Consider the following 55,342-nt stretch of genomic DNA (forward strand, 5'->3'; position numbering starts at 1 on the left):
CTCGAACTCCAAGTACCAAGCCCGCGGACCGAACATCGACCGCCGCACCTACAAAGCCACCACCAGCATCAACGTCATCACCAACGAACCTTGACAGGCCAACCACCGCCCTAACTGAACGGCATTGGAGCTAGCCCACCGGCCCGACCCCCGGCGCCCGAGCCAGCAACGAGAACGCGTTCGGCAGACGACCGGACCAGGCCGCCGCCTCGACACCGGACACCCGCCAGAACGGCTCGGCGTACTCACCCGCGTGCACGATCCGCAACCCCGCCGCCGCCACCGCCGTGACGACCTCACCCAGCGTCCGCTGGACCTGGACCGCCCCACCCGCCGGAAACGTGTCGTTGACGTGGCACGCACCGAAATAGCTGCGATCGGGCCGGATCCGGGGCTCGTCCTCGTCCAGCGTCCACAACGGCACCGCCGGATGCTCCTCGTACACGAACAGGTGACCCGACGGCCGTAGCAACCGCACCACGTCCCGCGCCCAGCCCGCCAGATCGGTGATCCAGATCAACGCGCCCTTACCCGTGTACACCAGATCGGCGCACCCGGGCACCAGCGGCGCGCCGGGCAACACGCCGACGACGTACCGGCAGGCCAACCCCAGCTGCCGCGCGCGTCGCGACGCCGCGGCGACCGCCACCTCGCTGTAGTCGACACCCACCACCGACCGCGCACCGGCCTGCACCAGAGCCGCGTCGTCGGTGCCGTTGCCGCTCTGCAGGTGCACGACATCGGGCGACCGGTCCAACACCTCACCAAGCAGTTCCCGTTCGGTGTCGAACAGGGTCGCGCCGGCCGCGGCCTGCGCCAGCAGGTGGTCGTACCACTCCCGGCCGTGCGGCCGGGACGCCGTCTCCCAGGCCCGCCTGTTCGCCCGCGTCGTGGAGTCCATGGCCGCAGGCTCATGCAGGGCGGCGGTGCCCGTCAAGCAGGTTCCCGCATCGGCGTACGTCGATGCGGGAACGACGGCGGTTGACCGGATCGGCGACAAAGCTTCGTGACGACGTCGCGGGGGACCGGCGCAACGCTCGCGACCGCCGCCGCTCTAGCTAGGCCCGGACATCCCGGCGCTGATCCCACAGGTCTACCTGCACTACGACCCGCACGGGCGCAGCTACTACTCGCCCGGCACGGCGCCGTTGGCACGCCAGCGGATGGACTTCCTGATGCTACTGCCGCACCGGGTCCGGGTCGTGATCGAGTGCGACGGCGTGCAGCATTACGCCGATGACCAGGTGCTGGCCAACAATCGCCGGTACGCCAACCCGCGCCTGTACGCCGAGATGATGGCCGAGGACCGCGAGCTGCGCCTGGCCGGCTATGAGGTCTACCGCTTTGGTGGCGCCGAGCTCGCCGATGGCCCGGCGACGGCCCGCCGGCTTGACGCCTTCTTTGACCGGCTTGCCGCCCGCTACGCCGGCTGAGCACCGGGCAGCGCGGTGCCTGACGCTGCCGCGGCAGCGTCAGGCAGACGGAACACGGCGCTTGCTGGGCATGTCACCGGTCACGGTGGAGTCGCTACGCGTTTTCGAGCGTCGTTCCTCGGCCGTCTCCCGGCCACCGAGCCGGTCTACGCCATGCGCGAGGACAACTCGACCCCGGGCTGGCCAGGCCCGGGCCGACTCGCACCTTTCCTCGCGTTCTTCGAGTCGCTCGCGGCCTGAGGAGCCGCCAAGGAGCTCGACACGGTCAGGAAAGATCGCGCTCGTCGCGGCGGGGCGGGCCCTCGTGCAGAGCCAGGTCGGCGCCCATGCGCGCCGCCACACTCACGCTTACGGACGGGAACGGGCCGTCGTGCGAGCCGGTCAGTTCCATGCGCTCGAACCAGTGCAGCACGACAAGTTCGAGCTGCCGTTCAGCTAGGTAGTCGCGCAGGTAAGAGGCGCGTACCAGCAGGGCGCGGCTGTCGTCTCCAGGTTGCGAATGGTGGGCGAAGATCGGTGACCCGTCGGCGTCGAGCCAGCTCGGTCCGCGCATGTCGAAGCTCAGCCCAGTCTCCTGTTGCAGCAGGGTCGAGGGCAGCACGCTGCTGGCGTTCTCCCCGATCGAGCAGTCAAAGATGTTGCCTTCCCAGGTGTAGGGTTCGACGGTCCGGCCGACGTTGAAGGACCGGTCCGCTACCTCGATGGTCTCGAACTCGGCGTGCCGGTGGTAGCAGGCAGGCCCAGTGCGACTGACCTCACCGACGTAGCAGCAGTCGATGTGGCCGTGAGTGTCGAGTAGGTCGTTGATGGTGTTGCGGCTGCAGCCGGCGAGCGCGGCCAGGAACTCGGGTGCCTGGCCGGCCGCGATGAGCAGCGTGTCGACGGTGGATGTCTCCTGCAGGCCCCGCCAGCTCTCGTGCGCGGCGGGATCGATCTTCTTGATGTAGCTTTCCAGCACCACCCAGTCGTTGCCGTCGCGGTCGCGCAGGAACAGCGATGTAGCGAGAGTTGGTTCGGTCGCGGTTTCGGCCAGCAGTCGCTGGATGTCACCGCGGTAGCGGCGGAAGTCCAGGTTGGCCGGGGGCCATGAGGTGAGTCGGATTAGCGCCGGTTTCCAGGCGGACACGCCGGTGCCCTTATCGTCACTGAAGGCCCGGAAGTCGATCGGCGGGAGGCTGGGATCGATCTCCCGCTCACCTACAATCTGGTGCAAGCCGTCGTACGTTTGCTCATCGTCGTAGCGGCGGGCGCTCTGGTAGTTGTCGGCGACCCGGGCCAGCAGTTCGTGGTAGGCCATCCACTGGTACTTCTTGCCCCATCGTTCGGCCTTGTGGCCGCTACGGCCCCGCGAATGCCCAAGTTTGCGATCTTCGGCGGCGAATCGCGCCGGCGTCCAGCCCAGGCTCAGCGTCCGGCGGAACACCCACCGTCGGGCACGATCGATCGGATAGTCGTCATCAGGCACCTTCGGATATGCCCAGACTGCGTCGAGCAGGTCTCGCTGAGCGTCGGTGAAGGGATCCTGCGCGCCCGGGCGCAGGTATCTAAGCCGGCCCATGCTGTGCGGGTCGGGATCGCGTAGCCAGCCAGCGAATGCCTCCTTCTGCTCCGGGCGCAGGGAAGCGACGAACGCGTGCCAGCGAAACTTGACGAACCGCGGGGTCCGGTGGCCCGTGCGGTCGGGGAACGGCTGCCCGATGCGGTGGCGGGAGAAGTGGCGCATGCCGGACTCGACCACGTACCGGCCGAAGTCGCCGAGGTTGAGGACCGAAACGACGATCGACAGGTAGTTCTGGTCGTCGGGTGTCTCCCGCCATTGGCCGTACTTTGTGTCGATCGTCTCTTTGGTCGGTGGTGCGCTCGGGGCGGCGATGCCGTACGGGCGTGCTGCTGCCGTGCGGGCCTCGTCGGGCAGCAGGCTGTGGTCCACCGCCCAGCGGGTGATGCCGCGGGCGGCGTCCAACAGCAGTTCGTCCGCGCGTACGGATGGGGTGAAGACCATCGTGTGTACGGCCTCGGCCAGCGCGGTCGCCTGGTCGGCTTGCGTGGGCGAGCTGCGCAGCAGGCACCCGTAGGCGATTGCGACGACGCGTTGCACCACGTACGGGTCGTCCACGCTCCAGAAGCGCTCCATCAAGGCGCGCATGACGTCGAGATGGCCGTGCAGCAGCTGCACGAGCGCCTTGGTGATCCAGTCGCGCATGAACCGGTTGGGTGAGGACAGCAGCCAGCACAACGGGATGCAGGCCAGCTCGACGACCTTCGGGTCGTAGCCCGGGTACGGTCCGGCCGCGGCCCATCGGGCCAGCCGGGTCGCTGGGCTGGAGTCGTCGAAGATCTCGTGGTAGGTCGCGAAGCCGAAGCTGCTGTCGCGCACGGGCATCGCCAGCCGGGATAGGTTGCGGTGCAGCCGCTCGGCGTTGAGCCGGTTGCCTGGCTGTGGAGCCAGGATGAACAGGGTCCGGAAGACCTCGGTGTCGGACAGTACGGGCAGCGCGGCGTTGAGCAGCTCGACGCTGCGTTCGGTAACCGCCGGTGAGGCACGGTAAGGCAGTGTCTGCACCAGCGACCGGTAGAGCTGCCGGATCCGGTTGTGCCTCGTCCAGCCGTCGCGGTTGTCGCGGCTTCTCGGCGGCCGGGGGAGCGTGGTGTGCAGCAGGTCGGGCAGCTCGATGCCGTGCACCTCGGGGAACAGCACGGTCGCCGCCTCGATGATGCCCCAGCTGCACTCCTCGGTCAGCCACGCGGCCAGCGCCGGATCGTGTAGCGGGTCGGCGCAGGCAGCGAGACGGCGCTTGAGCAGCAGGAAGTCGGCGAAGGCCTGGAAGACGACCCGGACCCCTTCGCCGAAGGTGTTGTCGCCGAAGTAGAGCCGCTCGCGGGTGAGCACGCCCTCCTCCTGCAGCAACCCGAGTACCCGGACGGGGTTCAGCCCACTGCCCTCAAGGGCCTGGCGGGTGACGGTCTCGGCGACGGCGCTGGCCAGCCCCTCGCGGCCTTGCCGCGCCATCTCGTCCAGCAGCGCGTCCAGCACGCTGGTGACCTGGGTTCGCGCCGCGTCGAGCTCCCAGCCGGAGGTGGCGGCTGGGGTGAGCCGGCGGGCGACTGTCGTGGTCTTCGCCGTCAGGTACCGCTCGAAGATCGTCACCCGGCCTTGATGCCCCTCGTGGCTAGTGTCGGTGCCGGAGCGGGCAAGGCTCTCGCAGTACATTCGCAAGAACAGCGGCAGAGTGAACTCGGGTGTCAGCAGCGGAATCTTCGGGGCCTCAAGCCCATAGTGGGCGAAGTAGGTGTGCGTCGCCTCGACCTCCCGGTCGGCGAAGCCGGGATGGGTGCGCTGCAGGAAGTGGCTGCTCTCGGTCCCGTCCAGAACCAGGTCCCGGTAGGTGTCGCGGCAGGACACCACGAGCGCGACGTGCGGATACTGGGCGACCGCCGAGCGCAGGGCGGGCAGGTGAACGCGCCAAAAGTCGGCTGGCACGGTCTCATTCAGCGCGTCGAGGATGATCAGAAACCGGCTGCCGACTGTCGTTGCGGCCTCACCGGCGGCGTCCATCGCCAGCAGCAGAACGTCGGCACCGACGGCCGGCAGCCCCAGCTGGTCGGCGATACTCGCCCACAGGTTGCCCTGCCCGAGCTGCGCACCGGCCAGGAACACCGCAGGCCGACCACTGTCGAGCGCGCGGCCGGTGGCGTCGAGCAGCAGGTGAGTCTTGCCGGAGCCGGCCTGTCCGGTCAGGAAGTACGCTCGCTGCGGCAGTGCCCGGCCCGGCGACGACGCCAGCCACGCCGACGCCTCCCGCATCGCCGCGACGAGGCTGTAGAAGGTGTCGCTGCGCCGGTAGGACGCCTGCTGCTGTTTGCGCGGGTCGTCGGCCGGAAGCTCACGGCGCGCGGCGTCGGTGGCGTGCTCGTAGTCGACTACCGCGTCCACCGCGTCTTGTGCCGTCGCCAGCAGCGCGACTAGGTCCCGCAGGACGCCCGGGGGATCACCGGCCTGCAGCTCGAGCGCGCCGACCTGCTCGGCGAGAGCGAGCGCGGCGTCCTTCACGGCGTCGAACAGCGGCCCGCCGGTGGGGTCCGGATCCCGCGGCCAGACGTCCTGATCGGCGACAGCGACGGCGATCCCGCGCAGCAGCCGCCGCAGTTGCTCCACCATCGTGTGGTCGAACCCGATCGCGAGTAGGTCCTGCTGGATCGGGATATCCACCTGTAGATCGGGGCGGTACTTCTCGCCCGCCGCGCCAGCTTGGCGCTGGTAATGCGACCGCAGCCAATCGGGGCCGAAGATGAGATCGCCCCACCAGAACCAGCGGCGGCCCTCATGCTGCGGCTTGGCCAGCTCGTCGAGCAGGTCGCTGCCCTGGACCAGCTCGAAGGTGATCTTGTCGGCGCGGGGAATCGTCCGCTGCCAGGTCGCGACCTTGTCGAGGTACTTCTCCCGCTGCGACTTGAGCTGCCTGCCATTCCTGACCTGCTTGCTGGTGGCGAGGTTCCAGGAGATGACGAACGTCAGCGTGCGCAGGGTCGGGCGCTCCTTGGCAACTCGGGTGACCGACTCGGTCATCGCCGTCAGCAGCGGGTCGATGCCCTGCACGTGCTTGGCCTGCCAACCGTGTTCCTCGCCGTTGGGCAGGACGGCGTACCACTCGACCCCGCCGTCCGGGTTGCCAGTGCGGATCGCGTGCGTTCCCGCAGGCACCCGGTCTTTGAGCAGCTGGAACGACAGTTCCTCGAACGCCCGGCTCTGCTCGCCCTCCCACGTGCGCAGCGTGGCGAAGCGCGACACCTCAGATTTCGCCATCCCCGTCCTTCACTCCGGTCTCGTCGCCCGCCGGTGGCTGCACGCCGTGGGCAACCAATCCATGGTAGTGAGCCCGACGGCTTGCCGAAGTAGCCCTTCTTCCTCGCCAAGCAGCAGCGGCACGTCATACACCCGACATGTCCGGCCGGGCCCGCGCTTACCTCCCCCGATGCCACCAAGGCCCGTGCTCAAGGCCACGTTGGCGTCGATCTCCACCGCCAGGGTCGGCTCCACCTGCACATACCGCACGGTCCGGGCGCTTGTGTCGCCCGGACCGTGCTGGTGGCCCTACCGCGCTTCGATACGCCGCTTCGGCGGCTTCTTGGTCGCCTCCGCCGCAGCCCGGATTTGCCTCCCGCAGCCGCGCAGCCAGGTACCCAGATGGTCCGTGTCGTAGGTGGGGAACCGCTCAGGGTTCCGGTCAACCGAGTCAGCCAGGTTGTTCATGTACTGAGCCAGGAAGACGAGGGTGTCGTTCGTGAAAATCAGCGGCTCTTCAAGGTTGTTGTGGTGGTCGACCAAGTTCTGGAACTCACTCGCCCGTGCGAGCGACGACGCAATCCCCGCGATGTGGTAGCCGGCCCCTATGAGAGTCCCCGCCGAGATGGGCTCGGTCACGGCAGTGGCGCGCCGAAGGTCGGAAGCGTCGTTCTCCCAGTTTCGCTCGACTGACTCGTATTCGCCGTAGGTGGTTGACATGCAGGCACACTAGACGTCAACTTCGGCTCCATGGGCTACCGCAGTCTGCGCCGACCTTCGACAGCACTGGTCATGCCGCTCTCGCTCGTCGGGGACCAGCGGCCCTGACTGCGCTGGTTCATAGGTCAGACGCGATCGTGTCGCCTACCGAGGTGGGCGGCTCCGGGGCCAGGAACAGTTCGACCACCGGTTCGCCACCGACAAGCACTCCCACCTGGCCGCCACGCTCGTGCAGTGGCTCAACAGCGGCGTCCTCCGCCGGAAGGTCGACGGCGCCGCGAAGTTCGTCCGGCCGCGCTGCCACACCATCAGCTCACCATCGAGCACGACCCCGGGCGGGAGCATCCGGATCGCCCGGGTGATGTCCGGGAAGTAGGTTGTGAGGTCCCGGCCCGCCCGCGACTGCAGGTACACGCCATCCGCCTGGCGGAAGGCGATGCACCTCCACCTGTCCCACTCCGGCTGGTGTACGAGGTCAGAGCCCTCGGGCACGGCATCGACCGGCGTGGCGAGCATCGGCGTAACCGGCCGGCGCAGCACCGGACCGGTCGCCACGCTGGCCGGGCCCTGGGCCGGGCTCACCGCCCGCACCGACCGTGGAGACCCCTCACCTTCGCCATCGTGGGGGAGGGGGACACTCAGCCCGGGCGAAGATCCACGACAACGAATGGCCCGCCGGGAGCCGCGTTTCAGAGTGGCGCGCCCAGGTGGTCGGGGTGAAGGATCTCGGCGTGCTCATCACACCACTGCCCGGCGGTGACCGCGAGGTCCTCCGCTCCGCCTTGGCCGACGTCCACCAGCAGATCACGAACCTCCAGGGCAACGGACCCCGCGAAGCGCTGGAGCGCGCCCTCGCCTACCTCGACTGGTGCCACGAGGCGCAGCGGCGCCTGCGTAACCAGGTTCGGCCAGCCGAGCTCGAGTACCTCGTGCCGCTCAAGGCCTACGAGGTGGTGCTGGCGGCGGCCGGCGCCTTTGTCACCCGGCCAGTGGGGGATCGGCTGATCAACGGGCTGGTCTCCACGCAGCTGGATGAACGGGTGAGCGTGCTCAAGGCCGCGCTGGACGACCTGGCCGGGCAGGTGAAGCGGTTCGATCGGCGCGGAGAGCTTCTGGTGCTCGACACCAACATCTACATGGAGCACCCCGAGAAGATCGAGGACTGGGACATCGCCGGGGACCTGTACCTGGGCTTCGAGGACGTCCACATCATCGTGCCCTTGGTGGTGGTCGACGAGCTCGACAAGGGCAAGCGGCAGCACGGCGAGCGGGGATACCGCGCGGGGTACTCCGTCGCCTACATCGACCGCATCACTCGGGAGGAGGGCGGGGTGATCCGGGGGAAGGACTTCTCCGTCGAGGAGAGGGCACGTGGGACGTTGACCGTCGAGGTGCTCCTCGACCCACCTGGCCACGTCCGGCTCCCGGATAACGACAACGAGATCGTCGACCGCACCGTCGACGTGCAAGCTCTTGCCGGTCGGCCCGTCCGGCTGGTCACCTACGACACGGGCATGGCCATGCGCGGCCGCTACGCTGGGTTGAAGGTGCACCACCTCGAGCAGCCGAAGAAGGAACCCGAAGCAGACGCGGCAGCGGCAGCGAGGCGGGCAGGTTCCCGATCTACGGGCGAACGCCGGGTAGTAATGGAGATTGCGGCGATGGCCCACAGTGTTGCCACTGTCCGGCAGGTTGAGCTGGATACCGCGGATACATGACTGATCTCAATGCCTGGTGGGAGTCCCTGCCCGGGGGCGACCGCGACCTGTTCATCCAGCACATCGACACCGCTCCGCTGCCAGCCGAGGTAGTGGGGCGGGCCACCCGCTCGGGTCAGCCGATCGCCGGGGCACGGTGGGTGGAGTCCGACGACGGGTACGCCTTCCATTGGCCATCATGGGTGTAGGAGTTCCTGGCGAAGGAGGCCGCCAAGCAGTCGACCTGACCCGGGACGCACGCCCCCGACCAGGTGGTCGGGGGCGTTGCTACGCCCCGGCCCGAGTCAGCTCAGCCGCAGCCGGAAGTCGGCCCACGCCTGCTGGACGGTGGCCGCCTCACCGTGGGCGGTGGCGATCTGGCCGGCGAACCACAGGTCCTCCAGTTCCTTGCGCCCGGTCTGGGTGTACACGTGCACCTGCTTGCCCAGCGCCCGCGCGTAGCCGATCTCTACCAGACTGCCGTGGCAGGTCGGGTCGTCGATCCACGCGAAGACGTGGGTGGCCGAGCGAATCGCGGTCAGGCACCGCTGGGTGACCTCGGGCCGGGACATGCCCGGGTAGGCGCCGCCGCAGGCGGTGTCACCGGCAGCGACGCCGTGCAAATTCTCGCCGTGGTAGCAGCCGTGGTCATCGCTCATGAAGTGCGGGCCGACGTAGACGGCGCCGGGGAGGCTGGCGATGCGAACCTCCGCCGGCCAGGGCGTCCGGTCCGGGTTCTCGTACTCGGCGTCATCGACGATGGTGAACAGGCTGTGCCGCCACCCGTTCTTGGTGATCTTCCCGGCGGCGTAGATGCGGATGTCCTTGAAGTTGTCCATGCGGAACCGTCCTCTCGAATGTCGGGGGAGGAAGACGACCGTAGTGGACGGTAGCGCGGTTGAGCGACTATCGGCGGCGCGTCGCCCGCCCTCTGTCGCTCATTCACGATAAGGAACGTTATCGTGAATGAAATCGAGGCCTGGGGGAGCACCCCACCAATCACCACCATCGATCCCAACGACCAGCTCTCCGACGCCGCGCGCCGACGCATCCGCGAGTCCGTGCCCGCCTCGACCCGCCGCGCCTACGCCGGGGACTGGCGCCGCTTCACCCGCTGGTGCGACGAGCACCAGCGCACGTGGCTGCCGGCCACCGCGGCGACCCTGGCCGAATACGTCTCCCACTTGGCCGACGAGGGCAAGGCCTCCTCGACCATCGAGCGGGCCATGGCGGCCATCACCGTCGCCCACACCAGCGCCGACACCCCAGCGCCGAACACCCGCCCCGCCCGGGCGGTGCTACGCCGCCACCGCGCCGAACTCGCCGACGCCGGCCGCGGCGTACGCAAAGCCAAGGCGGTGAGCATCACCGCCCTGCGGGCGATGGTCGACGCCCTCGACCTGTCCACCCTCGCCGGCCTGCGCGACCGGGCCCTGATCGTGGTCGGCTTCGCCCTCGGGGCCCGCCGCAGCGAACTCGCCGCCCTCAACATCGCCGACCTCACCTTCACCGACGACGGACTGCAGGTCACCATCCGCCGCTCCAAAACCGACAAAGACTCCGCCGGCCGCACCACCGCCCTGCCCTACACCTCCCGACCGGGCACCTGCCCGGTGCGCACCATGCAAGCCTGGCTCGACGCCCTGGCCGCCCGCGGACAGACGTCCGGGCCGGTGTTCCGCCGCATCGACCGCCATGGCACCCTCGGGCGCGCCCCACACGGCCGCGGCGACACCAACGGGCGCATCAGCGGCCAGGCCGTGGCCATCATCGTGCGCCGCACCGCCCTGCGCGCCGGCCTCGACGCCGCGTCGGCGTTCACCGGGCACTCCCTGCGCCGCGGCTTCGCCACCGAAACCCACCGCCAGGGCAAGAACCCGCTGCGCATCGCCCGCCACGGCGGGTGGAAGGACGGCTCGGCCACCCTCGCCGGCTACATCGAGGACGCCGACCAGTGGCAGGACAACGCCCTCACCGACGTCGGCCTGTGAGCGTCCGGCCCGACCTGAGGGTGACCGGCGCCGTCGTCAGCCACACCCGGGGCCACCGAGGTGCAGGCGGGCCTGCCTGCCGTCCTGACCGGGTGCCGGCGCCGGCCGGGGCACGCGGCCGCGCTCACCGTCGGTGAGGGCCCGTATCATGTCGTGTTCGCAGTCGAGGAGGGGGCGCAGCGGGTGGTGTCGGTGCCGTGGGAGAAGCTGTCCGAGCCGCAGTACGCCGACCTCGTGTCGCGGTTGTTGCTCCGGCTGTATCCCGACGCCGAGGTGATGGACGGCTCGGGCGGTGACGGCGGACGCGACGTGCAGCTTCGGCACGCGGGACGGCTGAGCATCTACGAGCTGAAGAGCTTCACCGGCCGGCTCAGCAGCCGCTCACCGAACCGCCGCAGCCAGGTCGAGAAGTCCTTGACGCAGGCGGCGAAGCTGAACCCGCGCGCCTGGTACCTCGTGGTGCCCATCAACCACAACCCCACAGAGCTGCAGTGGTTCACCGAGCTGAAGAAGACCTACCGCTTCATCCGCCAGTGGCACGGACGCTCCTGGCTGAACACTCAGCTCGCCGCCCATCCTGACCTGGTCCGTGCGGTGCTCAGGGACCTCGACGGTGAACTGCTCGAGGCGATCGGCGAGTACCGGGCCGAACGCGACATGCTTGCCGGCGGCATCCCCGATCTCATCGCCCGGTCCGAGGCGCTCAACCGCCGCGCCGAGGAAATCTCCCCGGACTACCACATCAGCGCGACCCCCGCCAACGGGCGCACGCAGGTGACCGTCACGGCCCGGCAGGGCGCCCAGCCGCCGCCCATCACGGTCGCCGGCGAGCTGCACTTTCCCGCCACCCCCGAGGGTGAGCAGACCCGGCAGCGGGTCGACGAGGCGTTCGCCTATGGCGGTGACCTGGATCTGTCCGGGCAGTTCGTCGGGCCGCTCACGCTGACTGCGCCGGCGGAGCTCGGGATCTCCGGCGCCCGGCCGGTCACCCGGCTGTTCATCTCCTCCGTGCCCGAACGCGTCGAGCCTGCGCTGTTGGCCACCTTGACCGTGCTGAGCCCGGCCGGGATGCCCCAACAGGGCCTCGAAATCGCCTTCACTCAGCGGCTGCGGGGACAGCGGGGCTTCACCCTGCGCGGATCGGAGCACCTCGACGTCCTCACCGTGCGACTGCGCATCGACGAGCTGCAGCGCACAGGCACCATCACCGTGTCGGTGGCGCAGGCGCCGCTGGCCACACCCTCGGCCGCGCTGCCGCTGCTGCGGCTGCTGGCCGCCTTTCGCCCACCGAACCTCATCCGGCTGCACGTCAACGGCGCCAGCACTCCGCTGGCCGAGACATCCATCGAGGAGCCCCTGAGCGACGCCGCGCCGCAGCAGGTGGTGGAGCTGGTGGAGGCGCTCGCCGCGATCCAGGAACACACCCGCTGCGCCTTCGCGGTGCCGCCCACCGTGACCGCGACCGACGCCGCGGCGATCCGGCGCGCCGCGCGGCTGATCGCCGGGGAACAGGTGCCGATCGCCGACCGCGGCGCGAGCTTCACCCTCTACCCCCATGACCCGGACCGTCTCACCGGGCAGTTCCACGGCGATGTCCAGCTCCTGCAGGTCCTGCCCCGCACGCCGCTGCGCATCGCCGGGCGGGAGCTTGACCTGGGCCCCAGCATCACCCACGTCCCGCGGTGCCGCCTGGCCGAGGGCGTCGACCTGACGGCGAGCGCCGCAGACGGTGGCGTCACCATCTCGGTGGACCTGCCGGCCGGCCAGTCCGTCTACCGCTACCTGGGCACGCTGCCCGCACTCGAGTCCGGGCAGGACGAGCCCGCCGCGACCGCCCGTGGGCGGGTGCTGGTGGCGCCCGTCGACGCCGTCGCCGGATGAGCAGCGGCGGACAAGTGCTCTGAGCGGCGCGGGCATCGCGTGCGCTACTCGCGCGGTGCCCGCGCCGTCCCGCAGCGCCGTCCGCGCAGGGACTCTGCCCACTTCAGACGCCCCGACCGGCGAGCGAGCGCCACGCGCGCCTCCGGCGCCGGGTGACGTCGAGATGCGGGTCGGTGGGCCGGTGTCGCCGACGCCGGGGTCGGGGACTGCCGAACGCGGGTGGGTGAGGCCGCCGGGGGCGGCGACGGGATTGCGGCTACCGTCGGCGCCACCGCTGTGTCACCATCGCCGGTCACGCCTGGCATCAGACACGGAATCACAGGCGGAATAATTTCGCGCATAAACTGGGGTGGTGCGGTAGGCTGTCCGGTGTGGAGGCCATGTTCGCGATCGATGAGCCGGCCGCGAACCCGCAGGTGGTGACCGCGGCGCGGGAGGCGCTGGGGATGACGCAGGCCGAGCTGGCCCAGCGGCTCACCGACCTGTCCGCAACGCGCCCGCGCATCAGCCAGGGTTACGTCTCCCGCGTGGAAAAGGGCACGCTGCTGGTCGCCGGGGAGCGTCTGGCGCTGTTCGCGGCCGCGTTGCAGGCCACACCCGACCTGCTCACCGCCGACGCGAAGTTGCGGGCGTTGGGTGAGGGTTGCCTGTATCACCGCAACCGCAAGTCGACGAAGGCGTCCACGCTGCGGCGGCTGCACGCGCGGATCAACCTGTTGCGGCTGCACCTGCACCGGCTCGCCGCGCTGGCCGACTATCCGCTGCCGGCATTCGGGGTCGAGCCGATGCGCGTCGGTGGAGTCGACGGCCCGGAGGACGCGGCGCGGTCGCTGCGCGCGAGCCTGGGCCTCGGGCATGGACACATCGAGTCGGTCACCGCGATCGCCGAGCGGCTCGGCGCACTCGTGGTGCCGATGTCACTGGGCGGGCGGGAGGTCGACGCCACAAGCCTGCACCCGCCCGGCGAGCCTCCGGTGTTCGTGGTCAACACCGACGCGCCGGCGGACCGGCAGCGGTTCACCCTGGCGCACGAGTTGGGGCATTGCGCCTGCACCCCGGACCTGGGGGTCGACGCCGAGGAGATGGCGCAGGCGTTCGCGGCGGAACTGCTCGCCCCCGCCCGGCAGGTCCGCGCGGATTTGAGCGCCGCGGCGATCACCCCGGCGCGGCTGTTGCAGCTCAAGGCAGTGTGGCGGGTGTCCGCGGCGGCGCTGCTGCGCCGCGCCGTCGACCTGGCCGTGATCACCGAATCCCGGTACCGGTCGGTCAGCGCGCAGATCTCGGCGCTGGGCTGGCAGAGCGCGGAGCCGGAGCCCTTGCCCGCCGACCGGCCACAGCTCGTGCCGAACATCATCGACGCCGCCGTGGCCAAAGCGGGCAGCCTCGACGCTGCGGCCGCAGCGGCCGGAACAACGACCGCCAACCTGCGAGCCCTGATCGGTCTCACCGATGTTGAGTCAAGGACGGTAGATGGGTGAGCCTCGCGGCGGCGCTGGCGGCGCCGCTGACCTCAGTCACGATGTCAACGCAGCCTGGCAGCGGCTGGCCAGCCAGCCGACGCCGCCCACGCCGGCGGGCTCTGTCGGCGCCCTTGCCAACCGGATGCTCGTCTACACCCGGCCGAACCACGTGCCCGCCGTCGCCCCGGTCGTGGATCGCCGGCGAGGCGGTCTCATCCTCGCCGGCGCGCAGACCGGCAAGCGCATGCGGCTGCTGGACCAGGCCGACTTCGACGCCCCGGTGCTGGTCGACCCGGCCGCGTACGAGCACTACGCGGCCACACCTGAGCAGCCCTTCTGGTCCCCGCAGGACCAGCTGAGCCGGCTGTCGCTGCAGGAGCTGCTGGACCAGCAGCTCCTCGCCGGCGCCACCGCGGCGCTCACCCCGACCGGCTACGTGCGCGCCGGTGACACCGACAGCCTCAAGGCCGCCGCCGGCAAGGTCAAGAAGTTGCAGCGCAGCGACACCATCCTCGTCGCGCCGCTGGACATCGCCCTGCTCGGCAAGAAGTTCATCAACCAGACCATCGCGATCCTGGCCGACGCCGGCTGCCCCGTCGCCCTGATCCTCGGCAAGCAGTTCGACCCGCTGACCCAGTCACCGGCCATCATCCCCAACCTGCGCACCCTGGCGCTGCGGGTGCCCCTGCTGGCCATGAGGACCGACTTTAACGCCTTCGACCTGGTCGCCCACGGCGCGTTCGCCGGCGCCATCGGCACCGGCGGCAGCATCCGCCACACCGTCGAGCCGCCAACGAAGCCCTCGGCGTTCAACCCGGCCGACGCCTCACCGAGCGTGCTGTTCCCGCACCTGATCTGCTGGTGGAAGGGCAGTAAGATCGCCAAGCTCTACGGCGCCCGGCCCCGCCAGGCCGCGCGCTGTTCCTGCAGCGTGTGCGACGGTGAGCGGCTGAGCCGGTTCCTGCGCCGCAGTGACCAGAGCGAGGCGCTGCGCCACGGCGTCGCCGTGTGGAGCGGCATGGCCGCCGACATGCTGGATGCACCCACCATGCGGCAGCGCGCCGAGTACTGGCGCAACGTCTGCGTCGGATCCGTGGCCGAGCACGAAAATATCCCCCGGCAGCTGCAGATGGCCGAACCCCCCTACCACCGCAGCAGCCCTTGACCAAGTGGGCGAAGCTGCCGGCCTGGCCGGTCGAGCAAACGGCCACCACCTGAGCTGCGGGTGATCGTTCAGGGCGCCGGCTGCACCTGACGGTAGACCTCCTCGGCGAACCACCACCAAGCCGGTGTCGGCTGCCAATCCGCCAGCGGCTCGGACTCCAACACGATGCGAGGCTGCCCGCGGTCGGTCACCGCGACACCGACGCCATAGAAAGACGCCTGCGCCAGCGCGTGCTCGGCGTCGACCGGCAACGCCGGCACCATCATCAACCGCGGGCAGTAGGCACCGAAACGCGAGGCTGCCCTCAGACCAGCGGACCACGTCCGCGCACGCACCATCGCCAACAACGGCACCAGCGGTGGCACCACCCGCCGCGTGACCGAGGCGCCAGACCAGTCCAGCGACCCAGCCGGCAGCCGCCGCAACAGTCGACGATCGCCGGCGGGAACCGACGCGACCGGCACCGGCAGACCGGCCGGCAAGTTCATCAACGCGTCAAGCTGATCGAGACCGCAGATCGCCGGCCCGCCGCCACGACGCGCCAGTTCCGCCCGGTCCCGTCGGAAGGCCAGCCACGCCCGAACACCGAAAATCTCCACTCGCCCGACGGTGACCTCACGGGTGGCGGCCTGCGGAACGAAACCTGAGAAGCGGACCACGGTGGCGGCAGGACTCACGGCTTCACCACACCCGCCTCGTCATGATCGTCGGCTCCTAACCCGAGATCCTGCACCATCCGGCGGATCCCCGTCCATGCCGCGTCATCCGTCGCCGCGTAGTACACGTGCCGATCACCCGTGCGCGCGGCCCGGCGAACCAGCCCCGCTGCCCTCAGCACCTTCAACGGCGGGTAGAACACGCTGGTCGCGGCCCGGCCCTTGGCAGCCAATGTCGTGACGCAGATGCCCTTGTCTCCCGCCGTCACCAGCGCCGCCAACAACTCCAGCCGGTACCGATGCCCGAACACCGCCGAGGACAGGCGACGCACCCGTTCAATCGGCATCCCCGAACGATAGTGAATCGCGAATCACGAATCAATAGCGCGCTAGCCGGCGGCGATGACCCACTCGGCCCGAGCGCCTGATCGGATAAACCCGCGCCGATGGTCTTCATCAGCATGGCGAGTGTTGGCAGGATCAGCGGGCATGGGTGATGAAGCGGCAGACGAGCCGCAGAGCATCGACTTCCTGTCGATGAAGCTCGCTTTCCCGAACCCGCTTGACGACTTCATCGGCAAGGTCGTTCGGCACGGCGGGCTCCTGGAGGAGGTGATGCGCGAGTGCGTCGGGATCCTGGGAGGTTTGAGCAACGACGTTGATGTCCTGCTCATGGGTCAGTCCTGGGATTGGCTGCACAGCATGGCCGTGCGGTTTCAACAGGAGCCGGTCTACGCGACCAGGCGCTGCAACGACGCCGCGCTACCTCGCATCGACGCAGCGCTCACGGAAGCGAACCGGGTCTGGAAGGAACGCAACCAGGTGGTTCATGCCACCTGGACGGTGTGTCCATCGCTGCTCGGGCGCACCTGCCCGGTCGCGGCATTCCTAAACAGAGACGTGGGCGACGAGGAGTATCACGTCGAGCGGAGCAGGCGGGGCAAGTCTGCACGCATCGTGGAACACCGGAATGTGGAAGAGCTGGAGCGGGTCCAGGGTGCGGTGGTGATGAGGTTCTGGTCGGGGGTGCGGTTGCGGAAGAAGGCGTGGGCCTGTCGGACCCTGTCGGGCATGGTGGCGGGGGCGGTGTTCGTGATGTGTCGCTTCAGCGCGGCCCACATCCGTTCGACCGGGTTGTCCTGAGGGCTGTAGCGGGCTCCCTCGATCAACATGAGGCGGGGATGTTCGGCCAGCCATCGTCTGGTGATGCCACTGTGGTGAGTGGTGCCGTTATCGCAGATCACCGCCACGATCGGGGCCTCGGGATAGGCGGCCAGCAGGGTGTCGAGGAAATAGCAGAACACCACGGACACGTTCTTGACCGACACGTGATGGTGCCAGGCTCCGGTAGCCAGGTTGACCGCGCCGTGCAGAGTGCGACGCAGGTTGGTGCCGGGGGTCAGGACGCGGTGGCGGATCCCTCGGGGCATCCAACATGCACGCACTCGGGCGAGCAGGTCGAGGTGAGTCCTCGGCGAGGACAACGGCCCCGGCGGGCAGGGCCTCGATCTGTGCGCGGATGCCGGCGCAGATCCCGTCTCGGTCGGGGTCGCTCTTGGCGACCAGGCGAGGCCGGCACCAGCGGGCCTGCTCACGGACACGGCGGTAGACGGTACGCAGACTCAACGGTGGACGGCCCAACGCCCGCCAGATCCGGGCGGTGGTCCACGCCTTCGGCGTGCCCAGCAGGGTACGGATACGGGCACCCAGACCAGGGCTACCCAGCCGAGGCCGGCCGGAGCGGAGCCGGTCGGGCAGCCCATCGAGTCCTTCCAGGTCGTGGCGGCTGATCCACCGGCGGACGGTGGCCGGGTCGTAATGCAACAGGGCGCCGATCTCGCTGGCGGGCATCCCACCGGCGGACAGCAGGATCATCACCGCGCGGGTGGCGACCCGCCACTGCCGGTGCAGGGCATCGACGACCAGGTGGTACTGCTCGTCGGACAGGTTGGCGTACACGTGCACGGGGCGCATACTGGCGAGGACCTCGTCGGGCTGATCTTGTGTGGTAACTCGATCCAACACCCGGCGAGGTCTTCACGTTGGTATCAACATCAACTCGGGCGAGTTACGGACAGAACTTCCGGCAACCCGCTTAGGGGAGGGGTTAGCCGCATATAGCCACCATTCCAACCGGTGGCCCTGCCACGCCGACCCCACAGCGACCGCAGCGGATGGCTTCACGCAAGCCGACAGCCGATCCAATACCATCCCGCCCACCGCAGCAGGCGCGAGAGGCACCAGTAACTGCTTCAGACCCGAAAGGGCCGCAGTACCGGCGTGGTCGGCCCACCGGCGAGCACCGCGATCCAGGTCGGCCTCGCCGCTCAGCGCGGCGGCGGACCGGGTTCGATGTCGAGGGTGCGCTCTGGGCCGACGCCGCGGAACCCGGCGACGGTGATCGACGCCAGCCAAAGCGCCAGCTGGCTCAACTCCTTGAGAAACCTGAGGAGATGGCTCGAGTTATTGCGAATGGCTCAGGATGGATGAGAACTGACACTGTCCGACCTGCCCGCGGATCACGCCTCGGCGAGCGGGCCTCCTGAAGGTTCGATAATGTACATTATGTCAACCTGAACTTCGGTCCCGCCGGTCGGGGACCTCCCCGAGCCCGGACCGATCGACGCCGCAGGACCCGGCCCGGAGTGTCACCGGCCGCGCCCGGGACGGCCGACCTCACATCCGGGCCGCGGTGCGCGGGCGCGTCGGCGTGGCCGCGCACCCGACACACCACGAGGCCGTGGCAGGTGCGTGACGGCGCGGGCGCCCTTCCGCGCAGACGGATACAACTGGCCGTCGGACGGCGTGCACACCGAGGGCGGCGCTCCCGTTCTCCCGCCGACCGTTCGGCAGGTCGAGCTGGCGTCGTTCACGGACCCGACGGACCCCTACCCCGGGTTCTCGGCGACTCGGCCGCGTCACAACTCGCGTGCCCCGTCGTCTCCGCGCGGCCGCGACGGCCTTTCCCTGGGAGACTCCCCTGTCCTCGGATACGAAAATCATGCATAATATTCCTTATGCAGCACAAAAAGGATGAAACGGTCTCGGAGTTGGTCGAGCAGTTCCTCGCCGCGTTGGCCATCCGCAAGCCCTCCCCGCACACGCTGCAGGCCTACCGGCGGGATCTGACCGCGATCCTCCGACTCGTCGCCGAGGACCCGACCACTCCCCTCCCCCTGGCCGACCTGCCGATCACCGCGCTGACGGCCCGGTCGCTGCGGACGGCGTTCGCGGCGTTCGCCGGACCGCGCGCCGTCGCCTCGGTCTACCGGGCCTGGTCGACGTGGAACAGCTTCTTCCGGTTCCTGGTGGCCGACGGGGTGGTCGCGGGCAATCCGATGCCGGCGGTGGGCAAGCCGAACCCGCCGCTGCCGTCGCCCAAGCCGCTGCGCGGTGAGGACACCCCGGAGCGGCTGCTGGACGCGGTGGCCCGGGACGTCCGGCCGCAGCGGGACCCGTGGCCGGAGCGGGACCTGGCGGTCCTGGCGTTGGCGCTGTGCGCCGGGCTGCGGCTGTCGGAGTTGCTGGCGTTGCGGGTGGATTCGGTGGCGGGTCGGCCCGGTGAGCGGCGGGTGGCGGTGGCGGGCAAGGGTGGCCGGCCGCGGTTCGTGCCGGTGGAGCCGGAGTTGGACGCGGTGCTGGCGGGCTATCTGGACAGTCGGCGGCGGCGGTTCGGGGCGCGGTCGGTGGCTGGGGAGTCGGTGTTGTTCGTGGATCGGCGGGGTGAGCCGTTGCGGCGGGGTGGGCTGCAGTATCTGGTGGATTCGTGTTATCGGCGGGCGGGGATCACCGATCGGGTGCCGGCGGGGGCGCGGTTGCACGCGTTGCGGCACACGTTCGCGACGCGGTTGGCCGAGGACGGGGCGAGCGCGGCGGAGATCATGCGGTTGTTGGGGCATGCGAGTCTGGGGACGAGTCAGAACTACATCGAGGTGACGGCGGGTCAGCAGCGGGCGGCGGTGCGGTCGAACCGGACGAACCGGTCGTTGGGTCGGGTGTTGGCCGGCTGACGGTACTACCGTGGTGCTACCGGCGGGAGCGGCTGTCCCGGCCGGTCGCGGCGGAGGCGGTGGACGCCGGGCGGCGGCTGCTGGACGGGTTGGCGTGACCGACGAGGTGGCGGTGGTGCTGGACGCGTCGGCCTTGTCGGCGTACGTGGACGGCCGGGTCGCGGTCGGTGAGCTGATCGCCGAGGTGGCCGAGGAGCGTCGCCTGGTGGGTGTTCCGGCGGGGTGTCTGACGGCGGCGCACCTGGCGGCGGGCGAGGTGGGCGCCGCGTTGCTGATGTTGTTGGTGTCGGCGCCGACGGTGCGGGTGTTGCCGTTGGGTGCGGATCCGACCGTCGCGGCGGAGGAGGCACGTCAGGTGGGTGCGTTGGGCCGGGCGGCGGGTGGTGATCTCGCGGTGGGGCACGCGGTCCGGTCGGCGATCGTGCATCAGGCGCATTACGCGACGGCGCGACCGGCGCGGGTGGCGGCGGTGCTGCCGGCCGGGTGGAGCGTGTTGGACGTCGGGCAGCCTTGACTTCCTCCACCGCCATCAATGGCGGGAATCCCCTCCACCCTGCGCGTGGAACGCGCAGGGTCCGGGCGGGTTCCTGCTTCACCGCGCGGTGCCGGGACAAGTCTCGGTCCTACCCACGCTCCACAGGCGTTTTCCGTCTCCGCAAGCCCTGCGGCGACGTTTCGTACTTGGACCCCGGCTTGGTTATCACCCGGATCCGTTCCGACCGTACCACGGTCAACAGCACGCTCGGGCCTTCGCGGCCCTCCCAGCGCGGGCCTTCACCCCCGGCCTGAAGGCCGGAGCACTGGCCCGCATTCCGGTAGCCGCCCCTGGTGCGGACGGAACGTCGTCGCACCAGGGGCGGACCGCCGGTCAGGGACGGCGGGCGCGGGTCAGGGCCAGTCCGGCGATGACGGCGCCGATCAGTCCCAGGGCCACGGCCACGACGGCGCCGGCGAGGCCGTGGCCGGTGCCGAGTCCACCGGCGGCGTTGGCCGCGTGCAGGCCACCGGCGGCGGCGCTGACCAGTCCGGCCACGGCGGCCGCGGCGGTCCATCCGCGGCGGGTGGTGCGGCGGGTCAGGGCCAGGGCGCCGACGACGACGCTGAGCAGCCCCAGGACGGCGAAGACGCTGGGGACGAGTCGTCCGTGGCCGAGTTGGTAACCGCCGGCGGCGAGCAGGTGCGCGGCGCTCAGGTGCGGGACGGGCATCGGGTTTCCCTTCGGTCGGGGTCCGGGGTCGGACACCGACGATCGTCGCGTCTCGGCGGCGGGGGTGTCGTCGGCCGCCGGGCGGCGGCGGGTACGTCCGCGGGCGTAGTCGGGGGTGTGTCGGTCGCGCTGTTCGACGGAGGTGGTCGCGCCCGTGGTGGGAGTCGCGGGGCGGTCGGGCGGCCCTATGATCGCGCCATGGTGGACCGGTTGTCGGCGGTGCGGCTGCCGGCCTGGGCGTGGGATCTGCTGCTGGCGGTGTTCGTCACCGTGATGCAGGTCCAGGGCACGGTTTCCCGGGTCGCCGGGGAACCGGATGTGGTGCTGCGTCCGTTGGCGGATTTGGGGCACCTGGGGTACGTGCTGCTGGTGGTCGGTGGCGCGGTGGTGGTGGTGCGCCGTCGGTGGCCGGTCGCGGTGTTCGTGGTGAGCGGGTCGGCCAGTGCGCTGTACTACGCGTTCGATTTCCCGGACGGGCCCGGTTGGCTCGGTCTGTTCGTGGCGCTCTACACCCTGACGGCCCTGGGTGACGGCCGCCGTCGGTTGGTGGTGGCGGGTGCGGGGATCGCGGTTTTGGCGGTGTGCTGGCTGGTCGCCGGCGCCGACGTGCAGCCGCGGGCCGCGATCGGTTGGGTGTTCTTCCGGGTGGGCGCGTCGGTGATGAGCGCGGCGGTCGGTGAGAGTGTGCGGTCCAGGCGGGTGATCGCGGCGCAGGCGTTGGCGCGTGCGGAGGCGGCCGAGCGGGACCGGGAGCGGGAGGCGCGGGCCCGGGTGGACGCCGAGCGGTTGCGGATCGCGCGGGAGGTGCACGACACGGTGGCGCACGCGATCGCGATCATCAACGTGCAGTCGGGGGTGACCGCGCATGTGCTGGACCGGCGGCCGGAGCGGGCGCGGGAGGCGTTGCAGGTCATCGAGCGGACCAGTTCGCGGGCGTTGCGGGAGATGCGGGCGATTCTGGGGGTGCTGCGGGACGACGACGACGGTCCGGTGCCGTACCCGGGTCTGGGGCAGGTGGACGAGTTGGCGGCGAAGGCGCGGGCGGCGGGTCTGGAGGTGGACGTGTCGGTGACGTCGTCGCCGCCGTCGGTGCCGAGTGCGGTGGGGGGTGCGGTGTACCGGATCCTGCAGGAGTCGATTACGAACGTGATCCGTCATGTCGGGCCGACGCGGGTGACGGTGGCGGTGCGGTTCGGGGGTGACGCGGTGGCGGTGCGGGTGGCGGACGAGGGTGCCCGCACCGGTACGGGCGGTGCCGGCGCGGTGGTGGACGGGTTCGGTCCGGGTCGTGGGATCGTCGGGATGCGGGAGCGTTGTGCGCTGTTGGGTGGGCAGCTGGACGCGGGTCCGCTGCCCGGTGGGGGGTTCGCGGTGACGGCGCGGCTGCCGCTGGCCCCGACCGGGTCGGTGACCGGATGACCGTGGCCGCGGGCGGTGGGTCGCCGGTGCGGGTGCTGTTGGTCGACGACGAGCAGTTGGTGCGGTCGGGGTTCCGGCTGTTGCTGGACACCGAGGACGGCGTGGTGGTGGTGGGCGAGGCGACCACCGGGGTCGAGGCGGTGCGGCAGGTGCCCGTGGTGCGGCCGGACGTGGTGTTGATGGACATCCGGATGCCGGTGATGGACGGTATCGAGGCGACCCGGCGGATCGCTTCCCTGCCCGGGTGTGAGCGGGTGCGGGTGCTGATCCTGACCACGTACGACACCGACGCGTACGTGTTCGCGGGTCTGCGGGCCGGTGCCAGCGGGTTTCTGCTCAAGGACGCCGGTCCGGCGGAGTTGTTGCACGCGGTGCGGGTGGTGGCGGCCGGGGAGGCGTTGCTGGCGCCGCGGGTGACGCGTCGGCTCATCGGCCAGTTCACCGAGCGGCGGGTGGCGCAGGAGGACGCCGAGCAGCGGCTGGCGGGTCTGACGAAGCGGGAGCGGGAGGTGCTGACGTTGGTGGGTCGGGGGATGCGCAACGACGAGATCGGTGCGGCGTTGTTCCTCAGCCCGGCCACGGCCCGTACGCATGTCAGTCATGTGATGGCGAAGCTGGGCGCCCGGGACCGGGTGCAGCTGGTGGTCATCGCCTACCAGACGGGCCTGGTGGTTCCCTAGCCGGGCCCGCCGGCGGCGGTGGCGTTCTGCTGTCAGCAGTCACGTTCGTCGGTGGCGGCGCGTGCCGGGCAGGATCGTCGGCATGAAATTGCTGGTGCTGGGTGGGACGCAGTATGTGGGGCGGGCCGTGGTCGCCTCGGCGTTGGCGGTCGGGTGGCGGGTGACGGTGCTGCACCGGGGCCGGCACGCCGCGCCGCCCGGGGTGTCGGTGGTGTTCGGGGACCGCACCGTGGCGGACGGGCTGTCCGGGTTGGCCGGGGGCGACTGGGACGCGGTGGTGGACACCTGGTCCGGTGCGCCGGTGGTGGTGCGGGACGGGGCCCGGGCGTTGGCCGGCCGGTACGCGTACGTGTCGAGCCGGTCGGTGTACGCGTACCCGGCGGCGGTGGGGGCGGCGGAGGACGCGCCGGTGGTGGACGGTCGCGCCGACGACGGGCCGGTGGTGGACTATCCGCGGGCCAAGCGCGGTGGAGAGCTGGCGGTGCGGGAGGTGTTCGGGGACCGGGCGCTGCTGGTACGGGCGGGGTTGATCCTGGGGCCGTGGGAGAACGTGGGCCGGTTGCCGTGGTGGCTGACCCGGATCGCCCGGGGTGGTCGGGTGCTGGCGCCGGGGCCACCGGAGTCGGGGTTGCAGTACGTCGACGTGCGGGACCTGGCCGACTGGACGGTGGCGGCGGCGCGGGACGGGTTGTCCGGCCCGTACAACGTGGTGGGCCCGGCCGGGCACGCGACGATGCGGGAGCTGCTCGAGGCGTGCGCGCGGGTGACCGGGTCGGACGCGCGGCTGCGGTGGACGGACCCGGCGCGGATCCTCGCGGCCGGGGTCGAGCCGTGGACGCAGCTGCCGATCTGGCTGCCGCCGGGCGAGTTGTACGACTCGACGTACACCGCCGACGTGTCCCGGGCGGTGGCGGCGGGGCTGCGGTGCCGGCCGGTGGCGGAAACCGTTGCCGACACGTGGCGGTGGTTGCGCAGTCTGGGTGGGTCGGCGCCGCAGCGGCCGGACCGGCCGGCGGTGGGGTTGGCGCCCGAGGTGGAGCGGGCGCTGCTGGCGTCCTGAACGGGCGGCGCTAGCCGCGCCCGTCGGTTCGGGGCGGCCGCCGGGTGAGCCGGTTGGTGTGCTTGCGCACCGCGAACCGGTGGGCGTCGGCGAGTAGCCGGCGCACCGTCGCGTCGGTGCGCTCCCCCGGGTCGACGACGCACACCCAGTACTGGGCGGCGTAGACCGGGTGCGGCAGCAGGGTGTCCCGGGCCGTGTGGTCGTACCCGGTCAGCAGGGTCCCGTCGCCGTCGCGTTCGGTCGGTGGCGGGCCGAACACCGCCAGGTAGTCGGCCTTCGGCAGGCCGATGTTCACCCGGTAGCTGCCGGGGCTCGCGTCCAGCGCCGACACGGTGTCGTAGTGGTCGCCGGTGACGATCGTGGCGAACGGCAACCGCCGCTGCGGGGGCAGGTCCCGGTCCGGGTCGTAGCTGAAGAACAGGTCACCACCGCCGACGTCGGTGTGCACCCCGGGGAGGGTGTCCCGCACGTACCGGGTCAACTCGTCGATGTTCATGCCTTCAAGCGTGTCATTGAAGATGCTGTGGAGACTTTTGTCGGCGAACCCGGGGCTGTGGCGGGAAAACTCTCAACCGGGTGGTGCGGCGACGGCGTACCGCAGGTGGGCGAACTGGCCGACCTGCTCGGCGGAGGTCAACCGCAGCCGCGACGCCGGCAACCGGCGCGGCAGCAGCGGCGCGCCACCGCCCAGGGTCACCGGCGCCACCCCGAGGATGATCTCGTCCAGCAGCCCCTCGTCGGCGAACGCGCCGAACAGCCACACGTTGCGGCCGCCGGCGGCCGCCACCATCGCCTCGTGCACCGGCCGCACCGCACCCGACACGAACGTCAACCGGGCACCCGGGGTCGCCGGCAGGTCCCGGTGGGTGAACACCCAGGCCGGCCGGTCGCCGTACCAGCCGCGCCACTTGTCCGGCTCGTCGAGCAGCCGCTCGCGCGTCAACACCCACTCGTACGCACCGGTGAGGACCGACGTACACACGCGACCAACAAGAAAGTCGCGGTACGACGCGCTGTGGCCGCCCTTATGCCGTGGTGAGAGTACGGGCGGTCGCGGAGCGTGGCCAGACGCAGCAGACGAGGATCGCCAGGATCGGTACCACGGACAGGATGGCGAGCGGCTCGGCCCCGAAGAACACGAAGCCGCCCCAGTACACCGAGGGACCCGTGCCGTTGCGATGGGTGTTGGCCAGCCAGGAGCCGGTCGAGGTGGGGATGTTGCCCAGGCAGGCCGGGGCGAGCATCAGCAGCGTGGCCAGGCAGAGCCCCGAGTACGTCCGCTGCATGCCCGGGCCGTGGCGGCGCATCCGTCTCGAGGTGAACAGCCCGAACAGGGCACCGAGCAGGGCACCGGCGAGTCCGCCGAGGACGGTGTCGCGCAGGTGGCCGGGCGGCTCGGCCCACATCAGGTCGACACTCAGGACGGCGGGGTTGAGGCCGTCGCCCGGAACGACCTGCACCGCGGCGAGATACCCGGCACGGGTGCCGGTGACCTCGGCCTGTGCCTGAGGTGAGCTGTTCGGCCCGTACCGGTGGACCGTGGTGTGCACGTCGTGCCAGCCCTGTGCGCGCATCCGCTCCTGTACCGCGGCGGCGATCTGCTCGTAGCCGGCGCCCGGGGGTATGGTGCCGTCGACCGTGGCCCTGCCGGCCCGTAGGCCGGTGCCACCGCGCAGGCTGTTGTTGCTGTTCGGGTTCCAGAAGGTGTGCCGTCCGTAGTAGTCGACTTTGCCGTTGACGGGACCGGGCAGGACCGTGCGCGCGAGGCTGGCCGCTGTGGTCCTGTCGGGTGCCAGCGGGTCCACGTTCCGCCACGCCAGCCAGGAGCCGAGCGCGATGCCGCACAGCCCGCCGAGCACGGCGGCGAATGCGGCGACGACGAACGCCCGGCGCCCGAACTCGGCGACGCGTCGGCCGAGGCCGTGCCGCAGCAGCAGGGCGACCTCGCGGGCGGCCGGCCGCGAGCGGTCGGGACCGGTGGTGTCGAGCAGCGTCGCGAGGATCTCCGGGCCGCGTTCGCGGCGGTACGTCCGCGGGTAGGCCAACAGCCACCGACGGTACCTGCGGGCCAGGAGTTCGGTGCGGATGCCGTCGGGCATGTGGGGTCCCTTCGGTGGTCTGGATCGGCCGAGGCGATACCCCGGTACGGTCAGGCAGGACTGGGGGCGGCGGCGGGTCCGGAACCGCGCAGCCGCTGGGTGGCCGTCAACGCGTCGCGGTGCATCTGCTCGGCCTCGACGGCCAGCGCGGAGGCGCCCGGACCGGTGAGTCGGTAGTACCGGCGGAGCCTGCCGTCGACGGTTTCCTCACGGTCGACCTCAACGAGACCCTCGCCGACGAGTCGGTCGAGCGCCGCGTACAGGGTGCCGGCGGCGAGGTGCACGGTGTCGGCAGACAACCGCGCCACCTCCTTGATCACCGCGTACCCGTGCAGCGGGCCCGCGGCGAGCGCCGAGAGGATCAGAAAACTCGGTCGCCGCATGCTCGCCATGCCGACCAATATACAGTTGATCGTACTATAGGCAAGCGAGTTGCGTTCGAGCGCACTGCAAGCCGTACGGTCGAACCGGACACCCGACGAACCCGGCCGCCCGCCACCCGCGCGGGCGGCACCGCAGGAGGAACCGATGACCCGACGCATTCCCACCCGCCAACTGTGGACCGACGGACCCGTCGTCGGCGCGATCGGGCTCGGCTGCATGGGCATGACCTGGGCCTACAGCGACGACACCGACGCGGAACACCCCGACCGGGTGATCGGCCGCGCCCTCGACCTCGGCGTCACCTTCCTCGACACCGCCGACATGTACGGCCCCCACACCAACGAGGAAGTCGTCGGCAAGGCCATCGCCGGACGCCGCGACGAGGTACTGCTCGCCACCAAGGGCGGCAACGTCGTCACGGGCGTTGCCGGCGACACCAGCCGCCCGGTCGTGCAGAACGGCCGACCCGAACACCTGCGCCAGGCCATCGACGCGTCGCTGCGCCGCCTCGGCGTCGACCACGTCGACCTGTACTACCTACACCGGCCCGACCCGGACGTACCCGTCGAGGACAGCATCGGCGCCATGGCCGACATGGTCACCGCCGGCAAGACGCGCGCCATCGGCGTCTCCGAATTCAGTCTCGACCAACTCGACCGGGCCCAGGCCGTCCACCCGATCAAGGCCGTGCAGTCCGAACTGTCCCTGTGGACCCGCGACCACCTGACCACCAGCCTCGCCTGGTGCGCCCGCAACGACGCCGCGTTCGTGCCGTTCTCCCCGCTCGGCCGCGGCTTCCTCACCGGCCGCTACCGGGACACCACCTTCACCGCTGGCGACTTCCGCGGCCGGCTACCCCGCTTCCAGGCCGCCAACCGGGCCGCCAACCTGGCCATCGTCGACGCCGTCGAGACCGTCGCCGCCCGGCACGGCGCCACCGCCGGACAGGTCGCGCTCGCCTGGACCCTCGCCCAGGGCGACCACGTCGTACCCATCCCCGGCACCCGGCGGCGGACCCGGCTCGAGGAGAACGCCGCCGCGGCCGAACTCCACCTCACCCCCGAGGACCTGGCCGACCTGGACGCCCTGCCCGCGGCCGCCGGCACCCGCTACTGACCCCGGCCACACCGCCGGACGGCCGCACACCCACCCGCGCCGCCCGGCGGTCATCCCTGCTCCTGGCCGTGGCCACCGGCAGGCCGTGACCCTTCCGAAACCCGGCGGCACGAACGTGGGCAGGTCCGCCGGACCTGCCCACGTTCTCAGCCGAGATGACGCTCGGCGTACACCCGCATCGCGTCCCGGACGAACCGCGCCGTACCGGCACCGTGCCGGTCGTAGTTCGCCGTGAACCGCTCGTCCGCCACGTACATCTCCCCCAGCCCGATGAAATACTCCCGGCCCGGGTTCGGCGTCGTGATCGACAACCAGTCGTGGTGCCGCTGGGTGATCGCCTGCGCCACCGCGCCGTCCGCCGGCTCACCCGCCGCGAGGGCGGCACCGTAGTCCGCCGCGATGTCCAGCTGCCGCTGCTGGAACTCCCGCTTCTGCTCGTCGCTGAGTGACCGCCACCACCGGTCACCCCGCTCGTACGCCTCCCGACCCCACCGCTCGGTCACCTCCTGCTCGTACCGGGTGTGGTCGAACCCCCCGAATACCTCTTCCGCTGTCAACCGTTCACCGTCCTCCGTCTTGCGCAACGTGGTCCGGACCGACTCGATCTGCCGGCCCAGGCGCTGCTGCTCCTGCTCCAACCAGCGCAGATGGGCCCGCAACGCGGCACCGGTGTCCCGCTGCCCCGCCAGCACCTGCCCGATCGCCGGCAACCCCAGCCCCAACTCGCGCAACAGCAGGATCCGCTGCAACCGGACCAGGCACTCCTCGTCGTAGTACCGGTAGCCGTTACGGCCCGTGCGGCTCGGCGCCAGCAGACCCACCGCCGCGTAGTGGCGCAGGGTACGGCTGGTCGTCCCGGCCACCCGGGCCAACTGCTGAATCGACCACTCCACCCCGACGCTCCCCGCGGTCACCTCCACCTGCGGAAACCACGGTAGAAGTTGACGTAACGTCAAGGTCAAGCCGTCAGCCGAGTTCCACCACCAGCGGACGGTGATCCGAGATCGACGACACCGGCGTCCGCACCGCCGTCACCGGCGGCAACGACCGCCCGCCCCGCGGATCGACCAGCACGTGATCCAACTGCACCCGCGGCGCGCCCGCCGGATACGTCGGCTGCCGGCCCAGCGGCTGCCACCGCGACACCAGCCGCGCCACCCCGGCGGGCAGGTTCAGGTCCCCCAACAGGATCCGCGGCGCCGGCAGCCCCCGCAACGCCCGCACCACCTGCCGCAACTGCCGCGCGTTCCACCCCGGCACGAACGACAGGTGCGTCGCCGCCGCCGTCACCGGCCCGTACGGCGTGTCCAGCACCGCCGCCAGCACCACCCGCGGCTCGTCCCGCAGCAGGATCAACCCGCCACCCGGTCCCGGCACGTACACCGGCGACCGCACCGGCGCGGCCGGCAACCGGGTCACCCGCCACGACAACGCCGGGTAACGGCTCACCAGACCCACCCCGTAGCAGGGTTCGCCGTGCCCGTCGTCGTCGTGCGTCAACGGCCGGAACCGCTCGCCGGGCGTACCGACCACGGCGGCGGCGAACTGGTGCGCCGGGGCACCCAACGCCCGGGCGGCGATCGCCGTCAGGTCCAAATGCCCGCTGCGCGACTGGTCCCGGTCGACCTCCTGCAACGCCAACACGTCGGCGTCCAGGGCGGCCACCGCCTCGGCCAACCGGCCACCGTCGACCAGACCGTCGGCCGGTGAGCGGCCGTGCAGGAGGTTGAACGTCACCAGGCGCACGACTGACACCCTACGGCCGATGTGACACAGTGACCCGGTGATCTTCAAGGCGTTCTGCTGCTCCGTCCTGCTGTTCGTCGCCGTCGGCGCGGCCGGCATGTGGCTGCGCCGCGCGCGCCGGCGCTGACCGGGGACTCCCGTCAGGTGGTGACGGCGGCCGCCCGCGAACGGTCGGCGGCGATCCGCACCGCCAACCCCGCCAGCACGCTGCCCATCACGTACCGCTGCACCCGTAACCAGACCGGACGGCGGGCCAGGAACGCGGTGATCGCGCCGGCGCTCAGCACGATCAGCGCGTTCACCGTCAACGCGATGACGATCTGCGTGCCGCCCAGCAGCAGGCTCTGGGTGGCCAGGTGGCCGCGCGTCGGGTCGACGAACTGCGGCAGCAGCGACACGTACAACACGGCGATCTTGGGATTGAGCAGGTTCGTCACCAGGCCCATGGTGAACAACCGGCGGGGCCGGTCCGCCGGCAGCGGTCCCGGCGCGAACACCGACCCGCCGCCGGGACGGACCGCCTGCCAGGCCAGCCACAGCAGGTATCCGGCGCCGGCCAGCTTGATCACCGTGTAGGCGGCGGGGACGAGGGCGAAGACGGTGCTGATGCCGGCGACCGCGGCGACCAGGTAGCAGAGGAACCCGACCGCCACCCCGGCCAGCGAGACCAGACCGGCCCGCCGGCCCTGGGTCACCGACCGGGACACCAGATAGACCATGTTCGGCCCCGGCGTGAGGACCAGGCCGAGGGCCACCAGCGCGATCCCCAGTACGGCACTGACGCTGACCATGTGCCACTCCCCCGTCGTCGGCGGCCGTACCCGGGTGGGGCCGTCGTCGTGAATCTAGGCCGGCGGGTCGGGTGGTGTCGGTGGCCGGTTTCGCGGTCGTGGCTGTGGTGGTGGGCACATCGCGTAGAACGTCCTAGGACGTTAGTGGTGGGGGTCGCGCGCCGGACGGGTCGGTCGTCGCCGCCGACCCGGGTCGCCGGCGACGACCGGGGTGGTGTGGTCAGTCACCGCCCTCGCCGGTGGCTCAGCCGGCGGGTGACGGGCCGCGGCCGGGGGCGGCGAACCGACCGGCGCGGATCTCCCGCAGCGCCTGCCGGCGCGCGTCGCCGCGCAGCGTGTCGACGTACAGCCGGCCGTCGAGGTGGTCGGTCTCGTGCTGCAGGGCGCGGGCCAGGAACCCGCTGCCGGTGACGGTCAGCGGTTCGCCGTGCTGGTCGACGCCGCGGGCGGTGGCGTGCCGGGCCCGGGGCGTCGGGAAGTACAGCCCGGGGATGGACAGGCAGCCCTCGTCGTCAATCTCGGTCTGCTCGGACAGCTCCAGCACCGGGTTGACCAGGTGACCCCGGTGCCCGTCGGCGTCGTAGACGAACACCCGGGCACCCACGCCGATCTGCGGGGCGGCGACACCGGCCCGGCCCGGGGCGCCGAGCAGGGTGTCCATCAGATCCGCCACCAGCCGCCGCAGCTCGGCGTCGAAACTGGTGACGGGTTCGGCGGGGGTGCGCAGGACCGGGTCGCCGATCACCCGGATGGGCCGCATCGTCATGGCTGAAAGGCTATCCGTTCGTTACCGGACGAGGCGGCCGGGACACCGGCGAGGGCCCGCCGCAACGGTGCCGCCTTGGCGGCCGCCTCGTCCACCTCCGCGTCCGGTTCGCTGCCCCAGGTGATCCCGCCGCCGGCCCACAGGTGCATCCGGTCGGTGTCGGCCACCGCGGTACGGATGGTCAGCCCCAGGTCGACGCGGTCCGGGCCGACCCAGCCCAGCGCGCCCATGCTGATCCCCCGGCCGACCGGTTCCAGGGCGGCGATCCGGGCCACCGCGGCGAGCTTGGGTGCCCCGGTGACCGAGCCGCCGGGGCAGACCGCGCGCAGCAGGTCGGCCAGCCCGGTTCCGTCGGCCAGGACGGCGGAGACCGTCGACTCCGCCTGCCACAGGTCGCACCAGCGGCGCACCGCGTACAGCTCGTCCACCCGGACCGAGCCGGTACGGGCGATCCGGGCCAGGTCGTTGCGTTCCAGGTCGACGATCATGATGTGTTCGGCGCGCTCCTTGGCCGAGGCCAGCAGGTCGCGGCGGCCCGCCGCGGTGGCCGGTCGGGTTCCCTTGATCGGTCGGGTCAGCGCCCGACCGCCGACGACCTCGACCAGGGTCTCCGGCGAGGCGCAGCCGATCGCCCAGCCGTCGCCGGTCAGCAGGCCGCCGTAGCGGGCTCCCGGCAGGCCGGCCAACCGGGCCAGGGCCGGGCGGGGATCGCCGGCGTACGGGGCGCTGGCGTGCCCCACGACGTTGACCTGGTAGACGTCGCCCCGGCCGATGGCCGCCCGGGCCGAGCGCACCGCGGCGGCGTGCCCGGCCGGGGTCCAACTGGGCCGCCACGGGCCGAGCCACCAGCGCGCCGGGGCGTCGGGCGCCGGCCACCAGCCCGCACCGGCCGGCGTGGGAGGCGACGGCGCGGCCGGGGCGTGCGCGTAGACGACCGCCACCAGGTCCGGCACCCCCACCGTGGGCGACGGGGGCCCGGCCCCGGCGCCGGCGAGCAGGTTGCCGGCCGCGGCCGAGACGAACAGCGCCGCCCCGCAGACCCCGCCGTCGGTGTCGTGGTGCTCGGCGTCGGCCGGTCGGGTCAGGTCGGCCACCGGCAGTCCGTGCCCGGCGAGGAACTCCTCGATCAGGCCGGCCGGATCCCCGCCGTCGGATATCCGCCATTCGAGCCGGTCCCGCTCGGTCCGTCCCCGACGACAACGGAGAGTAGTCGCCGGCGGGGCGTCAGCCACCCTTGGGAGCGTTTCCATAACTGTTTGTCGATCTCGCCTCAACCGAACGGCCGATTCTGCAGGAGTGAGTCGGGTAGGTGCTCGATGGAGTTCAGTTTCGCTTGGTACTGTGCGTCACTGGTCATGTGAACCATGACACAGCGCCCCCACAGTCCGGAGAGCCCCGATGTGTCAGCACCAACCCACCTGTCCCTCCGCCGAGGCGACCGACCGGGAAGCCGCCCGGGTCATCGCCTGCTTCCGTGAGCAGGGATGGAGCCTGCTCTGCAATGGTGTCATCGTTTTCGAGGACACCGGTGAACTGCTTCCCGACGGCACCACGGTAGCGCCGCACCGCGGCCCGGCCCGACACGCCCTGGTCGCGTAGGACCGAAACGCTCAGTAACCGAACCGGTGACGGACCGGGCTCCCGGCGAGTCCGACCCGTCCCGTTCCGTCCCGTCCCGCCGCGGCGGCGCCCGGTCAGCCCTCGAACGCCTCCGGCGGCGGACACGCGCAGACCAGGTTGCGGTCACCGTACGCACCGTCGACCCGCCGTACCGGGGGCCAGTACTTCGCCATTCGGTCGACCCGTCCCGGGTAGGCCGCGACCGACCGCGGATAGGGCCGGTCCCACTCGTCGGCGGACACCATCGCCGCGGTGTGCGGGGCGTTGCGCAGCGGACTGTCCGCCGCCGACCACCGGCCCGCGCCGACCTGCTCGATCTCCTCCCGGATGGCGATCATCGCGTCGCAGAACCGGTCCAGTTCCGCCAGGTCCTCGCTCTCGGTCGGTTCGACCATCAGGGTGCCGGCCACCGGGAACGACATGGTGGGCGCGTGGAACCCGTAGTCGATCAAACGCTTCGCCACGTCGTCGACGCTGACGCCGGTCGTTCTGGTCAACGGGCGCAGGTCGAGGATGCACTCGTGCGCGACCAGGCCCTTGTTCCCGGCGTACAGGACCGGGTAGTGCTCGCGCAGCCGCGCCGCGACGTAGTTGGCGGCCAGCACCGCGACACCGGTGGCCCGGGTCAGCCCGGCCGGGCCCATCATCCTCAGGTAGGCCCACGGGATCGGCAGGATGCCGGCCGAGCCGTGCCGGGCCGCCGAGATGGCCGGCCGACCGGTCGTGGCGGCCCCGTCCGCCGCCGGCAGCGGATCGGCCGGCAGGAACGGGGCCAGGTGCGCCCGGACCGCCACCGGGCCGACGCCCGGACCGCCACCGCCGTGCGGGATGCAGAAGGTCTTGTGCAGGTTCAGGTGCGACACGTCGGCGCCGAACATGCCCGGCTTGGCGAACCCGAGCAGCGCGTTGAGGTTGGCCCCGTCGACGTAGACCTGCCCGCCGGCCTCGTGCACCTTGGCGCACAGCGACGCGATCCCGGTCTCGTAGACGCCGTGGGTGGACGGGTAGGTCACCATGATCGCGGCGAGGTCGTCCCGGTGCTTGTCGATTCTGCGGTCCAGGTCGACCAGGTCGACGTTGCCGTCCGGGTCGCACCCGACCACCACCACCCGCATCCCGGCCATCACGGCACTGGCCGCGTTGGTGCCGTGCGCCGAGGACGGGATCAGGCACACGTCCCGGTGCGCCTCGCCCCGGTCCCGGTGGTAGGCGCGGATCGCCAGCAGCCCGGCCAGTTCGCCCTGCGAGCCGGCGTTGGGCTGCACGCTGACCGCGTCGTAGCCGGTCACCTCGGCCAGCCATCCCTCCAGCGAGGCGATCAGGTCCCGGTAACCGGTGGTCTGGTCGGCCGGCGCGAACGGGTGGATGTCGGCGAACTCCGGCCAGCTCACCGGTTCCATCTCGGTGGTGGCGTTGAGCTTCATCGTGCACGACCCCAGCGGGATCATGCCCCGGTCCAGGGCGTAGTCCTGGTCGGCCAGCCGGCGCAGGTAGCGCAGCATCGCCGTCTCGGAGTGGTGGGTCCGGAACACCGGATGGGTCAGGTAGTCGCCGTCGCGGCGCAGCGCCGCCGGCAGACCGGAGCCGGCGGCCTCCTCGACGGCCGGCCAGCGCGGGGCGGTGGCGGCGGCCGCGCCCAGCACGCCCGCGAACGCCTCCCGCACCGTCCACAGGTGCTCCCGGGTGGTGGTCTCGTCGCAGGCGAGGCCGACCCGGTCGGCGTCGACCAGCCGCAGGTTGATCCCCCGGTCGGCGGCGGCGGCCACCACCTCGGCGGCGCGGCCCGGCAGCCGCACCAGCAGGGTGTCGAAGAACTCCCCGTGCACCACCTCGACATCCAGCTCGCGCAGCAGGTGGGCCAGGGTGGCGGCCCGGGTGGCCACCCGTTCGGCGATGGCCCGCAACCCCGCCGGGCCGTGGTAGACGGCGTACATGCCGGCCATCACGGCGAGCAGCACCTGCGCGGTGCAGATGTTGCTGGTCGCCTTCTCCCGACGGATGTGCTGCTCGCGGGTCTGCAGGGCCAGCCGGTAGGCGGGATTGCCGTCGGCGTCCCGGGACACCCCGACCAGCCGGCCGGGCAGCATCCGCTCCAGGCCGTCGCGGACCGCCAGGTAACCGGCGTGTGGACCGCCGAACCCCATCGGTACGCCGAAGCGCTGGGTGGTGCCGACGGCGATGTCGGCGCCGACCTGACCCGGCGGCCGCAGCAGGGTCAACGCGAGCAGGTCCGCGGCGACGGTGACCAGGGCACCGGCGGCGTGCGCGGCCTCGATCAGCGCGCCCTGGTCACGGACCGCCCCGCTCGCGCCCGGGTACTGCAGATGCAGCCCGAAGAACTCCCCCGGCAACGGCTCGACGGTCAAATCCAGGACCCGCACCTCGATGCCGAGCGGCTCGGCGCGGGTGGCGATGACCGAGACGGTCTGCGGCAGGGTGTCGGCGTCCACCACGTACACCGGGCTCGTGACCTTGCTGGCGCGGCGGGCGAGGGTCATCGCCTCGGCTGCGGCGGTCCCCTCGTCCAGCATCGAGGCGTTGGCGGTGGCCAGCCCGGTCAGGTCGGTGACCATGGTCTGGAAGTTCAGCAACGCCTCCAGCCGGCCCTGGCTGATCTCCGGCTGGTACGGGGTGTAGGCGGTGTACCAGGCCGGGTTCTCCAGTACGTTGCGGCGGATCACGGCCGGCGTGTGGGTGCCGTGGTAGCCCAGGCCGATCATCGACACGGCGACCCGGTTGCGGCCGGCGAAGCCGCGCAGCTCGGCGATCGCCTGTTCCTCGGTGGCGGCCGGCGGCAGGTCGAGCGTGCCGTGCCAGCGGATCACCTCGGGGATCGCGGCGTCCATCAGCTCGTCGACCGAGCCGTAGCCGACGGTCTCCAGCATCCGCCGTTCGTCGTCCGGGCCCGGACCGATGTGACGGTCGGTGAACTGGTCTGTGGTCATCGGGTGCTCCCCGGGGCGAGGTCGACGGATCGGCCTCCCCCTCTGTCACGCCCCCGACGGCGGCGGATGTTCCAGAGTGCCTGCCCACGCGGTCCTTTTGCCTGAGAGGTTCCGGGGAGGAGTTGCCCCTTCGGCGCCGCCCGGACCGCAGTCCGGGTTGATCTCTCCCGCGTGGGTGGTACCGGCACGGCCAACGCTACCAGGATCATCCCGGGCCGGGTCACGGCCCGGGCCGTCCGGAGGGGTCAGCGCAGGTCGGACTCGTCGTCGGCGACCGGACCGCCGAGGTCACCGGTGCCGTACCGGTCGAGCACGGCGGTCACCCGCCGACCCCAGCGCTCGTGCGCGGCCTGCCGGCTGACGCCGGCCGCCTTGGCGATCACCTCCCAGGTCACCCCCCATCGGCGCAGGCCAACCAGGCTGCCGATCGGGTCCAGGCCGGCGGCCAGTTCGATGCGCAGCCGGACGACCTGGGCGGCCACCTCCCGGTCGGCGGCGGTCGGGGTGCCGTCCTCGGCGGTCCACCGCGCGGAACCCGGGACCGGACGGCCACCGAGCAACCGGTCGGCCTGCTGACTGGCCTCGTCGACGGCGGCCGCCACGGCGGCGGCGGTCGCGGCCGCGACGTCGACGGTCAGGGCGTGGGTCAACAGCTCACTCATGCCCGTCAAGGTAACCCTGACATCTCGTCATGTCAAGGTGAGCTTGACACGGCGGGCTCGCGGGAGATCCGACGGACCAGTTCCGGCAGCGCCACCCCCAACGGCGCGTCGACCGTGTGGGTCGCGTAGTCGTCGCCCCGGGTCGGTCCCTGATTGATGATCGCCACCGGGATGTCGAGCTTCGCCGCCCGCAGCACGAACCGACGGCCGGACATCACCGTCAACGACGAGCCGAGAACGAGCAGCAGCCGCGCCGCCTCGACCACGGCGAAGCACTGCCGGACCCGGTCCGGCGGCACGCTCTCGCCGAAGAACACCACGTCCGGCTTGAGCGTCCCATCATCGCAGGCAGCGCAGTCGACGGTGCGGAACGCGTCGATCCGCTCGTCGGCCAGGTCGACGTCACCGTCCGGGTTCACCGCGGTGACCTGCGCCTCGAACCACGGATTGCGCTCCCGCAGCCGGCGGTCCAACTCCGCACGAGGGCTGCGAAAGCCGCAGTCCAGGCAGATCACCCGGTCCAGACTGCCGTGCAACTCGATCACGGACCGGGCACCGGCCGCCTGGTGCAGGCCGTCCACGTTCTGCGTGACCACGCCGGTCAGCAGGCCCTCGGCCGCCAGGTCGGCGACCGCCCGGTGGCCGGCGTTCGGCACGGCCCGGGCGATCGTCCGCCATCCCAGGTGGCTGCGCGCCCAGTAGCGACGCCGGGCGACCGGATCACCGGTGAAGGTCTGGTACGTCATCGGGGTGTGCCGGCGGGCCACCCCGCTCGGCCCGCGGTAGTCCGGAATGCCCGACTCGGTGGACAACCCGGCGCCGCTGAGGACCGCGACCCCGCCACCGGCCACCAGGTCCGCCAGCCCGTCGAACCGCTCCCCCACCCGATCGATCACCCGTCCATGCTGCCTCAGCACCGACCCGAGCGACCAGTGCCGGGTCCGCCCGCCGGCGGCGCGGCGGGCGGCAGCGGGGCGGCGCGTCTCAGCGGTTCTCGTGCCGTGGCAGGGCGGCCCGGCCGGTCGACGGTCCGACGGCCGGCTTCTCGCCCCGGCTCATCTTCTCCATCGTCCGGGTCAGGTGCTCGCTGCCGTCGTGCAGGTGCTTCGCCGCCGCCTCCATGTGCGAGATCATCATCTCGCCGTAGATACGCAGCGCCTCCTGCACGGCCGCGCCGTCGGTGAAGTCCGGACCCGAACTGCTCCGGTAGTCGTTCACCGCGCGTTCCGCCTCGGCCCGGGCGTCCTCCGCCGCGGCCTTGACGTACGCCTCGTACTGCACCCGGGCGTAGTCGGCGACCCGGCGGGCGTAGTCGTGCGCCTGGGCGATGATCTGCTCCGCCTCCCGCTGCGCGGACGAGAGCAGATTGACCTCCTTCGCCGCCGGCGCCGGGCTCTTCTGCGCACTCGGGATCACACCGTGCCGGTACAGCTCGACCTGGTCGTTGATCCGCTCGTTCTCGGCCCGCAGGTTGGCGATCTGCGCGCCGAGGATGTCCAGCTCGTCGGCGACCTGGATGCGGAAGGCGTCCACCTCCCGCTGGTCGTACCCGCGTCGGGTCAACGACGCCGCGTCGAACTTCCACCGGCGCACCCGGTCCGGTGTCATCCGCACCTGCGGGGCGCTGGCCCGGGACACTTCGGTGCCGTCGTACCTGCTGATCGGCGCGGCCGTCACTGGGCTCCTCCGAACGAATCGAAACTCTGCGGTGCGTCCCCGAACGTACGCCAGCCCGGGCCGTACCAGTGGTCGCCGAGCCCTTCGTGGTGCACCTGACCCGGTTGGTAGCCGGCGCGGCCCAGGGCGGTGACCGAGCTGGCCACCATGGAGTCGGAGCCGCAGACGTAGACGTGTCCGCCCCGCCAGTCGCCCTCGGCCAGGGCCTGCTCGGCGATCTGGCCCGGCTCGAACGGATCCAGCGGGCTCGTGCCGGACACGTACCGGACCGTCAGCCAGGGGAACGACGAGGTGAGCTTGTCGATCGCCTCGTTGTCGTAGAACTCCAGCCGGGACCGGGCACCCACGTACAGGCTCACCCGGCGGCGTCCGTTCTCCGTCGCGACCTGTTCCACCAGGGACTTCAACGGCGCCCAACCGGTGCCGCTGGCCAACAGCAGCAGGTCGGACCCGCCGGAGCGGCTCAACGCCAACTGGTCACCCACCGGCGAGGCCAGGTGGACCTGGTCGCCGATGTTGACGCCGTAGACCAACCGGGAACTGACCGCACCACCCGGCGCGGCCCGGACGTGGAACTCCAGGGTGCCGTCGGCGCGTGGCGCGTTCGCCGGCGAGTAGTACCGCCAGGCCCGGGTCGACGGGTGGGAGACACCCAGCGACTGGCCGGGGACGAACGGCAGCAGGTACGACGGGCGCAACGTCAGCACGGCGATGTCGAAGCTGCGCCGCTCGTGGCCGACGATCTCACCGACCCACCACGGCGGGCTGGTGTTCTCGGCCTCCTTGGCCGCGTCGGTCATCACCTGGGCGATCAAGCCGTACGCCGCCGTCCAGTCGGCGGCCAGCTCGTCGCTCCACCGGTCACCGAGGAAGTGCCGCAGCGTGGCGACCAACGCCTCACCGACGGCCGGATAGTGCTCGGCGCGCACCGCGAACTTGCGGTGGTCCGCGCCGAGGTGCTGCAGGAACCCGACGAGCTGGTCGACCTGGTCCACATTGGAGACGATGTGCCCCAACGCGGTCACCAGTCGATCACGCTGCCCGGCCATGTTGGTCGGGAACATCTGCCGGGTTTCCGGATGGGTGAGGAACAGGGTCGAGTAGAAGTAGAAGGGCACCTCGTCGCCGTAGGCGGCGACGAGAGCCCAGCTCTGCTTCAGACGTGCGGTGTCCACGCTCAGACGCCGACGCGGTTTCCGTCGGACACCACCTGGTCCCGCACCTGGGCGAGGATGTCCTGGACGGCACCCAGGATGTCCGCCGGCACGCCGAGCTCGGTGAGCGTGCCGACCAGGTGCGCACCCACCTTGTCGTAGTGCTCGTCCGGGATGTGCAACGGCTTGTGCGCCTCCGGCAGGCTACGACCGGCGTAGTTGTTCGGCCCGCCGAGCACGGTGGTCAGCATCAGCACCATGTGCCGGCGCTGCTGTTCCATGTCGGTGTCCCCGAAGTACGGCGCGAGGTCCGGGTCTGCGAGAACACGCTTGTAGAACAGCTCGACGGCGGCCTTGACCGAGGCCGCTCCACCGATGCGCTCGTAGTGCGACGCGGCCGGCACTGCGCCGGTGGTGCTCGTTTCCGTGTCCGTCACGGGTCTTCCTTCCGGGGCTCCTACGGGCGCGGCGGCGCGAGAGAACGCCACCGGTACGCCGGCGCCGTGGGTTGGCGCCTGTCGGACCATAGCCGTTGCTCCGGCTCGTGTCATTCCCGCCCCTTCCGGCTTAAGCCAACATTTACTTCCATCCGGAACAGTCGGCCGGCCATCGACGCCCGATGTGGTTGTCGACCGACAGTCGCTCGGCAGCGGCGCGAAGCAGGTCACGGGCGGGTCCACCGGGCCACCGCCGGAAACCGGACCGGACCCGCCGTCAGTGACGCAACGCATCGTCAACACCCAGCTCGTGCGGCCCGAGGAACACCGGATCCCGGCCGCTGAGCACGTCGCCCGCCGCCTTCACGGCGGCGAACGGCTCCCGGACGCTCCCCCTGCGCCACGCCGAGCGGAAACGGCTGACCGAGTCGTCGCCCACGCCCGTCGCGTCCACCCCCACCGACCGGCAGAGGGTCACCGCCCGGTCCACATGGAAGGACTGGGTCACCACGATCGCCCGGTCCACCCCGAACACCCGCCGGGCCCGCTGACACGAGTCGTAGGTGTCGAACCCGGCGTGGTCCTCGACCACCCGGCCGGCCGGCACACCGTGACCGACCAACCAGGACCGCATCGTGCCCGGCTCGTCGTACGCCCACCGGCCGTGGTCACCGGAGACCAGCACCGCCCGGACCTTGCCCGCCACGTACAACTGACGGGCAAGGTCGAGCCGGGCCTCAACGAACGGCGACGGCGTGCCGTCCAGGTAGACCTGCGCACCGAGCACCAGGGCCACCGGCGCCACCGGCACGTCCGCGACGGTGAAGACGTGACCCCGCGCCTGCAGGTGGATCCAGGTCACACAGGCGGACACCACGACCAGCGACGGAGTCAGCACCGCCAACGCCAGCACCAGCAACCGGCGCGGCCAGCGGCGGACACGAACCCGTGCGCCCGCTCCGGCATCCGCCGCGGAACAGGCAACCGGATCCGGACCGGAGACCGGCGGTGGGACCGTCATCACGGGCGCCGGTCCGGCGGGGTGGTCAACCGGCCCGGCGCCGGGCCCGCCGCGCCGCCAACTCGTCACCCACCGCCTCCGGCACCACCGCGGCCGGCCGACCGACCGGCACACCGGTCGACGCCGACTCGGCCGGCAGATGCGACAACGAACCCTGGATCTCCTTGAACGCGCCGCCGATCGCGATGCCGAACACACCCTGGCCGCCCTGCAACAGGTCGACGACCTCCTCCGGGGAACGGCACTCGTAGACCGTCGTGCCGTCCGAGATCAGCGTGATGCCGGCCAGGTCGGCGGCGCCGCGCGAACGCAGCGCCTCGATCGCCTTGCGGATGTTCTGCAACGAGACCCCGGCATCGAGCAGCCGCTTGACGACCTTGAGGACCACCAGGTCCCGGAACGAGTACAACCGTTGGGTGCCCGAGCCCGAGGCGTCCCGGATGCTCGGCACGACCAGCGCGGTACGGGCCCAGTAGTCCAGCTGGCGATAGCTGATGCCGACCGCGGAACACGCCGTCACACCGCGGTAACCGACCGACCCGTCGTCGTCTCCCGGACCGGGAACATCCTCGCCCGGACCGGCAACACCGGTGGACGGCTCGTTCTCGGCCCGGCGGCGTTCTGACGTACCGGAATCATGCGGCTCGTGCATCCGGACAACCTCCCCGCCAGTGCGGTGACCCGTCGTTACCGGTACGTGTCACCCATCGACCAGGCAACCCTATAGCGCTCCCCAAGGGTTACCCCCGGGTTACCGTCACGACACGCCGGGCGGGACACCCGCCGGACACGCCGGACGGCGGTCCCCGCGGGCGGGAGGTGGATCAACCGGCGAAGTCCTCCGGACTGACCTGGTCCAGGAACTCGCGGAACTTCTCGACCTCGTCCTCCTGCTCGTCCGGAATGACGATGCCGGCCTCGGTCAGCACCTCCTCGGCGCACCGGATCGGCGCACCGACCCGCAACGCCAGCGCGATCGAGTCACTCGGCCGGGCCGACACCCGCAGACCGTCACCGATCAGCAGATCGGCGTAGAAGACGTTCTCCTTCAGCTCGGTGATCTCCACCGCCCGCAACGGAGCCTGCAACGCCGACAGGATGTCCCGGAGCAGATCGTGGGTCAGCGGCCGAGCCGGTTTCACACCCTGCTGCTCGTAGGCGATCGCGGTGGCCTCCACCGCACCGATCCAGATCGGCAGGTAGCGGTCTCCCTCGACCTCCCTGAGCAACACGATCGGCTGGTTGCTGGGCAGTTCCACCCGAACCCCGACCACGCTCAGCTCGCGCACCGCCGCCTCCGTGTCGTTGTGTCCCTCTGCCAGCACCGCGCCCCTTCCCTGCACGGTACACGGGCGGCGAGACGGTCGTCCCACGCGCGCCGCCCGGATCTTCCACACCGGGAGGGGTTACCCCGGGAAGCCTACGGCACGCCCGACGCCGAAGATCTTTGCCGCCGACCGTGGCAATGATCACCGTCCGAGCACGTCCCGCAACCCCACCCGCACCAGCGCCGCGTGCAACTGCTGCGACAGCGCCACCAGTTCCCGTGCCGTCTCGGCCGCCCGGGCCCGCGCCGCCGGATCGTTCTGCCGCGCCAACGGCGCGATCAGCTGAGCGAACAACCCCACCTCGCGATCCGCCGCGGTGCGGTAACCACGCAGGTGCCGCGGCTCCAAGCCGTACCGGGCGAGCCCGGCCACCGCCTGCGCGATCGCCAACGCGTCCGCGTCGTACCAGCCGGGCGGACTCGACACCACGATGCCCAACCGCTCCAACTCGGCAAGCGTCGCCTCGTCGATCCCGCTACGGCCGACCAGGTCCGCCCGCGACAACCGGGTCTCGGCCTCCACGACCGGCTCGGCGTCGGACCGGCCCGACACCTCGCCCGACGGCCCGACGGCCACCAGGGCCGGTCGCTGCCGGCCCGGTTCCGCCCGCCCCTCGGCGAGATCGGCCAACTGCTCGCGGATCACCCGCAGGGGGAGGTACTGGTCACGCTGGGCGGTCAACACGAACCGCAACCGCGCCACGTCGTCCCAGCTGTACTTCCGGTAGCCGGACGGCGTGCGCTGCGGCTCGACCAACCCCTCGGCCTCGAGGAACCGCAATTTGGAGATCGTCGTGTCGGGAAACTCCACCCGCAGATGAGCCAGCACCTCACCGATGCTCATCAGCGGGTGGGTCCCGGCGGCCGGTACGGACGCCGCCGCCGCGCGTTCACTCACCCCCGGCCGGCCTCTTCCTCCGGCCGCGGCCCGGCGATGAAGACCAGTCGGAACTTCCCGATCTGCACCTCGTCACCATTGCTCAGGGTGGCGGCCTCGACCCGTTCCCGGTTGACGTACGTGCCGTTCAGGCTGCCCACATCGCGGACGGTGAAGGTGCCGCCGTCGCGGTGGAACTCGGCGTGCCGACGTGACACGGTCACGTCGTCGAGGAAGATGTCACTGTCGGGATGCCGGCCGCTGGTGGTCACGTCATGATCCAGCAGGAAGCGCGCGCCGGCGTTGGGGCCACGGCGGACCACCAACAGCGCCATGCCCGGCGGCAGGGAGCCCGACATGCGGCTCGGCACCACATCGGCGTCCGGCCCCTCGAGCACTTCGTCAAGTGAACCGAGATTGAGCGTCGACGTGACGTCGAGTGGGGGGAACTCGTCGTCTGGGCGCGTCATTGGACCACCTCACGGATCTGTTTCGGTCGGCGTCAGGGTAATGGCGGGTCTGGCCGCCGGGCGGTTGATGGCCCGGCGGCTGGCTCCCCCGTGCCCGGGAAGGCTATTCCGCAACGCGCAACTATTGGGTCTTCGGTCGACTGGGCGAGCCTAGCCAGCGCCGAAATGCAGGGCAACCGGACGCGCGGACACAACCGCCGTCAGGGTCGTACCGCTCAGCTCTCCGTCAGTTCCCGGTACGCCGCCGCGCTGAGCAACCCGTCGACCGCGGCCGGGTCGCTCGGCTCGATCTCGACCAGCCAACCGGCGCCGTACGGATCCGTGTTGATCGTCTCCGGGGCGTCACCGAGCTGGTCGTTACGGCGCACCACGCGCCCGGCCAACGGGGCGTAGATCTCCGACACGCTCTTGGTCGACTCCACCTCACCGAAGGACTCGCCGGCCTCGACGACCGTACCCTCCTCCGGAAGCTGGACGTAGACGATGTCACCCAACGCGTCCTGCGCGAAATGGGTGACGCCCACCCGCAGCGGTCCGCCCACCTCACCCGACACCCACTCGTGTTCGGCGGTGTATCGCAGGTCCTCAGGAATCACCAGACGCGTCCTTCGTCGTCGCACTGATCGGCACCCGGACCGCCGAGACGGTCCGGAGCGCGCCGGTCAGGAGACCGGACGCGCGTGTTTCAGACTGACCGGGGCACTCTTGGCCGTCACGTCGACCGTGTCGTGCTCCTGGATCATCACCGTACCGCCGTCGCCACGGACGGACGCGACCACCCCGCCAGCAATGTTCAACGCCGTCTGCATCGTCTGCGGATCGCCGATGACCTGGATCGTGTACGGACCGACCAGCCGGCTCCCGCCGACGTTGACCCCACCGTCGGCCTCGACGAACCAGGTCGAGGCGACCACCCGGACCGGAGCGCCCGACGCGCCCGAGATCTGCATCGCCTCGGCCCCGGCGCCGCGCAGCTCCTGCACCGCGTCCAGCAGGGTGGCCGCCCGGATCGGCTTGCCCCCCGCCATGAACACCACCGACAGACCCGGACCACGGGCCGGCAGCGAGCCCGCCAGGATGCCGAGCTCGTCACCCCGGCGGGTGGCCTCGTCCAAGGCCGCCTGCCGCCGCTGGGCCCCGGAGGTGAACTGACGCTGGCTGTCCTCCAGGCCGGTGATCTCCTGCCGCAGCCGCTGCTCCTGGGACTCCAGGTCGGACAGGATGCGGACCAGGTCCTCCTGCCGGGTGGCGCCCAGCGTCGGATCGGTAGAGCTGGTCTTGAGCTGCACCACCAGGGTGAACCCGAGCAGCGCGAGCAGGACCGCGATCATCACCCCGGCGGCGCTGGGCCGGCGCGGTGACCTGGCCGCCACGGCACCGGCCGGGTCGCCGGCCGCCGGATCGTCCGGGACGCCGTCACCGTGGCCGTCGGCCGGTGTGGCCGGTCCCGGACCGCCGCTGTCGCGGTCGTCGTCGAGATCCCGGTCGTCGTCGAGATCGCGGTCACGACCGCCGTCGCCGTCCGGTACCCGGATCCGCGGGCCAACCCCGTCGGCGGGCGGCGCGTCCGGGCGCGGATCGGGCTCGGCGGCCGGACCGGACGGCACCGGTGGCCCGGGCCGCGCCGGCCAACCGGTGCCGGTCTCCTGCTGTTCCTCGCTCATCGCGTCGAACCTTACGCCCGGAACAGGTGCCGGCGGATGGCCGCCACGTTGCCGAAGATCCGCACCCCCAGCACGACCACCACCCCGGTGGAGAGCTGTCCACCGACGCCGAGCTGGTCACCCAGATAGACGATCACCCCGGCGACCAGGACGTTCGAGATGAACGAGATGACGAACTGCTTGTCGTCGAAGATCCGGTCGAGCTTCGCCCGTACCCCGCCGAACACCGCGTCCAGGGCGGCCACCACGGCGATCGGCAGGTAGGGCTGCAACGCCGCCGGAACGGTGGGGTTGAGCCAGATGCCGAGCGCCACGCCGGCGATCAACGCGAGTACAGCGATCATCGGCCGCCTCCGGAGGTGGTGGGGTGCGGGGTGGCCCCGACGCCGGACGGCGTCGGGGACGGTTGCGCGGGGAGTTGCGCGTAGCGCAGCTGCGGCTCGTTCGCCGCCGGCAGGTCGAGGTTGTCCACCGAACGGACGTCGAACGACATGCCGTACTCGGCCGTCAGACTCCGGAACAGCCGGGCCACCTGACTGTCCTTGAACCGCCGTTCGAGCTGGCCCGGGCCGATCGCGGAGACCTCGTACGGGCCGGTCACCGGCCGGTAGTCGACCAGGATCGCCTCGCCGGCCAGCCGGATCGTCGAGGTGGCGGTGAGTCGCTGCCCGTTGATCGAGATCGCCTCGGCGCCGGCGGCCCACAACCCGTTGGCGATGCCCTGCAGGTCGCTGTCGCGGACCAGCGCCAGGTTCGGCCCCTGGGCGCCGGTCATCGTGTCCTTCTTGGCCGGACCGTCGGCGACCCGGACCAGCACGCCGTCCCCGCGCACCCGACGCAGCCCGGTCGCCGCCTCCAGCTCCCGCAACCGGGCGGCGTCGCTGCCGGTCAGCTCGGCGTCGCGCTGCCGCGCCACCTCGGCACGCAGGTCGTTGGCCCGGTCGGTGAGCTGGTCGGCCACCACCTCGCGCTGCTTGATCTGCGCGACCAGACCCTCCCGGGCGTGGCTGCGACCCGGCTCGTCGGCCACCGTCTGCCGGTACGCCACCGCCAGCAGGAAGCCCACCAGGGCCAGGGTCACCGCGCTGACGGTACGGGTGGTGGCCCGCTGCCGCGCGGTGGGCGGGCCGAGCCGACGGCGCCGCTCGGCCGCGTCGGTGTAACCCGGGTCCAACGGGTTGCGGAACAGCTCGGAGAGGAAGTCCGGCGCGTACGCCCGCCGCGGTGGACGGTCGGTCATGCCGCCGCCCTCGTGCCGGCCGACGAGCGGGCGGCGCGGATCAGCACGCCCGCCTCCACCAGGTAGAGCACGCCCGAGGCCCAGTAGAGCACCAACCCCCACCAGGCGAGCGCCCAGCCGATCGCCCCGGCGACCGCCGCCGCGCCCGGCACGGCGGCCGCCAGCAGCAGGGTGGGGAACGCGGCGAGCAGGATGAACGTCGCCGTCTTGCCCAGGTAGTGCACCGGCGGCGGGCCGTAGCCGTAGCCGCGCAGCACCAGCAGCCGGACGCCCAGCAGCAGCTCCCGGGCCAGCAGGGCCGCGGTGAACTGCCAGGGCAGCACGTCCCGGGCGGTGAAGGCGATCAGGGTGGCCAGGATGTAGAGCCGGTCGGCCGCCGGATCGAGCAGCTCGCCGACCCGGCTCACCTGCTTCAGCCGACGGGCGACGTACCCGTCGACCCAGTCGGTCGTACCGCCGACGGCCAGCACCACGACGGCGGCGACGTCGGCATGCGGCACCAGCAGCAGGTAGAGGAAGACGGGGACGCCGAGCAGGCGGAGAAAGCTGATCAGATTGGGAACGGTGAGGATCCGACCGGCCCCGTCCGCGGAGGGAACGGTGGTGCCACCGGTGGGCTGGGCCTGCGTTGCCCGGGCCGGCCGACGCGACACCGGACCTCCCTTCGCACCCGGCCGGGTGTCGCCCGGTCGGGCGGCTCCGGTCGCGGTGCGCTCCGGCCGGTCGGTCACGACTCCCCCGGGAGGGGTGCGCGTGAACGCCGGCTGAACGGCACAGCCGGGGGCGGTCGGACCGCCGACGTTTCCGTTGGCTGCGAAATTGCGAGGCCACTATATCCGGCTGATTCAGCCTGGCCGGACGCGCCTGCGTCGTAGCCGTCGGGGCGGTGACTTCCGGTGCCCGCCGACACTCCCCCTATGCATCCTAGGATGCTAGCTCGGGACCGGAACGGCGGAACGTGGTTCAGGCCATCCGGACCTCCTCCGGCCCGGTCTCCCGGTCCCGGGTCGCCGCCCGGTCGAAGGCCAGCAGGGCGCCCAAACAGCTCGTGCTGGGCCCGGCCGGAACCACATTGCTCGTTGTCGCCGCGCAGACCACCCCGGATGGGCATAGTGACGGTGTGAGCGTGCGGACCGGGGCGCCCGTTGTCGTGGGGGTGGACGGCTCCCCCACCGCGCTGCGGGCGGTCCGGACGGGTGCCGCCGAGGCCGCCCTGCGGCACCGGCCGTTGCACCTGGTGCACGCGTTCGTCTGGCCACTGCTGCACGTCGACGTCGACAGGTCCCCCGGTGGCCCGACCGACGGCGGTCTGCGACACCAGGCCGAACGGATGCTGGCCGAGGCGGTGGGCCAGGCCCGCGCGGTCGCGCCGGGCCTACCGGTCAGCCACGCGATCGTCGACGGGCAGGCCGCGGCGGTGCTGTGCCGGGAGACCACGGACGCGGACCTGCTGGTCATCGGCGATCGAGGCCTCGGTGGCTTCACCGGCCTGCTGGTCGGTTCGGTGGCAGTCCAGGTCAGCACGTACGCGTCCTGTCCGGTGCTGCTGGCCCGGGGCGAGGATCACGACGGGCCCGTGGTCGTGGGGGTGGACAACTCGGCGCACTCCCGGGTGGCGCTGGGGGTGGCGATCGAGGAGGCGTCCCGGCGGGGCGCGGAATGCCGGGCGGTGCACGCCTTCCGGCACCCGGTCTCCAGCGGACCGGGCGACATGATGCCGCTGGTCTACGACACCGAGGCACTGCGCGGCGAGGAGGACCGCGAACTGGCCGAGTCGATCGCCGGGTGGAGCGACCGGTTCCCGGACGTGCCCGTCATCCGCCGGGTCGTGCACGGCCGGGCCGCGCCGGCATTGATCGAGGAGTCGGCCACGGCCCAACTGGTCGTGGTCGGCGCCCGCGGCCTGGGTGGCTTCGCGGGCCTGCTGCTCGGGTCCACCAGCCACGCGGTCCTGCACCACGCCGGTTGCCCCACGGTGCTGGTCCGGGACGGGAATGCACCGGGCCAGGGTGGGTAGACCGGGCCGGACCGCACCGAACGACCACGGGGGGCAGTGCCGTGCCAGGACCACGACCCGGTAGCAACAAGTACGACATCGAGCGGGCCCGGCTGCGCAAGGGGATCGAGAACTCGGGCCGCGCCTCGGACAAGGAGGCGAACGAGGTCGCGAACCGGATCCTGCGGCAGGAACACGGGCCGGGCTTCGTCCGGGGCGAACGCGGCCTCGGGCCGAAGGGCGAACGGCGCCGTGGAGAGAAGCGGTAGGGCCGCCCCATGTCGCACCGCACATCGCGGGCTCCGGCGGGTGTCCTGCTGGACGGGGCTCTCGCCGGGCTGGCCGGCAGCAGCGCGCTGGACGTCGTGACGTACCTGGACATGACGCTGAGGGCGCGGCCGGCGAGCAGCACCCCGGCGGAGACCGCGCGGCGGCTCACCGAGGCCGCACACGTACCGCTCGGACCGGAGGACCGGGCGGCGAACCGACGCTCGGCCCTCGGGTCACTGCTGGGTTACGCCTCGGGCGTGGCCACGGCCACCGCCTTCGGGCTGCTCGACCGCCGCCGGGTCGTCCCGGTGCCGGTCGCCGCCGTGCTGCTCGGCGCGCTGGCGATGGTCGCCTCCGACGCGCCGATGGCCGTCCTACGAGTCAGCGATCCACGCCGGTGGAGCCGGGTGGACTGGCTGTCCGACATCGTCCCGCACCTGGTCTACGGGGCGGTGGCGGCCACGGTCTGGCGCCGGCTCACCGGCGCCGGACCGGCGGGCCGGCGCTAGTCGTGCTCGCCCTTGTCGCCGGCGCGGCCCGCGCGCGGCTCCGGACCGTACGGGGACGACTGGGCCGGTGGCACGGGTCGCGCCCGACCCCGCCCCGCTCGCGGCCGACCGCCGACCGGTCCGGGACGCTTGCTGTCCTGCACGGTGGGATTGTTCTCATTGCGTCGCATCTCCGGCTGCTGCACGTTCGTCATGCGCCACTCTCCTTCCGTGCTCGCCGCGGATTACCCGTCGACCGCGGAGGGCATTCCGGCGGGCGGCGACCCGGATCCGTCCGGCCGCGGGTGGTGCCGGTGGATGGCTGACCACCGGGCGACCGTCCGGGCCCTGCTGGACCGGTACGGCCGCGGCTACGCGGACGAGGCCGGTGTCCGGTTGGCCGACCGTCCCGCCCCGCTGTACCAGTTGCTGGTGTTGGCGACCCTGTTGAGCACCCGGATCCGGGCCGCGGTGGCGGTCGCGGCGGCCCGGGAACTGTTCGCCGCCGGCTACCGGACCCCGGCCGCGATGGAGGCCGCGACCTGGCAGGACCGGGTCGACGCGCTGGGCCGGGGCCACTACCGCCGGTACGACGAGCGGACCGCCACCATGTTGGGCGCCGGTGCCCGGCTGTGTCTGGAACGGTGGCGGGGCGACCTGCGCAGGTTGCACCGGGAGACCGGCGGCGACGTCCCGGCCGTCCGCCGGTTGTTGACCGCGTTTCCCGGAATCGGCCCCACCGGGGCGGACATCTTCGTCCGCGAGGTACAGGCGGTGTGGGTGGACCTGCGACCGTTCGTGGACCGGCGGATGATGACCGGGGCGCGGCGGCTGCGGTTGCCAACCGATCCGCGGGCGCTGGCCGGGCTGGTCGCCGGGCCGGATGTGGCCCGGTTCGCCGCCGCCCTGGTCCGGGTGTCGCTCAGCGGCGAGGCCACCGGGGAGGTGACCCGGGCCGCCGCCGGTGGCTGACGGTCACTTGACCGGTGTGTTGGCGCTGGGCTTGGTCGCGAACCAGACGATGAGGGCCGCGGCCGCCGCGAGCAGCAACACCGAGTTGCTCACCCGATCGCCGTCGCGGTTGGCGCTGCCGAAGTAGACGACAGCCAGCCCGACGGCCAGGGCCACGATCGTCCGAATCCCCCGATTTTTCACGCAAAGTACCATAACTCGTACGACGGGCGGCGGATGGCGCATTTGGGGGATCGGACCACCCGACCGGAGCCTTACGTCAGGTCCTCGACCTCCAGGCTGTCCAGTGCGATGCTCTGCACCATCAGCCAGCGGGCCAACGCCGGCATGCCGAACAGCCACAGCGGCGCGGACTCGGTCGTGCCGTTGGTCGCGTAGATCGCGAACCGGACGTCCGGCGTCCGGTAGGCCTCGATCCGCCAGCGGTGGAAACCGTCCCGCCAGACGGCGACGGGATCGCCGGGGTCCATGACCCACACGGTAGGCGAGCCGGCCGGCCGGGCAGGCGGGTTCGGCCGGGCAGCCGGCCGGTGACCCGTTCGGGGCCCGGCCGGATCCCGCTGCCCGCGCCCGGCCGGCCGACCGTCCGCAGCCGGCGGGTCGGTCAGTCCGCCGGTGCCAGCAGCCGGGTGCCGTCCGGCAGCCGCCGGGTGGCCCCGCGCCGGTCGAGCAGTTCCAGCAGCGGCACGGCCACCCGCCGGGTGGTGTCCAGGGCCTGCCGCGCCGCGCTGAGCGTGAACGGCTGCGGCAGGGCGGCCAGGGTCCGGACCGCCTCGTCGAGCGCGGCCGGCAGCAGCACCACGGTGTCGGCCAACCGGACCAGCGCCCCGGCCCGGACCGCCGCGCCGATCTCCCGCGGCCCGAGCCCGACCTGCGCCAGCCGGGCCGCCTCCGGCGCCAGGAACGGCCGGTCGGCCAGGTCGGCGGTGATCCGGGCCAGCGCCGCGGCCACCGGGGCGGGCAGGTCGGGCGCGCGGTCGCCGGCGAACACCCGGCCGCCGGCCAGCCGCAGCGGCGGCGCCACCAACGGCGCGACCAGGGCCCGGTCGGGCAGGTCGAGCAGTTGCCGCACGGTCTCCACCGGGACGCCCGGATCCAGCGGATGGTCGCGCGCGTACCGGTCCACCACCTCGCCGAGGCGGTGGCCGAGGGCCCGCCACTGTGCCGGGTCGGCGTGCCAGTCGCCGGTCACCGGCGCGGTGCCGACCGGAACGCCCATCCGCTCCAGGTCAGCCCGCCGGACCAGCCCGCGACGGCGCAGTTCGGCGGCCTCGTCCGGTCGGCCGGTCAGCCCGGCCAACTCCGCCGACCGGGCCGCGGCGGCGCCCCGCCGGCGCAACGGCGGGGGTACGACGTCGAGCACCACCAGCCCGCCGACCAGGGCGCGCCGGCCCGGGTCGCGCAACAGCGCCCGGTCACCGACGCGCAGCGGCAACCGGCGCGCCAGCCGCAACCGGGCGGTGTCCGGGCCGAGCGGTCGCAGCCGTACGGGCACCGCCGCCGAACCGACGTGCAGCATCGCCCCGGTCGGCAACCGGTCGGGCGGGTCGCCGGCCAGCCGCACGTCGACCAGGTCGGTCTGCCGGAACCGGCCCGGGGTCAGCAGCGTGTCGCCCCGGCCGACGGTGTCCCGGTCCACGCCGCGCAGGTTGACCGCCACCCGCGCCAGGCCGGTCACCTCGGTCCGGGCCACGCCCAGCGAGTGCAGGCCACGCACCCGTACCCGGGTGCCGGTGTCGCCGGTGTCCAGGTCGTCGCCGACCCGCAGGGTGCCCGCGCCGAGGGTGCCGGTGACCACCGTGCCGCTGCCCCGGACGGTGAACGAGCGGTCCACCCAGAGCCGGACCGGTGCGTCGACCGGGGGCGTCGGGATCCGCCCGACCAGCCGGTCCAGGGCGGCGCGCAGGCCGGGCAGGCCCGCACCGGTCAGGGCGCTGACCACCGCCACCTCAGGTTCGCCGAGGCCGGTGCCGGCGAACTCCGCGCGGGCCCGTTCCACGGTCGGGCCGGGGTCGGCCAGGTCGGCCCGGGAGACGGCCAGCAGGGCGTGCCGGACGCCGAGGGCGTCCAGCGCGGCGAGGTGCTCGGCCGACTGCGGCATCCAGCCCTCGTCGGCGGCGACCACGAACAGGGCGGCGGGCACCGGCCCGACGCCGGCGAGCATGTTCGGCACGAACCGCTCGTGCCCGGGTACGTCCACGAAGGCGATCACGGCACCGGAGGGCAGCGTGGTCCAGGCGAAGCCGAGGTCGATGGTCAGGCCCCGGCGGCGTTCCTCGGCGAACCGGTCGGGTTCCATCCCGGTCAGCGCCCGGACCAGGGTCGACTTGCCGTGGTCGACGTGTCCGGCGGTGGCGACGACGTGCATCGCTCAGCCGTCCCGGCGCAGCCGCAGGACCGCGTCCCGGACGGTGCCGTCCCGCTCGGCCGGCACGCAGCGCAGGTCCAGCAGCAGGTGTCCGCGTTCCACCCGGCCGACCACCGGCGGGTCGCCGAGGCGCAGCGGGACGGCGTACCGCTCGGGCAGCCGAACCGCCCAGGACGGCAACTCCACCTCCGGCGCGCCGCCGCCGCCCACGACCGCCGCGGCCGGCGCCGCCTCGGCCTTGACGCCGGCCGCGGCCAGTGCCGCGGCCAGCCGGTCGGCGCGCTCGCGCAGCTCCTCCGGGGCGGTGTGCAGCGCCCGCCAGGTCGGGGTGGGCGGGCCGCTCAGCGTCGCCTCCAGCGCGGCCAGGGTGAGCTTGTCCACCCGCAGCGCCCGGGCCAGCGGGTGCCGACGCAACCGGTCGACCAGGTCGGCGTCGCCGAGCAGCAGACCGGCCTGTGGGCCGCCGAGCAGCTTGTCCCCGCTGGCCGTCACCAGGGCGGCGCCGGCCCGCAGCGTCGACGCGGCGTCCGGCTCGTCGGGCAGCAGGTCGTCCGGGGCGAGCAGGCCGGAGCCGATGTCGGCCACCACGGGCACCCCGAGGGTGGCCAGCTCGCGCACCGGTACGGCGGAGGTGAAGCCGCGGACCACGAAGTTGGACGGGTGGACCTTGAGGACGAAGCCGGTGTCCGGGCCGAGCGCGGCGGCGTAGTCGGCCAGCGTGGTGCGGTTGGTGGTGCCCACCTCGCGCAGCCGGGCGCCGGTGCTGACCAGCAGGTCGGGCAGCCGGAACCCGTCGCCGATCTCGACCAGTTCGCCCCGGCTGACCACGATCTGGCGGCCGGCGGCCAGGCCGGTCGCGGCGAGGGCCAACGCCGCCGCGCCGTTGTTGACCACGTGCACGGCCGCCGCGTCGGGCACGGCGGCGGCCAGCGCCGCGAGCGCACCGCGACCGCGCCGGGCCCGCCGCCCGGTGGTCAGGTCCAGTTCGACGTCGGTGTGGCCGGCGGCCGCGCACAGCGCGTCGACCGCCGCGCCGGACAGGGCCGCCCGGCCCAGGTTGGTGTGCAGCAGCACGCCGGTGGCGTTGACCACCGGGCGGGGACCGCCGGCCCCGGCCGCGACCCGGGCCGCCGCCTCGTCGGGTACGTCCTCAGGGCGGATCTCCCCGCGCCGGGCCCGGTCCTGCACGGCCGCGACGAGCGCCTTGACCCGGGCCACGCCGAGTGTCGCCACGGCGGCGGTCAGCCGGGGATCGGCCAGCAGCACGTCGGTGCGCGGGATCCGACGTCGCGGATCCACCGGCCGGTCCCCCATCGCCCACTCCTCGCCCAGATTGGCGGAGGCGGACGGGAATCGAACCCGCCCGGCCCGGATCCCGGGCCACACCGGTTTTGAAGACCGGGAGGGGCACCAGCCACCTGAACGCCTCCACGATCACCTAACCACAGCGCTCCGGCGGCCGCCCGGTGAGCCGGACTCCCGGCGCGGCCCGGCTCACGGGGTGCCTCGTCCCCGCCCGGCGCCGGCGACGTACGCGGCGAGATGTTCGCCGGTGCGGGTGGACCGGGCGGCCACCAGGTCGGCCGGGGTACCCGCGAAGACGATCCGGCCGCCGTCGTGGCCGGCACCGGGACCGAGGTCGATGATCCAGTCGGCGTGCGCCATCACCGCCTGGTGGTGCTCGATGACGATGACCGACTTGCCGGCGTCGACCAGCCGGTCGAGCAGGCCGAGCAACTGCTCGACGTCGGCCAGGTGCAGGCCGGTGGTCGGCTCGTCGAGGATGTAGACGCCACCGGCGGCGGCCAGCTGGGTGGCCAGCTTGAGCCGTTGCCGCTCGCCGCCGGAGAGCGTGGTGAGCGGCTGACCCAGACGCAGGTAGCCCAGCCCGACGTCGGCGAGCCGGCCCGCGATGGCGTGCGCGGCCGGCGTGCGGGCCTCGCCGGCGGCGAAGAACTCCGCGGCCTCGGTCACCGGCATGGCCAGCACCTCGCTGATGTCCCGGCCGCCGAGCCGGTACTCCAGCACCGCCGCCTGGAACCGCCTGCCCTCGCACTCCTCGCAGACCGTGGCGACGCCGGCCATCATCGCCAGGTCGGTGTAGACCACACCGGCGCCGTTGCAGGCCGGACAGGCGCCCTCCGAGTTGGCGCTGAACAACGCCGGCTTCACGCCGTTGGCCTTGGCGAACGCCTTGCGGACCGGATCGAGCAGACCGGTGTACGTGGCCGGGTTGCTCCGCCGCGAGCCGCGGATCGCGGTCTGGTCGACCGAGACAACCCCGTCCCGGCCGGCCAGCGAGCCGTCGACCAACGAACTCTTGCCGGAGCCGGCCACCCCGGTCAGCACGACCAGCACGCCGAGCGGGATGTCGACGTCGACGTCGCGCAGGTTGTGGGTCCCGGCGCCGCGGATCGGCAGGCTGCCGGTGGGAGTGCGTACCGACTCCTTCAGGGCGGCCCGGTCGTCCAGGTGGCGGCCGGTGACGGTGTCGCTCCCGCGCAGCCCCTCGACGGTGCCCTCGAAGCAGACGGTGCCGCCCGCCGAGCCGGCGCCCGGGCCGAGGTCCACGACGTGGTCGGCGATCTCGATCACCTGCGGCTTGTGCTCGACCACCAGCACGGTGTTGCCCTTGTCGCGCAGCCGCAGCAGCAGCTCGTTCATCCGCTGGATGTCGTGCGGGTGCAGCCCGACCGTTGGCTCGTCGAAGACGTACGTCACGTCGGTGAGCGACGACCCGAGGTGCCGGATCATCTTGGTACGTTGCGCCTCGCCGCCGGAGAGGGTGCCCGCCGGGCGGTCCAGGCTCAGGTAGCCCAGACCGATCTCCACGAACGAGTCGAGGGTGTGCCGCAGCGCCGCCAGCAGCGGCGCGACGGACGGCTCGGCCAGGCCGCCCACCCACTCGGCCAGGTCGCTGATCTGCATCGCGCAGGCGTCGGCGATGCTGATCCCGTTGATCTTCGAGGACCGGGCGGCGGCGCTCAGCCGGGTGCCGTCGCACTCGGGGCAGGTGGTGAAGGTGACCGCCCGTTCGACGAAGGCACGGATGTGCGGCTGCATCGCGTCGACGTCCTTGGCCAGGAACGA

Annotated in this window: 58 protein-coding genes, 1 tRNA gene, 1 pseudogene and 1 riboswitch (1 of these 61 cut by a window edge); of the genes and pseudogenes, 18 read left to right on the forward strand and 42 right to left on the reverse strand. The window is 72.0% G+C overall.

Translation table 11 applies throughout. The annotated features are described in order from the left end of the window. Window positions 1–130: 130 nt before the first annotated feature. Entirely contained in the window at window positions 131–901 is a 771-nt protein-coding gene (locus ACFOX0_RS29235; RefSeq protein ID WP_377552102.1) for a class I SAM-dependent methyltransferase, read from the reverse strand. Window positions 902–1,163: 262 nt separating this feature from the next. Here ACFOX0_RS29235 and ACFOX0_RS29240 point away from each other — a divergent pair, with 262 nt between their 5' ends. Continuing rightward, the gene (locus ACFOX0_RS29240) at window positions 1,164–1,433 is read left to right on the forward strand and encodes a hypothetical protein (RefSeq protein ID WP_377552104.1); all 270 of its coding nucleotides are present in this window, start codon (window positions 1,164–1,166) and stop codon (window positions 1,431–1,433) included. A 265-nt stretch (window positions 1,434–1,698) separates the two neighbouring features. On the opposite strand, the gene ACFOX0_RS29245 is transcribed toward ACFOX0_RS29240, so the two are convergent. The 3 genes from ACFOX0_RS29245 to ACFOX0_RS29255 all read right to left on the reverse strand — a co-directional run bounded on the left by ACFOX0_RS29245 (window position 1,699) and on the right by ACFOX0_RS29255 (window position 7,518). Beyond that, window positions 1,699–6,237: a hypothetical protein gene (locus tag ACFOX0_RS29245; protein ID WP_377552105.1), complete on the reverse strand. Its 4,539-nt coding sequence runs from the start codon at window positions 6,235–6,237 to the stop codon at window positions 1,699–1,701. Window positions 6,238–6,525: 288 nt separating this feature from the next. Next, window positions 6,526–6,936 carry a hypothetical protein gene (locus tag ACFOX0_RS29250; RefSeq protein ID WP_377552106.1) on the reverse strand — a complete coding sequence of 137 codons (411 nt, stop codon included), beginning with the start codon at window positions 6,934–6,936 and terminating at the stop codon, window positions 6,526–6,528. Between the two features lie 144 nt (window positions 6,937–7,080). Then, complete coding sequence (locus ACFOX0_RS29255) at window positions 7,081–7,518, reverse strand: ATP-dependent DNA ligase (protein ID WP_377552108.1); 438 nt, start codon at window positions 7,516–7,518, stop codon at window positions 7,081–7,083. Between the two features lie 134 nt (window positions 7,519–7,652). Between ACFOX0_RS29255 and ACFOX0_RS29260 the strand changes: the two genes are divergently transcribed. Further along, a complete protein-coding gene (locus ACFOX0_RS29260; RefSeq protein ID WP_377552110.1) occupies window positions 7,653–8,654 on the forward strand; it encodes a PIN domain-containing protein in 1,002 nt (333 codons plus the stop codon). Next, a complete protein-coding gene (locus ACFOX0_RS29265) occupies window positions 8,651–8,842 on the forward strand; it encodes a hypothetical protein (RefSeq protein WP_377552111.1) in 192 nt (63 codons plus the stop codon). Before ACFOX0_RS29260 ends, ACFOX0_RS29265 begins: the two co-directional genes overlap by 4 nt. A gap of 96 nt (window positions 8,843–8,938) precedes the next feature. Here ACFOX0_RS29265 and ACFOX0_RS29270 read toward each other — a convergent pair whose 3' ends face one another. Continuing rightward, entirely contained in the window at window positions 8,939–9,472 is a 534-nt protein-coding gene (locus tag ACFOX0_RS29270; RefSeq protein WP_377552113.1) for a nucleoside 2-deoxyribosyltransferase, read from the reverse strand. A 123-nt stretch (window positions 9,473–9,595) separates the two neighbouring features. On the opposite strand from ACFOX0_RS29270, the gene ACFOX0_RS29275 reads away from it, so the two are divergent. The 4 genes from ACFOX0_RS29275 (at window position 9,596) to ACFOX0_RS29290 (ending at window position 15,130) form a co-directional block, all read left to right on the forward strand. Beyond that, window positions 9,596–10,624 (forward strand): tyrosine-type recombinase/integrase, encoded by a 1,029-nt coding sequence (locus ACFOX0_RS29275; RefSeq protein WP_377552114.1) that lies wholly within the window; start codon window positions 9,596–9,598, stop codon window positions 10,622–10,624. 153 nt (window positions 10,625–10,777) lie between these two features. Further along, a complete protein-coding gene (locus tag ACFOX0_RS29280; protein ID WP_377552116.1) occupies window positions 10,778–12,505 on the forward strand; it encodes a hypothetical protein in 1,728 nt (575 codons plus the stop codon). A 380-nt stretch (window positions 12,506–12,885) separates the two neighbouring features. Then, window positions 12,886–13,983 (forward strand): ImmA/IrrE family metallo-endopeptidase, encoded by a 1,098-nt coding sequence (locus ACFOX0_RS29285; RefSeq protein ID WP_377552189.1) that lies wholly within the window; start codon window positions 12,886–12,888, stop codon window positions 13,981–13,983. Beyond that, window positions 13,976–15,130: a hypothetical protein gene (locus tag ACFOX0_RS29290; RefSeq protein WP_377552118.1), complete on the forward strand. Its 1,155-nt coding sequence runs from the start codon at window positions 13,976–13,978 to the stop codon at window positions 15,128–15,130. Before ACFOX0_RS29285 ends, ACFOX0_RS29290 begins: the two co-directional genes overlap by 8 nt. Before the next feature lie 68 nt (window positions 15,131–15,198). Here ACFOX0_RS29290 and ACFOX0_RS29295 read toward each other — a convergent pair whose 3' ends face one another. From ACFOX0_RS29295 to ACFOX0_RS29310, 4 genes and pseudogenes are all read right to left on the reverse strand, one after another. Then, window positions 15,199–15,807, reverse strand: coding sequence for a hypothetical protein (locus tag ACFOX0_RS29295; RefSeq protein WP_377552120.1), 609 nt, complete (start codon window positions 15,805–15,807; stop codon window positions 15,199–15,201). Then, a complete protein-coding gene (locus ACFOX0_RS29300) occupies window positions 15,804–16,133 on the reverse strand; it encodes an ArsR family transcriptional regulator (RefSeq protein ID WP_377552121.1) in 330 nt (109 codons plus the stop codon). The genes ACFOX0_RS29295 and ACFOX0_RS29300 overlap by 4 nt, the downstream gene beginning before the upstream one ends. A gap of 133 nt (window positions 16,134–16,266) precedes the next feature. Further along, on the reverse strand, window positions 16,267–16,506 hold the full coding sequence (locus ACFOX0_RS29305) for a hypothetical protein (RefSeq protein WP_377552122.1): 240 nt from the start codon (window positions 16,504–16,506) through the stop codon (window positions 16,267–16,269). A gap of 269 nt (window positions 16,507–16,775) precedes the next feature. Further along, window positions 16,776–17,760, reverse strand: a pseudogene (locus ACFOX0_RS29310) (IS630 family transposase); the annotation flags it as partial. A 1,043-nt stretch (window positions 17,761–18,803) separates the two neighbouring features. On the opposite strand from ACFOX0_RS29310, the gene ACFOX0_RS29315 reads away from it, so the two are divergent. Then, window positions 18,804–19,796: a tyrosine-type recombinase/integrase gene (locus tag ACFOX0_RS29315; protein ID WP_377552123.1), complete on the forward strand. Its 993-nt coding sequence runs from the start codon at window positions 18,804–18,806 to the stop codon at window positions 19,794–19,796. Window positions 19,797–19,890: 94 nt separating this feature from the next. Then, on the forward strand, window positions 19,891–20,310 hold the full coding sequence (locus ACFOX0_RS29320; RefSeq protein WP_377552125.1) for a hypothetical protein: 420 nt from the start codon (window positions 19,891–19,893) through the stop codon (window positions 20,308–20,310). 354 nt (window positions 20,311–20,664) lie between these two features. Here ACFOX0_RS29320 and ACFOX0_RS29325 read toward each other — a convergent pair whose 3' ends face one another. Continuing rightward, the gene (locus tag ACFOX0_RS29325) at window positions 20,665–21,003 is read right to left on the reverse strand and encodes a DUF6223 family protein (protein ID WP_377552126.1); all 339 of its coding nucleotides are present in this window, start codon (window positions 21,001–21,003) and stop codon (window positions 20,665–20,667) included. A gap of 198 nt (window positions 21,004–21,201) precedes the next feature. Between ACFOX0_RS29325 and ACFOX0_RS29330 the strand changes: the two genes are divergently transcribed. From ACFOX0_RS29330 to ACFOX0_RS29340, 3 genes are all read left to right on the forward strand, one after another. Then, window positions 21,202–22,422 (forward strand): sensor histidine kinase, encoded by a 1,221-nt coding sequence (locus tag ACFOX0_RS29330; RefSeq protein WP_377552128.1) that lies wholly within the window; start codon window positions 21,202–21,204, stop codon window positions 22,420–22,422. After that, window positions 22,419–23,102: a response regulator transcription factor gene (locus ACFOX0_RS29335; RefSeq protein WP_377552130.1), complete on the forward strand. Its 684-nt coding sequence runs from the start codon at window positions 22,419–22,421 to the stop codon at window positions 23,100–23,102. The genes ACFOX0_RS29330 and ACFOX0_RS29335 overlap by 4 nt, the downstream gene beginning before the upstream one ends. Before the next feature lie 82 nt (window positions 23,103–23,184). Further along, window positions 23,185–24,162, forward strand: coding sequence for an NAD-dependent epimerase/dehydratase family protein (locus ACFOX0_RS29340; RefSeq protein WP_377552132.1), 978 nt, complete (start codon window positions 23,185–23,187; stop codon window positions 24,160–24,162). 10 nt (window positions 24,163–24,172) lie between these two features. Here the strand turns inward: ACFOX0_RS29340 and ACFOX0_RS29345 are convergent, their stop codons facing one another. From ACFOX0_RS29345 to ACFOX0_RS29360, 4 genes are all read right to left on the reverse strand, one after another. Continuing rightward, entirely contained in the window at window positions 24,173–24,658 is a 486-nt protein-coding gene (locus ACFOX0_RS29345; protein ID WP_377552134.1) for a DUF6194 family protein, read from the reverse strand. 72 nt (window positions 24,659–24,730) lie between these two features. Next, a complete protein-coding gene (locus tag ACFOX0_RS29350) occupies window positions 24,731–25,144 on the reverse strand; it encodes a dihydrofolate reductase family protein (protein WP_377552136.1) in 414 nt (137 codons plus the stop codon). 43 nt (window positions 25,145–25,187) lie between these two features. Beyond that, window positions 25,188–26,261, reverse strand: coding sequence for a hypothetical protein (locus ACFOX0_RS29355; protein ID WP_377552138.1), 1,074 nt, complete (start codon window positions 26,259–26,261; stop codon window positions 25,188–25,190). A 50-nt stretch (window positions 26,262–26,311) separates the two neighbouring features. Beyond that, window positions 26,312–26,653 carry a PadR family transcriptional regulator gene (locus ACFOX0_RS29360; RefSeq protein ID WP_377552139.1) on the reverse strand — a complete coding sequence of 114 codons (342 nt, stop codon included), beginning with the start codon at window positions 26,651–26,653 and terminating at the stop codon, window positions 26,312–26,314. Window positions 26,654–26,789: 136 nt separating this feature from the next. On the opposite strand from ACFOX0_RS29360, the gene ACFOX0_RS29365 reads away from it, so the two are divergent. Beyond that, a complete protein-coding gene (locus ACFOX0_RS29365) occupies window positions 26,790–27,761 on the forward strand; it encodes an aldo/keto reductase (RefSeq protein ID WP_377552141.1) in 972 nt (323 codons plus the stop codon). A gap of 146 nt (window positions 27,762–27,907) precedes the next feature. Here ACFOX0_RS29365 and ACFOX0_RS29370 read toward each other — a convergent pair whose 3' ends face one another. The 5 genes from ACFOX0_RS29370 to ACFOX0_RS29390 all read right to left on the reverse strand — a co-directional run bounded on the left by ACFOX0_RS29370 (window position 27,908) and on the right by ACFOX0_RS29390 (window position 32,314). Continuing rightward, the gene (locus ACFOX0_RS29370; RefSeq protein WP_377552143.1) at window positions 27,908–28,654 is read right to left on the reverse strand and encodes a MerR family transcriptional regulator; all 747 of its coding nucleotides are present in this window, start codon (window positions 28,652–28,654) and stop codon (window positions 27,908–27,910) included. A 73-nt stretch (window positions 28,655–28,727) separates the two neighbouring features. Further along, window positions 28,728–29,507 (reverse strand): endonuclease/exonuclease/phosphatase family protein, encoded by a 780-nt coding sequence (locus tag ACFOX0_RS29375; protein WP_377552144.1) that lies wholly within the window; start codon window positions 29,505–29,507, stop codon window positions 28,728–28,730. 140 nt (window positions 29,508–29,647) lie between these two features. Next, window positions 29,648–30,298 carry a LysE family translocator gene (locus tag ACFOX0_RS29380; protein ID WP_377552146.1) on the reverse strand — a complete coding sequence of 217 codons (651 nt, stop codon included), beginning with the start codon at window positions 30,296–30,298 and terminating at the stop codon, window positions 29,648–29,650. Window positions 30,299–30,542: 244 nt separating this feature from the next. After that, window positions 30,543–31,064: a peptide deformylase gene (gene def / locus ACFOX0_RS29385; RefSeq protein ID WP_377552148.1), complete on the reverse strand. Its 522-nt coding sequence runs from the start codon at window positions 31,062–31,064 to the stop codon at window positions 30,543–30,545. Beyond that, window positions 31,061–32,314, reverse strand: a complete 1,254-nt coding sequence (locus tag ACFOX0_RS29390) for a chorismate-binding protein (protein WP_377552149.1) — start codon at window positions 32,312–32,314, stop codon at window positions 31,061–31,063. The genes def and ACFOX0_RS29390 overlap by 4 nt, the downstream gene beginning before the upstream one ends. A gap of 148 nt (window positions 32,315–32,462) precedes the next feature. Here ACFOX0_RS29390 and ACFOX0_RS29395 point away from each other — a divergent pair, with 148 nt between their 5' ends. Beyond that, entirely contained in the window at window positions 32,463–32,663 is a 201-nt protein-coding gene (locus ACFOX0_RS29395) for a DUF5999 family protein (protein WP_377552150.1), read from the forward strand. Between the two features lie 95 nt (window positions 32,664–32,758). Here ACFOX0_RS29395 and gcvP read toward each other — a convergent pair whose 3' ends face one another. The 16 genes from gcvP to ACFOX0_RS29475 all read right to left on the reverse strand — a co-directional run bounded on the left by gcvP (window position 32,759) and on the right by ACFOX0_RS29475 (window position 46,811). Beyond that, complete coding sequence (gcvP, locus tag ACFOX0_RS29400) at window positions 32,759–35,629, reverse strand: aminomethyl-transferring glycine dehydrogenase (protein WP_377552151.1); 2,871 nt, start codon at window positions 35,627–35,629, stop codon at window positions 32,759–32,761. Window positions 35,630–35,708: 79 nt separating this feature from the next. Further along, a riboswitch (glycine riboswitch) is annotated at window positions 35,709–35,809 on the reverse strand. Window positions 35,810–35,874: 65 nt separating this feature from the next. Further along, complete coding sequence (locus ACFOX0_RS29405; protein WP_377552152.1) at window positions 35,875–36,291, reverse strand: hypothetical protein; 417 nt, start codon at window positions 36,289–36,291, stop codon at window positions 35,875–35,877. 32 nt (window positions 36,292–36,323) lie between these two features. Beyond that, complete coding sequence (locus tag ACFOX0_RS29410) at window positions 36,324–37,184, reverse strand: NAD-dependent protein deacetylase (RefSeq protein ID WP_377552190.1); 861 nt, start codon at window positions 37,182–37,184, stop codon at window positions 36,324–36,326. Between the two features lie 91 nt (window positions 37,185–37,275). After that, window positions 37,276–37,968: a DivIVA domain-containing protein gene (locus ACFOX0_RS29415; RefSeq protein ID WP_377552154.1), complete on the reverse strand. Its 693-nt coding sequence runs from the start codon at window positions 37,966–37,968 to the stop codon at window positions 37,276–37,278. Continuing rightward, entirely contained in the window at window positions 37,965–39,143 is a 1,179-nt protein-coding gene (locus tag ACFOX0_RS29420; RefSeq protein ID WP_377552155.1) for a globin domain-containing protein, read from the reverse strand. Before ACFOX0_RS29420 ends, ACFOX0_RS29415 begins: the two co-directional genes overlap by 4 nt. Before the next feature lie 2 nt (window positions 39,144–39,145). Next, complete coding sequence (locus ACFOX0_RS29425) at window positions 39,146–39,559, reverse strand: group I truncated hemoglobin (protein WP_377552157.1); 414 nt, start codon at window positions 39,557–39,559, stop codon at window positions 39,146–39,148. 277 nt (window positions 39,560–39,836) lie between these two features. Then, window positions 39,837–40,472: a SanA/YdcF family protein gene (locus tag ACFOX0_RS29430; protein ID WP_377552158.1), complete on the reverse strand. Its 636-nt coding sequence runs from the start codon at window positions 40,470–40,472 to the stop codon at window positions 39,837–39,839. A 133-nt stretch (window positions 40,473–40,605) separates the two neighbouring features. Continuing rightward, window positions 40,606–41,232, reverse strand: a complete 627-nt coding sequence (locus ACFOX0_RS29435; RefSeq protein WP_377552160.1) for a MerR family transcriptional regulator — start codon at window positions 41,230–41,232, stop codon at window positions 40,606–40,608. 172 nt (window positions 41,233–41,404) lie between these two features. Next, on the reverse strand, window positions 41,405–41,869 hold the full coding sequence (locus tag ACFOX0_RS29440; protein ID WP_377552191.1) for a bifunctional nuclease family protein: 465 nt from the start codon (window positions 41,867–41,869) through the stop codon (window positions 41,405–41,407). Between the two features lie 180 nt (window positions 41,870–42,049). Next, on the reverse strand, window positions 42,050–42,751 hold the full coding sequence (ftsR, locus tag ACFOX0_RS29445) for a transcriptional regulator FtsR (protein ID WP_377552192.1): 702 nt from the start codon (window positions 42,749–42,751) through the stop codon (window positions 42,050–42,052). Between the two features lie 50 nt (window positions 42,752–42,801). Continuing rightward, window positions 42,802–43,254: an oxoglutarate dehydrogenase inhibitor Odhl gene (gene odhI, locus ACFOX0_RS29450; protein WP_363854664.1), complete on the reverse strand. Its 453-nt coding sequence runs from the start codon at window positions 43,252–43,254 to the stop codon at window positions 42,802–42,804. A gap of 215 nt (window positions 43,255–43,469) precedes the next feature. Beyond that, complete coding sequence (gene gcvH / locus ACFOX0_RS29455) at window positions 43,470–43,850, reverse strand: glycine cleavage system protein GcvH (RefSeq protein ID WP_377552161.1); 381 nt, start codon at window positions 43,848–43,850, stop codon at window positions 43,470–43,472. A gap of 66 nt (window positions 43,851–43,916) precedes the next feature. Further along, window positions 43,917–44,918: a DUF881 domain-containing protein gene (locus ACFOX0_RS29460; protein WP_377552163.1), complete on the reverse strand. Its 1,002-nt coding sequence runs from the start codon at window positions 44,916–44,918 to the stop codon at window positions 43,917–43,919. Between the two features lie 11 nt (window positions 44,919–44,929). Next, entirely contained in the window at window positions 44,930–45,262 is a 333-nt protein-coding gene (locus ACFOX0_RS29465) for a small basic family protein (protein ID WP_377552165.1), read from the reverse strand. Then, window positions 45,259–46,158, reverse strand: a complete 900-nt coding sequence (locus tag ACFOX0_RS29470; protein WP_377552166.1) for a DUF881 domain-containing protein — start codon at window positions 46,156–46,158, stop codon at window positions 45,259–45,261. The genes ACFOX0_RS29465 and ACFOX0_RS29470 overlap by 4 nt, the downstream gene beginning before the upstream one ends. Next, window positions 46,155–46,811, reverse strand: a complete 657-nt coding sequence (locus ACFOX0_RS29475) for a CDP-alcohol phosphatidyltransferase family protein (RefSeq protein WP_377552168.1) — start codon at window positions 46,809–46,811, stop codon at window positions 46,155–46,157. Before ACFOX0_RS29475 ends, ACFOX0_RS29470 begins: the two co-directional genes overlap by 4 nt. Before the next feature lie 467 nt (window positions 46,812–47,278). Here ACFOX0_RS29475 and ACFOX0_RS29480 point away from each other — a divergent pair, with 467 nt between their 5' ends. Genes ACFOX0_RS29480 through ACFOX0_RS29490 form a run of 3 tightly spaced genes read left to right on the forward strand, consistent with a single transcriptional unit; the run spans window position 47,279 to window position 48,933 of the window. Next, window positions 47,279–48,175: a universal stress protein gene (locus ACFOX0_RS29480; RefSeq protein WP_377552170.1), complete on the forward strand. Its 897-nt coding sequence runs from the start codon at window positions 47,279–47,281 to the stop codon at window positions 48,173–48,175. 41 nt (window positions 48,176–48,216) lie between these two features. Further along, complete coding sequence (locus tag ACFOX0_RS29485; protein WP_377552171.1) at window positions 48,217–48,423, forward strand: phosphatidylethanolamine-binding protein; 207 nt, start codon at window positions 48,217–48,219, stop codon at window positions 48,421–48,423. A 9-nt stretch (window positions 48,424–48,432) separates the two neighbouring features. Next, window positions 48,433–48,933: a hypothetical protein gene (locus tag ACFOX0_RS29490; protein WP_377552173.1), complete on the forward strand. Its 501-nt coding sequence runs from the start codon at window positions 48,433–48,435 to the stop codon at window positions 48,931–48,933. On the opposite strand, the gene ACFOX0_RS29495 is transcribed toward ACFOX0_RS29490, so the two are convergent. Continuing rightward, complete coding sequence (locus tag ACFOX0_RS29495; RefSeq protein WP_377552174.1) at window positions 48,930–49,127, reverse strand: hypothetical protein; 198 nt, start codon at window positions 49,125–49,127, stop codon at window positions 48,930–48,932. The two genes, ACFOX0_RS29490 and ACFOX0_RS29495, sit on opposite strands and share 4 nt — an antisense overlap. A 103-nt stretch (window positions 49,128–49,230) precedes the next feature. On the opposite strand from ACFOX0_RS29495, the gene ACFOX0_RS29500 reads away from it, so the two are divergent. Further along, window positions 49,231–49,884: a hypothetical protein gene (locus ACFOX0_RS29500; protein ID WP_377552176.1), complete on the forward strand. Its 654-nt coding sequence runs from the start codon at window positions 49,231–49,233 to the stop codon at window positions 49,882–49,884. Between the two features lie 3 nt (window positions 49,885–49,887). Here ACFOX0_RS29500 and ACFOX0_RS29505 read toward each other — a convergent pair whose 3' ends face one another. The 6 genes from ACFOX0_RS29505 to ACFOX0_RS29530 form a co-directional block, all read right to left on the reverse strand. Further along, window positions 49,888–50,067 carry a hypothetical protein gene (locus tag ACFOX0_RS29505; RefSeq protein ID WP_377552177.1) on the reverse strand — a complete coding sequence of 60 codons (180 nt, stop codon included), beginning with the start codon at window positions 50,065–50,067 and terminating at the stop codon, window positions 49,888–49,890. Window positions 50,068–50,138: 71 nt separating this feature from the next. Beyond that, window positions 50,139–50,354 carry a hypothetical protein gene (locus ACFOX0_RS29510; protein ID WP_377552178.1) on the reverse strand — a complete coding sequence of 72 codons (216 nt, stop codon included), beginning with the start codon at window positions 50,352–50,354 and terminating at the stop codon, window positions 50,139–50,141. 134 nt (window positions 50,355–50,488) lie between these two features. Further along, window positions 50,489–52,252: a selenocysteine-specific translation elongation factor gene (gene selB, locus ACFOX0_RS29515; protein WP_377552180.1), complete on the reverse strand. Its 1,764-nt coding sequence runs from the start codon at window positions 52,250–52,252 to the stop codon at window positions 50,489–50,491. 3 nt (window positions 52,253–52,255) lie between these two features. Continuing rightward, window positions 52,256–53,566, reverse strand: a complete 1,311-nt coding sequence (gene selA / locus ACFOX0_RS29520; RefSeq protein ID WP_377552182.1) for an L-seryl-tRNA(Sec) selenium transferase — start codon at window positions 53,564–53,566, stop codon at window positions 52,256–52,258. Between the two features lie 20 nt (window positions 53,567–53,586). Next, window positions 53,587–53,682 (reverse strand) — tRNA-Sec (locus ACFOX0_RS29525). 64 nt (window positions 53,683–53,746) lie between these two features. Next, window positions 53,747–55,342 carry the 3' portion of an ATP-binding cassette domain-containing protein gene (locus tag ACFOX0_RS29530; protein WP_377552183.1) on the reverse strand. It continues 816 nt past the right edge of the window, so the window shows 1,596 of its 2,412 coding nt (coding positions 817–2,412); the start codon falls outside the window, past its right edge — the gene reads right to left on this strand; the stop codon is at window positions 53,747–53,749.

This window comes from Micromonospora zhanjiangensis (genome assembly GCF_042650605.1).
In the GTDB taxonomy this organism is placed as follows: Bacteria; Actinomycetota; Actinomycetes; order Mycobacteriales; family Micromonosporaceae; genus Micromonospora_J; species Micromonospora_J zhanjiangensis.

Coding starts and splice junctions, on each gene's coding strand:
- ACFOX0_RS29460 (WP_377552163.1), bottom strand. CDS start 44,918: ATGAGCGAGGAACAGCAGGAGACCGGCACCGGTTGGCCGGCGCGGCCC.
- ACFOX0_RS29285 (WP_377552189.1), top strand. CDS start 12,886: ATGTTCGCGATCGATGAGCCGGCCGCGAACCCGCAGGTGGTGACCGCG.
- ACFOX0_RS29315 (WP_377552123.1), top strand. CDS start 18,804: ATGCAGCACAAAAAGGATGAAACGGTCTCGGAGTTGGTCGAGCAGTTC.
- gcvP (WP_377552151.1), bottom strand. CDS start 35,629: ATGACCACAGACCAGTTCACCGACCGTCACATCGGTCCGGGCCCGGAC.
- ACFOX0_RS29470 (WP_377552166.1), bottom strand. CDS start 46,158: ATGACCGACCGTCCACCGCGGCGGGCGTACGCGCCGGACTTCCTCTCC.
- ACFOX0_RS29335 (WP_377552130.1), top strand. CDS start 22,419: ATGACCGTGGCCGCGGGCGGTGGGTCGCCGGTGCGGGTGCTGTTGGTC.
- ACFOX0_RS29245 (WP_377552105.1), bottom strand. CDS start 6,237: ATGGCGAAATCTGAGGTGTCGCGCTTCGCCACGCTGCGCACGTGGGAG.
- ACFOX0_RS29300 (WP_377552121.1), bottom strand. CDS start 16,133: ATGCCGATTGAACGGGTGCGTCGCCTGTCCTCGGCGGTGTTCGGGCAT.
- selB (WP_377552180.1), bottom strand. CDS start 52,252: ATGCACGTCGTCGCCACCGCCGGACACGTCGACCACGGCAAGTCGACC.
- ACFOX0_RS29360 (WP_377552139.1), bottom strand. CDS start 26,653: ATGGCGAGCATGCGGCGACCGAGTTTTCTGATCCTCTCGGCGCTCGCC.
- ACFOX0_RS29250 (WP_377552106.1), bottom strand. CDS start 6,936: ATGTCAACCACCTACGGCGAATACGAGTCAGTCGAGCGAAACTGGGAG.
- ftsR (WP_377552192.1), bottom strand. CDS start 42,751: ATGAGCATCGGTGAGGTGCTGGCTCATCTGCGGGTGGAGTTTCCCGAC.
- ACFOX0_RS29340 (WP_377552132.1), top strand. CDS start 23,185: ATGAAATTGCTGGTGCTGGGTGGGACGCAGTATGTGGGGCGGGCCGTG.
- selA (WP_377552182.1), bottom strand. CDS start 53,566: ATGGGGGACCGGCCGGTGGATCCGCGACGTCGGATCCCGCGCACCGAC.
- def (WP_377552148.1), bottom strand. CDS start 31,064: ATGACGATGCGGCCCATCCGGGTGATCGGCGACCCGGTCCTGCGCACC.
- ACFOX0_RS29365 (WP_377552141.1), top strand. CDS start 26,790: ATGACCCGACGCATTCCCACCCGCCAACTGTGGACCGACGGACCCGTC.
- ACFOX0_RS29265 (WP_377552111.1), top strand. CDS start 8,651: ATGACTGATCTCAATGCCTGGTGGGAGTCCCTGCCCGGGGGCGACCGC.
- ACFOX0_RS29435 (WP_377552160.1), bottom strand. CDS start 41,232: ATGCACGAGCCGCATGATTCCGGTACGTCAGAACGCCGCCGGGCCGAG.
- ACFOX0_RS29490 (WP_377552173.1), top strand. CDS start 48,433: ATGTCGCACCGCACATCGCGGGCTCCGGCGGGTGTCCTGCTGGACGGG.
- ACFOX0_RS29330 (WP_377552128.1), top strand. CDS start 21,202: ATGGTGGACCGGTTGTCGGCGGTGCGGCTGCCGGCCTGGGCGTGGGAT.
- ACFOX0_RS29235 (WP_377552102.1), bottom strand. CDS start 901: ATGGACTCCACGACGCGGGCGAACAGGCGGGCCTGGGAGACGGCGTCC.
- ACFOX0_RS29405 (WP_377552152.1), bottom strand. CDS start 36,291: ATGAGTGAGCTGTTGACCCACGCCCTGACCGTCGACGTCGCGGCCGCG.
- ACFOX0_RS29390 (WP_377552149.1), bottom strand. CDS start 32,314: ATGGAAACGCTCCCAAGGGTGGCTGACGCCCCGCCGGCGACTACTCTC.
- ACFOX0_RS29395 (WP_377552150.1), top strand. CDS start 32,463: ATGTGTCAGCACCAACCCACCTGTCCCTCCGCCGAGGCGACCGACCGG.
- ACFOX0_RS29240 (WP_377552104.1), top strand. CDS start 1,164: ATGGACTTCCTGATGCTACTGCCGCACCGGGTCCGGGTCGTGATCGAG.
- ACFOX0_RS29355 (WP_377552138.1), bottom strand. CDS start 26,261: ATGCCCGACGGCATCCGCACCGAACTCCTGGCCCGCAGGTACCGTCGG.
- ACFOX0_RS29345 (WP_377552134.1), bottom strand. CDS start 24,658: ATGAACATCGACGAGTTGACCCGGTACGTGCGGGACACCCTCCCCGGG.
- ACFOX0_RS29325 (WP_377552126.1), bottom strand. CDS start 21,003: ATGCCCGTCCCGCACCTGAGCGCCGCGCACCTGCTCGCCGCCGGCGGT.
- ACFOX0_RS29495 (WP_377552174.1), bottom strand. CDS start 49,127: ATGACGAACGTGCAGCAGCCGGAGATGCGACGCAATGAGAACAATCCC.
- odhI (WP_363854664.1), bottom strand. CDS start 43,254: ATGACGCGCCCAGACGACGAGTTCCCCCCACTCGACGTCACGTCGACG.
- ACFOX0_RS29500 (WP_377552176.1), top strand. CDS start 49,231: ATGGCTGACCACCGGGCGACCGTCCGGGCCCTGCTGGACCGGTACGGC.
- ACFOX0_RS29380 (WP_377552146.1), bottom strand. CDS start 30,298: ATGGTCAGCGTCAGTGCCGTACTGGGGATCGCGCTGGTGGCCCTCGGC.
- ACFOX0_RS29270 (WP_377552113.1), bottom strand. CDS start 9,472: ATGGACAACTTCAAGGACATCCGCATCTACGCCGCCGGGAAGATCACC.
- ACFOX0_RS29290 (WP_377552118.1), top strand. CDS start 13,976: ATGGGTGAGCCTCGCGGCGGCGCTGGCGGCGCCGCTGACCTCAGTCAC.
- ACFOX0_RS29465 (WP_377552165.1), bottom strand. CDS start 45,262: ATGATCGCTGTACTCGCGTTGATCGCCGGCGTGGCGCTCGGCATCTGG.
- ACFOX0_RS29510 (WP_377552178.1), bottom strand. CDS start 50,354: ATGGACCCCGGCGATCCCGTCGCCGTCTGGCGGGACGGTTTCCACCGC.